The organism is Bacillus fungorum (assembly GCF_002746455.1).
In the GTDB taxonomy this organism is placed as follows: Bacteria; Bacillota; Bacilli; order Bacillales; family Bacillaceae_G; genus Bacillus_A; species Bacillus_A fungorum.
In genome coordinates this window covers 1-57,671 of record NZ_NWUW01000013.1, presented here as the reverse complement: position 1 = coordinate 57,671, position 57,671 = coordinate 1, and the positions used below count along the sequence as shown (strand labels likewise).

Annotated in this window: 49 protein-coding genes and 1 riboswitch; of the genes, 38 read left to right on the top strand and 11 right to left on the bottom strand. The window is 33.7% G+C overall.

Annotation, left to right across the window (positions count from 1 at the left end; translation table 11 throughout):
- Positions 1 to 18: 18 nt before the first annotated feature.
- Positions 19 to 1,122 (bottom strand): CapA family protein, encoded by a 1,104-nt coding sequence (locus tag CO726_RS18410; RefSeq protein WP_099685212.1) that lies wholly within the window; start codon positions 1,120 to 1,122, stop codon positions 19 to 21.
- A 211-nt stretch (positions 1,123 to 1,333) separates the two neighbouring features.
- On the opposite strand from CO726_RS18410, the gene CO726_RS18405 reads away from it, so the two are divergent.
- On the top strand, positions 1,334 to 2,050 hold the full coding sequence (locus CO726_RS18405) for a DUF554 domain-containing protein (RefSeq protein WP_099685211.1): 717 nt from the start codon (positions 1,334 to 1,336) through the stop codon (positions 2,048 to 2,050).
- A gap of 18 nt (positions 2,051 to 2,068) precedes the next feature.
- Complete coding sequence (locus tag CO726_RS18400; RefSeq protein WP_136699734.1) at positions 2,069 to 2,935, top strand: GNAT family N-acetyltransferase; 867 nt, start codon at positions 2,069 to 2,071, stop codon at positions 2,933 to 2,935.
- 25 nt (positions 2,936 to 2,960) lie between these two features.
- Here CO726_RS18400 and CO726_RS18395 read toward each other — a convergent pair whose 3' ends face one another.
- Positions 2,961 to 4,199, bottom strand: a complete 1,239-nt coding sequence (locus tag CO726_RS18395; protein WP_099685209.1) for an N-acetylmuramoyl-L-alanine amidase — start codon at positions 4,197 to 4,199, stop codon at positions 2,961 to 2,963.
- 363 nt (positions 4,200 to 4,562) lie between these two features.
- Here CO726_RS18395 and CO726_RS18390 point away from each other — a divergent pair, with 363 nt between their 5' ends.
- Positions 4,563 to 5,777: a multidrug efflux MFS transporter gene (locus tag CO726_RS18390; protein ID WP_099685208.1), complete on the top strand. Its 1,215-nt coding sequence runs from the start codon at positions 4,563 to 4,565 to the stop codon at positions 5,775 to 5,777.
- Between the two features lie 48 nt (positions 5,778 to 5,825).
- On the opposite strand, the gene CO726_RS18385 is transcribed toward CO726_RS18390, so the two are convergent.
- Positions 5,826 to 6,587, bottom strand: coding sequence for a DODA-type extradiol aromatic ring-opening family dioxygenase (locus tag CO726_RS18385; protein ID WP_099685207.1), 762 nt, complete (start codon positions 6,585 to 6,587; stop codon positions 5,826 to 5,828).
- 204 nt (positions 6,588 to 6,791) lie between these two features.
- On the opposite strand from CO726_RS18385, the gene CO726_RS18380 reads away from it, so the two are divergent.
- Positions 6,792 to 7,715, top strand: a complete 924-nt coding sequence (locus CO726_RS18380) for an alpha/beta fold hydrolase (protein WP_099685206.1) — start codon at positions 6,792 to 6,794, stop codon at positions 7,713 to 7,715.
- Between the two features lie 111 nt (positions 7,716 to 7,826).
- Here CO726_RS18380 and CO726_RS18375 read toward each other — a convergent pair whose 3' ends face one another.
- Complete coding sequence (locus CO726_RS18375; protein WP_099685205.1) at positions 7,827 to 8,807, bottom strand: serine hydrolase domain-containing protein; 981 nt, start codon at positions 8,805 to 8,807, stop codon at positions 7,827 to 7,829.
- A 388-nt stretch (positions 8,808 to 9,195) separates the two neighbouring features.
- Between CO726_RS18375 and CO726_RS18370 the strand changes: the two genes are divergently transcribed.
- The 5 genes from CO726_RS18370 (at position 9,196) to CO726_RS18350 (ending at position 13,929) form a co-directional block, all read left to right on the top strand.
- A complete protein-coding gene (locus CO726_RS18370) occupies positions 9,196 to 9,840 on the top strand; it encodes a LytTR family DNA-binding domain-containing protein (protein ID WP_099685204.1) in 645 nt (214 codons plus the stop codon).
- A gap of 127 nt (positions 9,841 to 9,967) precedes the next feature.
- A complete protein-coding gene (scpC, locus tag CO726_RS18365; protein WP_099685203.1) occupies positions 9,968 to 11,482 on the top strand; it encodes a succinyl-CoA:acetate CoA-transferase ScpC in 1,515 nt (504 codons plus the stop codon).
- A 237-nt stretch (positions 11,483 to 11,719) separates the two neighbouring features.
- The gene (locus CO726_RS18360) at positions 11,720 to 12,163 is read left to right on the top strand and encodes a GNAT family N-acetyltransferase (protein WP_099685202.1); all 444 of its coding nucleotides are present in this window, start codon (positions 11,720 to 11,722) and stop codon (positions 12,161 to 12,163) included.
- A gap of 27 nt (positions 12,164 to 12,190) precedes the next feature.
- On the top strand, positions 12,191 to 12,550 hold the full coding sequence (locus tag CO726_RS18355; RefSeq protein WP_099685201.1) for a YunG family protein: 360 nt from the start codon (positions 12,191 to 12,193) through the stop codon (positions 12,548 to 12,550).
- A 53-nt stretch (positions 12,551 to 12,603) separates the two neighbouring features.
- Positions 12,604 to 13,929 (top strand): bifunctional S-methyl-5'-thioadenosine deaminase/S-adenosylhomocysteine deaminase, encoded by a 1,326-nt coding sequence (locus CO726_RS18350; protein WP_136699732.1) that lies wholly within the window; start codon positions 12,604 to 12,606, stop codon positions 13,927 to 13,929.
- A 205-nt stretch (positions 13,930 to 14,134) separates the two neighbouring features.
- On the opposite strand, the gene CO726_RS18345 is transcribed toward CO726_RS18350, so the two are convergent.
- Complete coding sequence (locus tag CO726_RS18345; RefSeq protein WP_099685199.1) at positions 14,135 to 15,517, bottom strand: alpha/beta hydrolase; 1,383 nt, start codon at positions 15,515 to 15,517, stop codon at positions 14,135 to 14,137.
- A 591-nt stretch (positions 15,518 to 16,108) separates the two neighbouring features.
- Between CO726_RS18345 and CO726_RS18340 the strand changes: the two genes are divergently transcribed.
- Positions 16,109 to 17,737, top strand: a complete 1,629-nt coding sequence (locus CO726_RS18340; protein WP_099685198.1) for a peptide ABC transporter substrate-binding protein — start codon at positions 16,109 to 16,111, stop codon at positions 17,735 to 17,737.
- A gap of 51 nt (positions 17,738 to 17,788) precedes the next feature.
- Here the strand turns inward: CO726_RS18340 and CO726_RS18335 are convergent, their stop codons facing one another.
- Positions 17,789 to 18,319, bottom strand: a complete 531-nt coding sequence (locus CO726_RS18335) for a GNAT family N-acetyltransferase (RefSeq protein ID WP_099685197.1) — start codon at positions 18,317 to 18,319, stop codon at positions 17,789 to 17,791.
- A gap of 142 nt (positions 18,320 to 18,461) precedes the next feature.
- Here CO726_RS18335 and CO726_RS18330 point away from each other — a divergent pair, with 142 nt between their 5' ends.
- From CO726_RS18330 to CO726_RS18320, 3 genes are all read left to right on the top strand, one after another.
- On the top strand, positions 18,462 to 19,160 hold the full coding sequence (locus CO726_RS18330) for a response regulator transcription factor (protein WP_099685196.1): 699 nt from the start codon (positions 18,462 to 18,464) through the stop codon (positions 19,158 to 19,160).
- On the top strand, positions 19,150 to 20,217 hold the full coding sequence (locus tag CO726_RS18325; protein WP_136699730.1) for a HAMP domain-containing sensor histidine kinase: 1,068 nt from the start codon (positions 19,150 to 19,152) through the stop codon (positions 20,215 to 20,217). The genes CO726_RS18330 and CO726_RS18325 overlap by 11 nt, the downstream gene beginning before the upstream one ends.
- A gap of 82 nt (positions 20,218 to 20,299) precedes the next feature.
- Positions 20,300 to 21,160 (top strand): M23 family metallopeptidase, encoded by an 861-nt coding sequence (locus CO726_RS18320; RefSeq protein WP_099685194.1) that lies wholly within the window; start codon positions 20,300 to 20,302, stop codon positions 21,158 to 21,160.
- A 55-nt stretch (positions 21,161 to 21,215) separates the two neighbouring features.
- Here CO726_RS18320 and CO726_RS18315 read toward each other — a convergent pair whose 3' ends face one another.
- Entirely contained in the window at positions 21,216 to 22,511 is a 1,296-nt protein-coding gene (locus CO726_RS18315) for an Nramp family divalent metal transporter (protein WP_099685193.1), read from the bottom strand.
- A 477-nt stretch (positions 22,512 to 22,988) separates the two neighbouring features.
- Here CO726_RS18315 and trhO point away from each other — a divergent pair, with 477 nt between their 5' ends.
- Positions 22,989 to 23,948, top strand: a complete 960-nt coding sequence (gene trhO, locus CO726_RS18310; RefSeq protein WP_099685192.1) for an oxygen-dependent tRNA uridine(34) hydroxylase TrhO — start codon at positions 22,989 to 22,991, stop codon at positions 23,946 to 23,948.
- A gap of 156 nt (positions 23,949 to 24,104) precedes the next feature.
- Here the strand turns inward: trhO and CO726_RS18305 are convergent, their stop codons facing one another.
- The gene (locus CO726_RS18305; protein ID WP_099685191.1) at positions 24,105 to 25,580 is read right to left on the bottom strand and encodes a hypothetical protein; all 1,476 of its coding nucleotides are present in this window, start codon (positions 25,578 to 25,580) and stop codon (positions 24,105 to 24,107) included.
- Positions 25,581 to 25,755: 175 nt separating this feature from the next.
- On the opposite strand from CO726_RS18305, the gene panE reads away from it, so the two are divergent.
- Positions 25,756 to 26,691: a 2-dehydropantoate 2-reductase gene (gene panE, locus CO726_RS18300; protein ID WP_099685190.1), complete on the top strand. Its 936-nt coding sequence runs from the start codon at positions 25,756 to 25,758 to the stop codon at positions 26,689 to 26,691.
- A 71-nt stretch (positions 26,692 to 26,762) separates the two neighbouring features.
- Here panE and CO726_RS32835 read toward each other — a convergent pair whose 3' ends face one another.
- Positions 26,763 to 26,891, bottom strand: coding sequence for a hypothetical protein (locus CO726_RS32835; RefSeq protein ID WP_281259844.1), 129 nt, complete (start codon positions 26,889 to 26,891; stop codon positions 26,763 to 26,765).
- Between the two features lie 140 nt (positions 26,892 to 27,031).
- Positions 27,032 to 27,178: riboswitch (cyclic di-AMP (ydaO/yuaA leader) on the top strand.
- A 144-nt stretch (positions 27,179 to 27,322) separates the two neighbouring features.
- Between CO726_RS32835 and CO726_RS18295 the strand changes: the two genes are divergently transcribed.
- From CO726_RS18295 to CO726_RS18240, 12 genes are all read left to right on the top strand, one after another.
- The gene (locus CO726_RS18295; RefSeq protein WP_099685189.1) at positions 27,323 to 29,149 is read left to right on the top strand and encodes an APC family permease; all 1,827 of its coding nucleotides are present in this window, start codon (positions 27,323 to 27,325) and stop codon (positions 29,147 to 29,149) included.
- A 597-nt stretch (positions 29,150 to 29,746) separates the two neighbouring features.
- Complete coding sequence (gene nheA, locus CO726_RS18290) at positions 29,747 to 30,907, top strand: non-hemolytic enterotoxin NHE subunit A (RefSeq protein WP_099685188.1); 1,161 nt, start codon at positions 29,747 to 29,749, stop codon at positions 30,905 to 30,907.
- A 37-nt stretch (positions 30,908 to 30,944) separates the two neighbouring features.
- Entirely contained in the window at positions 30,945 to 32,153 is a 1,209-nt protein-coding gene (gene nheB, locus CO726_RS18285) for a non-hemolytic enterotoxin NHE subunit B (protein ID WP_000162978.1), read from the top strand.
- A gap of 107 nt (positions 32,154 to 32,260) precedes the next feature.
- Positions 32,261 to 33,340, top strand: coding sequence for a non-hemolytic enterotoxin NHE subunit C (nheC, locus tag CO726_RS18280; RefSeq protein WP_099685187.1), 1,080 nt, complete (start codon positions 32,261 to 32,263; stop codon positions 33,338 to 33,340).
- 219 nt (positions 33,341 to 33,559) lie between these two features.
- A complete protein-coding gene (locus tag CO726_RS18275; protein ID WP_098762034.1) occupies positions 33,560 to 34,186 on the top strand; it encodes a LysE family translocator in 627 nt (208 codons plus the stop codon).
- Between the two features lie 392 nt (positions 34,187 to 34,578).
- Entirely contained in the window at positions 34,579 to 35,517 is a 939-nt protein-coding gene (locus CO726_RS18270; protein ID WP_099685186.1) for a DNA-binding transcriptional repressor DeoR, read from the top strand.
- A 310-nt stretch (positions 35,518 to 35,827) separates the two neighbouring features.
- The gene (gene deoC, locus CO726_RS18265; protein WP_001017433.1) at positions 35,828 to 36,499 is read left to right on the top strand and encodes a deoxyribose-phosphate aldolase; all 672 of its coding nucleotides are present in this window, start codon (positions 35,828 to 35,830) and stop codon (positions 36,497 to 36,499) included.
- Positions 36,500 to 36,600: 101 nt separating this feature from the next.
- Positions 36,601 to 37,782, top strand: a complete 1,182-nt coding sequence (locus tag CO726_RS18260; RefSeq protein ID WP_099685185.1) for a NupC/NupG family nucleoside CNT transporter — start codon at positions 36,601 to 36,603, stop codon at positions 37,780 to 37,782.
- Positions 37,783 to 37,818: 36 nt separating this feature from the next.
- Positions 37,819 to 39,120, top strand: coding sequence for a pyrimidine-nucleoside phosphorylase (locus tag CO726_RS18255; protein ID WP_001983022.1), 1,302 nt, complete (start codon positions 37,819 to 37,821; stop codon positions 39,118 to 39,120).
- Between the two features lie 33 nt (positions 39,121 to 39,153).
- Positions 39,154 to 39,549: a cytidine deaminase gene (locus CO726_RS18250; RefSeq protein ID WP_000358539.1), complete on the top strand. Its 396-nt coding sequence runs from the start codon at positions 39,154 to 39,156 to the stop codon at positions 39,547 to 39,549.
- A gap of 164 nt (positions 39,550 to 39,713) precedes the next feature.
- Positions 39,714 to 40,112 carry a DUF2871 domain-containing protein gene (locus CO726_RS18245; RefSeq protein WP_098762048.1) on the top strand — a complete coding sequence of 133 codons (399 nt, stop codon included), beginning with the start codon at positions 39,714 to 39,716 and terminating at the stop codon, positions 40,110 to 40,112.
- 13 nt (positions 40,113 to 40,125) lie between these two features.
- A complete protein-coding gene (locus CO726_RS18240) occupies positions 40,126 to 40,605 on the top strand; it encodes a CcdC family protein (protein ID WP_098762050.1) in 480 nt (159 codons plus the stop codon).
- Positions 40,606 to 40,652: 47 nt separating this feature from the next.
- On the opposite strand, the gene CO726_RS18235 is transcribed toward CO726_RS18240, so the two are convergent.
- On the bottom strand, positions 40,653 to 40,883 hold the full coding sequence (locus tag CO726_RS18235; protein WP_000789788.1) for a DUF896 domain-containing protein: 231 nt from the start codon (positions 40,881 to 40,883) through the stop codon (positions 40,653 to 40,655).
- Between the two features lie 189 nt (positions 40,884 to 41,072).
- Here CO726_RS18235 and CO726_RS18230 point away from each other — a divergent pair, with 189 nt between their 5' ends.
- From CO726_RS18230 to CO726_RS18200, 6 genes are all read left to right on the top strand, one after another.
- On the top strand, positions 41,073 to 42,350 hold the full coding sequence (locus tag CO726_RS18230) for an aminopeptidase P family protein (protein WP_099685184.1): 1,278 nt from the start codon (positions 41,073 to 41,075) through the stop codon (positions 42,348 to 42,350).
- A gap of 184 nt (positions 42,351 to 42,534) precedes the next feature.
- Complete coding sequence (locus CO726_RS18225; RefSeq protein WP_342750658.1) at positions 42,535 to 43,218, top strand: lanthionine synthetase LanC family protein; 684 nt, start codon at positions 42,535 to 42,537, stop codon at positions 43,216 to 43,218.
- Between the two features lie 28 nt (positions 43,219 to 43,246).
- Positions 43,247 to 44,491: an MFS transporter gene (locus CO726_RS18220; RefSeq protein WP_342750656.1), complete on the top strand. Its 1,245-nt coding sequence runs from the start codon at positions 43,247 to 43,249 to the stop codon at positions 44,489 to 44,491.
- A gap of 247 nt (positions 44,492 to 44,738) precedes the next feature.
- The gene (locus CO726_RS18215; RefSeq protein ID WP_099685181.1) at positions 44,739 to 46,211 is read left to right on the top strand and encodes an ATP-binding cassette domain-containing protein; all 1,473 of its coding nucleotides are present in this window, start codon (positions 44,739 to 44,741) and stop codon (positions 46,209 to 46,211) included.
- Positions 46,212 to 46,478: 267 nt separating this feature from the next.
- A complete protein-coding gene (gene topB / locus CO726_RS18210; RefSeq protein WP_098952115.1) occupies positions 46,479 to 48,623 on the top strand; it encodes a DNA topoisomerase III in 2,145 nt (714 codons plus the stop codon).
- A 621-nt stretch (positions 48,624 to 49,244) separates the two neighbouring features.
- Positions 49,245 to 50,492 carry a DUF4153 domain-containing protein gene (locus tag CO726_RS18200; protein WP_099685180.1) on the top strand — a complete coding sequence of 416 codons (1,248 nt, stop codon included), beginning with the start codon at positions 49,245 to 49,247 and terminating at the stop codon, positions 50,490 to 50,492.
- A gap of 125 nt (positions 50,493 to 50,617) precedes the next feature.
- Here the strand turns inward: CO726_RS18200 and CO726_RS18195 are convergent, their stop codons facing one another.
- Positions 50,618 to 51,583 (bottom strand): arsenic resistance protein, encoded by a 966-nt coding sequence (locus tag CO726_RS18195; protein WP_099685179.1) that lies wholly within the window; start codon positions 51,581 to 51,583, stop codon positions 50,618 to 50,620.
- Between the two features lie 292 nt (positions 51,584 to 51,875).
- Here CO726_RS18195 and CO726_RS18190 point away from each other — a divergent pair, with 292 nt between their 5' ends.
- The 5 genes from CO726_RS18190 to CO726_RS18170 all read left to right on the top strand — a co-directional run bounded on the left by CO726_RS18190 (position 51,876) and on the right by CO726_RS18170 (position 57,498).
- On the top strand, positions 51,876 to 52,568 hold the full coding sequence (locus tag CO726_RS18190; protein WP_099685178.1) for an FMN-dependent NADH-azoreductase: 693 nt from the start codon (positions 51,876 to 51,878) through the stop codon (positions 52,566 to 52,568).
- A gap of 234 nt (positions 52,569 to 52,802) precedes the next feature.
- Positions 52,803 to 54,161 (top strand): branched-chain amino acid transport system II carrier protein, encoded by a 1,359-nt coding sequence (gene brnQ / locus CO726_RS18185; RefSeq protein ID WP_099685177.1) that lies wholly within the window; start codon positions 52,803 to 52,805, stop codon positions 54,159 to 54,161.
- Between the two features lie 85 nt (positions 54,162 to 54,246).
- Positions 54,247 to 54,666, top strand: a complete 420-nt coding sequence (locus CO726_RS18180) for a VOC family protein (RefSeq protein ID WP_099685176.1) — start codon at positions 54,247 to 54,249, stop codon at positions 54,664 to 54,666.
- 389 nt (positions 54,667 to 55,055) lie between these two features.
- Positions 55,056 to 56,705 (top strand): copper resistance CopC/CopD family protein, encoded by a 1,650-nt coding sequence (locus tag CO726_RS18175; RefSeq protein WP_136699728.1) that lies wholly within the window; start codon positions 55,056 to 55,058, stop codon positions 56,703 to 56,705.
- Between the two features lie 172 nt (positions 56,706 to 56,877).
- On the top strand, positions 56,878 to 57,498 hold the full coding sequence (locus CO726_RS18170; protein WP_098760360.1) for a YcnI family copper-binding membrane protein: 621 nt from the start codon (positions 56,878 to 56,880) through the stop codon (positions 57,496 to 57,498).
- Positions 57,499 to 57,671 lie beyond the last annotated feature (173 nt).

Genomic DNA, 57,671 nt, shown 5'->3' with positions numbered 1-57,671 from the left:
AAATTGATCTTGTTCTATCTAGCTTCGTTTATTTTTTATTTTCCCAGTATCATCAATTTCTACATCAGTTGAAATTGTTTGTAAATATTGTAGAGCTTTTCTCTTTTCCTCTTCATTTACAGGGGAAACTTGGTTGTTACGAATGATGTAAGGATTGAATGACATTTGGACATCCTTTCCTTTAAAAGTTAAAGTTAGTACGCCAGTTTCAGCACTTTTTCCGTTCACATAACTTGGGAATAAAAAGTTTCCTAATGAGTAAGCGACAGGAACATTATTATAATATTCAAACCCTTGTAACCAATGTGGATGACTTCCGACTATCGCGTCGGCTCCTGCTGTAACCATTTTATTTACATATTGTTTTTGGTAATCTACAGGACGATTTGATTTTTCAACACCCCAATGCATATAGACAATTAAATAGTCTGCATCTTTCTTTTGTTCTTTAATTGTTTTTGTTACAAGATTTAAATCATATCCATTCGCAACGCCGGGTTTATTGTCATCAGCTACCCAAGTAAAATCAGGCATAAATCGGACGAAGGAAAGGAATTTGAATTTTTTTCCTTTTACAGTCATTTCTCGTGCGGTATATGCATCTTTTGCATTTTTTCCGGCGCCAATGTAAGGGAACTTTAATTTTTCTACGTGAGAGATTGTATCTAATAATCCCTCTTGACCATAATCAAGTGTATGATTATTCCCAATATTTACGATGTCATATCCGGTATTTTTTATAGCTTGAAGAGTGGATGGATCACTTTTAATCCAAAACAGTTGTCCAGGTGCTTTCTTTTCTTTCGTTGTAAATGCTGACTCTAAATTAACGAAAGAAATATCAGCTTTTGTTATTTCTTCTTTTACATGTTGGAATGGGTAGTCAGCCCCGTTTTTTTCGATTACCGGACGTAATTGCCAATCGAACATTGTATCACCAGAGAAGGTGAGTGTAATTTCAGGATCTTCTATTTTCTTGTCGCTTTTTGAAGCAGTTTTGCTAGATTTGTTTTGGAAATCGGGTTTGTCTTTCGCCTTTGAAGTAAAAGAGTGGTTAATTAATACAACAATTGGTGTAATGCAAAAGGCTATTAACAAAAATCGTTTTAGTAAAGTTTTCATAAATACCTTCCCTTTTGAGTTTATCCCGCAATTAAATTAGCAATGAGTCTACAAAAAGTAATTGGTTTATGTACAGATACAAAAATGCGGTTTATGTAGTGAAAAAACATTTGTTAATATTCTCAATATTAAGTTAACATATAGATAACCTGTAAATCAATGTATAAACCAAAATATAGAAATAAAGAATTCGAAGGGTGAAGAACGAGAGATGGTTATATTAGGAGCAGTTGTAAATGGGGTTTGTATTATATTCGGTACTTTACTAGGTAAATTATTTAGTAGGATTCCAGAAAGTATGAAGGGAACAATTATGCATGCAATCGGTTTAGCGGTTACTGTGCTTGGACTTCAAATGGCATTGAAAAGTGAAAATTTTCTTGTTGTCATTTTAAGTTTAGTGATTGGTACTGTCATCGGGGAATGGCTACAATTAGAGGAAAAGTTAAAACTGTTAGGAGATTGGCTAGAAAATAAAGTTGGGTCGAAAGGGAAAGGGAGCATATCAGAGGGTTTTGTAACAGCTACTTTAATTTTTGCAATTGGTGCGATGGGGATACTTGGTGCACTTGACAGTGGTATTCGCGGAAATCATGATATTTTATTTACAAAAGCGATTATCGATGGATTTATTTCTATTATATTAACGACAACTTTAGGAATTGGTGTAGTATTTTCGGCGATTCCAGTTATTTTATACGAAGGAGGTATTGCGGTTTTTGCAACACAAATTAATAGTGTTGTCCCAAAAGTATTAATGAATCAATTTATAGTAGAAATGACAGCTACAGGTGGTATTATGATAGCAGCTATTGGATTGAACTTACTTGGGGTTATTAAAATTAAGGTGGCAAATTTACTGCCAGGCATATTAGTAGTTGGAATCATCGTTTCACTTATTTATAGTTACGGTTTAATAGTAAAGTAGTAGGGGATGGAGATACATATGGAGGAACTTCAATTTACAAAACGTGTGCATAACATATTGAAGATTGCAACAGAAGAGGCAGAATGTAATATTATTCAACCAGTTCATCTGTTTATTGGTATGTGTAAAGAAGGTACTGGAGTCTGCAGCGAGTTGTATATGTATTTGTTTCGTAGCGTGGGTTCGGATTTTTTAGAAAAACTGTCGTTACGAAAACGATTTGATACACATAATCAAGAGTATAAAAAAATAGGGCAATATAAACTATCTTATAAGGCGATAGAAATTTTACAAATAGCGAAGAAACGTATGGAACGTTTTCAGCAAGTATTAATGAATGAAGGACATGTTATATATGCACTCTTTCGCGCGGATACGTTTATTGAAAATTCACAAATACAAAAAGATATATTACGTATTATAGCTGAGCCAAGAGATTTAGCGGTCGACTTGAAATGTTTTGTTCCCACTTATAATCATTTAACTTGTCATGTTAGAAAGGCTAGCTCTTCAGATTTTGAAAAATTAGCAAGCTTTGTTAATGAGGAATTTGGTGAACGTTGGTTACATTCGATAGAGTACGGATTTCGTACATATAAAGAAAATTTACCTATTTATATAGCAGAACAAGAAAGAGTGATAGTAGGTTTCGCTTGTTATGACGTAGTGAGAGGAAAGAAAGGTTTGTTTGGTCCAATGGGCACAGCAAAACAAAAGCGTGTGAAAGGTGTAGGGAAGCAATTGTTACATTGTAGTCTGCATAGTATGAAGCAAGAGGGATATGAATACGCAATTATTGGACAAGCGGGTCCAGTTGAGTTTTATGAGCGATGTTGTAATGCAAAAATTATACTAGTTGAAAATAGAAATCCCACGCAAAAATGAGGGGGATTTCTTTATGATAAAACTATTATTTAACAAGACGGTATGAAGAAATATTATGACTTTTCCAAGCGTAATAATCTAAAATTCCTTCGTAAATCGCTTCTGCTGCAATCTGTCTGCCATGTTCAGTAGATAATTTACTATAATCAATTTCATTATCTATAAAGGCAAGCTCAGTTAATACTGCAGGCATTTCATTTTCACGAATTACGTGAAGATCCCCGTGTTTGACACCTCTATTAGGTGTTTTGAGAGCCTCTACTAAACGCTTTTGAATTTTTTTCGCTAAAACACGACTTTCCTTAACGTGAGGATTTGTTGTTTCAGATTTAGAAGAGTTATAGTAATATGTTTCGGTTCCTTTTACATTACCATTATAAGCATTTGCGTGAATGCTTATAAAAATATCACCTTGGTTTTGTTTTGCAAATTTAACACGTTCTTGTAAAGAACTTTTTTGATCATGTCCTGGTCTAATATCAGACTGACGAGTTAGTAAAACTGTAAATGGTGTATGTTTTTCGAGTAATTGTTGTAGGCGAATAGAAGTGTCTAGTACGATTTTACTTTCAGGTAATCCTTTTGTAGATTTTCCAGGATCTTCACCTCCATGTCCAGGATCAATAATGATTGTTTTGTTTTCTAATGGTTTTTTTGGACTATGTTGAAGCATATCTGTTTTTGCGGTTAGTTGTGCGGCTTCAGCACGTGTGATAAATTTATTTGGTTGCCAACCATTATCAGTACCAGCAGAAATTTTTAAATCAATTAAAATATTAGCGGATTTTTCACCCCAATGTCCTTTTAAATCTTCAAATTTGCTTTGTCCATTGTTAGTACTCGTATGTTGTAGTTTATATGCATTCACTAGCATGGTAGCCATGGCAGCACGTGTAACTTTTCCAGAAGGATTGAATACTCCATTTCCCTCGCCTTTAATTATTCCTGCTTTTTCAGCGGTAGCAATATAGGGCGTACCCCAATGGTTTTGTGAATCTGTGAAGGATGGTTTTGCATTGAAATCAACTTGTATGCCTAGAGCTTTTGTCATAATGGTTGCTGCAGAAGCTCTGTCTAATGTATCATTTGAACCAAAAGTCCCACCGGGATAACCATTTAATACTTGTTTATCAACTAAATAATTAACAGATTGTTCAGCCCACGCAGGAACATCTGGAAATTTGTGAGTATCTGCAAAAATACTAGCAGAATAAGATAGTAGAGCTCCTGTGAGAATTCCTGTTGCGATCAATTTGTGTTTCATAAAAAAATATGCACCTCTAACATTCTATTGTATTTATCAAATCGGTTTATATATATCTATTTAAAATTTACATGTTAATAATGAGGGATTTCAATTTTATTAACATGTAACGAATTTGATGTAACTATTATAGTTACATGTTTATGTACACGTCAATAGAAATAACCTTACAAAATTGTAAGGTTATTTCTATTAAAAAATGTAATGTAACGATTTATCAAAAGTTTTTGGAATAAATGGATTTAAAATAGAGAAATGCCTATTTTTGTCGTAGATTGTTGTAATGTTTATTCATAAAGCATATTGCTAAACTTTTTACATAAAAGGGTGTAGAATGGGTATCTAAAGAAAGAAGGTGTGAAAATGGCCAGCTGGAAACGAAATTTAATGATTTGTTGGCTAGGTTGTTTTACCACTGCAGCCGGTATGAGTTTAGTAATTCCTTTTTTATCTTTTTATATTGAGGAATTAGGTGTGACTGGCACTTCTAGTATTGCACAGTGGTCGGGACTTACATTTGGTATAACATTTTTAATGGGTGCGATCGTATCACCGATATGGGGAAAGCTTGGTGATATACATGGACGGAAATTGATGCTTATTCGTGCGAGCCTAGGTATGGCGATTATTATGACGCTTATGGGGTTTGTAACGGATGTATATCAATTAGTCGCACTACGATTTTTAATGGGAGCAGTATCTGGTTTCCTTTCAACGGCGATGACATTTATTGCAGCAGAAACTCCGAAAGAACATTCAGGTTGGGCAATTTCCACAATTTCAACTGGTGGCGTGAGCGGTTCGTTACTTGGCCCATTACTTGGTGGTTATTTGTCTGAGTTAATTGGAATGCGCCATGTCTTTCTTGTTACAGGAGCTTTTTTATTCCTTTCCTTTCTCATCGTTTTTTTCTGCTTACATGAAGAAAATCACTCTGCTCAAGCAAAAAAAGTACAAACGAAAAAAGTATGGACGATGGTTCCAGCCAAGCATTTAATTATTAGTTTATTTGTAACAACATTTATTATTCAACTTGCTAATATGTCTGTTCAGCCAATTGTTACATTATACGTGAAAAATTTAGTAGGTCCTCAAACTGCGCATATTGAAACAATTGCGGGTGCCGTTATGTCAGCGACAGGATTAGCAGTTATTTTGGCAGCACCAAGACTAGGAAGATTATCAGATCAAATCGGTCCTCAAAAAACGTTAGTTGTAGCGTTGTTTGCTGCAGGAATTATTTTTATCCCGCAAGCATTTGTAACCTCAGCTTGGCAACTATTAATTCTTCGATTTTTATTAGGTATCGCACAAGCAGGATTATTACCTTCCGTACAAACTCTACTAAAACAACATACACCAACCCATGTTACAGGACGAATATTTGGGTATAATCAATCGTTTCAGTTTTTAGGAAATATGATTGGACCAGTACTTGGTGGACAAATTGCAGCGCATGCAGGCTTCCAATATGTTTTCTTCTCTACATCATCACTATTGTTTATTGCGTGCATTTGGGTTTATTTTCATAATAAGAACGAAGAGGTATCAGAGAAACGACATTTGGAAGTTAGTTAACTAAGTGAATGAAAAAAGGATGAAGCAATGAATGCTTCATCCTTTTCTTTAAAATTGGAGACAAAGATAGCTTAATGTACCAAGCTCATAACTACGGTGAATGACTTCACCGCTATTTTCACCACTTCCCATAGCGATAAATAAAGGAACAAAATGCTCTGCTCTTGGTACTGCTAATTGTGCATGAGGCGCCTTGTTTTCCCAATTAAACAAGGCATCTTTATCGTTAGTCTGCATATGTTTTATAATCCAATCATCAAATTCAATTGCCCATTGTTCGGGTGTAGTTTGATTCCATTGTAGTGCTCGTAAGTTATGAACGGTAACACCGCTACCGATTACTAAAATATCTTCTTGTCCAAGTCCTTTTAATGCTTCTCCAATCTTAAATTGTTCTTTTGCAGAAAGGAATGGATTGACTGATATTTGTACTACAGGAATATTTGCTTCTGGATACATGCGATGCAAGAGTGTCCATGAGCCATGATCTAAACCTCTCGTCATATTATGATGAACTGGAATACCTTTATTTTTAAATTTTGTTTTTAACATGGATGCAATGCTAGAAGAACCTTTTGCACGATATTTAATTTCGTATAACTCTGGGGGAAAACCTCCAAAATCATAAATTGTTTCATATTCGTTATCTGATGAGGAAATCGTTAATACTTCACTTTCCCAGTGAGCAGTGAAAATAACAATTGCTTTCGGTTTATATGTTTCTCCAAGTGTTTTTAAAAAACTTGTATAATCTGTATCTTGAATAGCGAGCATTGGTGAACCATGTGCTAAAAATAGTGATGGCATCATAGTAAAAACCTCCTAAAAATATAATAATTACTTTATGTAAGTAACTATATAATTTTATGGTGTTTTCGTCAACATAAAAAGTTTGACAGCTAATCGGAAAAGGAAGGCATTTGTCATAATGAAAGCAATTGCATATAATACATAATAAGAATAATGAATGGATATTCATTTTTGAGATACATAATAGAGTTGGGGGCTGACGAAATGAACGTACAGGAAAGTTTCGTTACGGCATTGGATGAATCAGAAATTTATTTACGCAAGTGGTTACCAGAATATGAACCGAAAGGGATTATTCAAATTGCACATGGTATGACAGAACATGCAGGTGTTTATACAGACTTTATTGATGCGTTATTAGAAGCAGGGTATGGTGTTTATGCGCATGATCATAAAGGTCATGGGAAAACAGTAAAAAGAGAAGAAGACTATGGTCATTTTGAACCGGATATAGGGTGGAATCAGGCTGTGTCTGATGTAATCTTTGTTTCGGAAATGATAAAAGAAGAGCAGTCATGTCCATTATTTTTACTTGGTCATAGTATGGGATCTTTCCTATCAAGACGAGCTGTGCAACTTAGAGGCGAATTATATGATGGATTTCTTATTTCAGGAACTGGTGGGAATCCAGGATTTTTAGGAGTCATTGGTCATAAAGTAGCGACAATTGAGATGAAATTGCGTGGGGCAAAAACGAAAAGTCCGATGCTAAACTTTTTATCTTTCGGAAATTTCAATTCGAACTTTAAGCCAAATCGTACAAATTTTGATTGGTTATCTTCAGATAATAATCAAGTTGATAAATATATTGCGGATCCGTTATGTGGATTCATTTGTACGACGAGTTTTTATCGAGAATTATTTTCTGGTGTATTAGAAGTGAATAAATTAGAAGAATACAAGAAGACGCCAAGCAATCTTCCGATACATATATTCTCTGGAGACCGTGATCCTGTTGGAGATATGGGAAAAGGTGTAAAAGAAGTATATGAAAATTATAAGAAATGTGGTGTGAAAGATGTAACGCTGCGTCTATATGAAAATGGAAGACATGAAATGTTCCATGAAGTGAATAGAGACGAAGTATTTAAAGATTTAATTTCGTGGTTAGATGCGCATAATAAATGAGAAAGATAAGCCCAAACTGTTTGTAGTTTGGGCTTATCTATTTTACAGAAATAGGGACAATAAATTCTTAAATTCACTTTACTTAATAAAAAATAAATCTTATTAATCGTTTTAAAAGTTATTTTCTATATAAGAAGCTATTTCATTAGCAAGAGTCGATGTTAATAGTGTAGATACATTACTTAAAATGATGATCGTAGCCTCTTTTTCAATTAATCGTAAATAAGAGGATGTAAAGCCGTTAATTCCACCATGATGGAATATGAGTTTATTGTTTTTTTCAGTCCTAGCAATATGCCAACCGTAACCATATCCGCAAGATTCTGCAGTAAACATACGAGAGGTGATCTTACTTGATAATAAAAGATTTTCTTTTAGCGCTTGATCAAATCTATATAAATCTTCGGCCGTAGAAAATAATCCGCCAGCTGAATATGAGTTTGACATATGAATAAAAGGTGCATTTTGTAGGCCATAATTTGGATGTAACTCATATCCAGTTGCTTTATGTTTTTGAATGTTGTGATTCAAATCAATACCTGTGTTTATTATAGAGATTGGATAGAATATTTTCTTTTTAAGAAATTCTTCATAAGACATCCCGCTTATAACTTCAATAATTTTTCCTAATATAATATAACCTGAATTTGAATAAATGAATTTTTCACCAGGGCTAGATTCAAAGGGACACGCAATAATCCATTGTATTAATTCATCCAGTGTTCGAGGTTGATAAGATTGCAATAAAAAGTCATGTTGTGCAGTAATATTACCAACTCCAGCAGTATGATTTAATAAATGCTTGATCATAATTTGATTTCCTTTTGGGAAATTTGGAATGAATTTATCTAAAGTATCATGTAGTTGTAATTTTTTTTCTTCTACAAGCATTAAAATTGAAACTGCTGTGAAAATTTTAGTTATTGATCCGATACGAAACTTTGTTGTAGAGGTATTAGGTATATCCCAATTATAATTAGCTTTTCCAAATGATTGCTTATAAAGAGTCTCTTCTTTATGGGCTATTAAAATTGTTCCGTTGAATTTCTCGATATTTTTATATAAAAATGAATTAATGTATGAATTTAGCAAATTTCAGGCACTCCTTTAAATGTTGGATTATTCGTTACCTGAAATGTAATCCAACGGCATAGGCAATTCCCCCTTAAATGAAATGTTTTTTAGAATACTTTTCTATTTTATAATGCAAGATATATAAGAAGCAAGTGGATTTAAAGTCTATGAAAGTAAGAAAATCGATAGTAATTGAAGCAGGTGAACTAAGTAAAGTTGCACTACATTTAAAAGTAATTTGGAATTATAGTGAAGAATCTATCCCACATCAACTGTGCATAAAAAATTGATTGGTTTAATTGATAATTAGTTGGGATGGAAAAAAACACTGATTAAGGTTTCATTTTATAAAGTAACAAATGCTTGTTCATAATAGTAGTATAATAGTGAATGAGGTGTTAATAGAATGGAAGATAAAACATTAGGTTTACTATTAGATGTTGTTGGGGAATTATTTTCAGATGAAATTTCAATTGCTGTATCGAATACGAAAGAATATATATACTATCGGCCAAGTAAACGAATTGATTTAAAGATTAGCGCCGGGGATTCTATAAAGGAAGGAACGATTGCTCATAAAGCAATGGTGACGAACCAAAAAACCTCTGAGTTTATTAATCGGGATGTTTTTGGTATTCCTTATCATGGTATGGCCGTACCATTTTCAAACAATGGAAAGCTTGAAGGCTGCGTGACAGCTATTTATCCAGCTTTAACGGATGGAAAATCAGTCGTTACTTTAAAAACAACGGACAGCTGGATTCCGGTTCCTTTTTCAAAGGTCATGTATTTAGAGGCGAAAGATAAAAAGACGTATGTGAATGCAGAAGAGTTAACAGGAACACATAAATACTCTCTACAAGAATTCGAATACTTACTTCCGAAAGATGCATTTATTAGATGCCACCGTTCATTTATTGTAAACGTTAATCATATTAAAGCGATTTATCCTGATACGCATTCTACTTTTTTACTTTCTATGGATAATGGTAAAAGGGTACCAGTTAGTCAATCATACGCTAGTTATTTTCGTAAGCTTCTAGGATTCTAAAATTTTCTGCTTTAGAAGCTAGATTTGCTGTTTTGTCTGAATTTTCGGCGTTGTGTAAGAAATTCCCTATTTGGATACTGTTAAAGTGTAAAATAATTATGAATATTCACAAGGAGAGGGATTACATATGGAGAATAATTTGGATAGAATTAGGGATCAACGTCTGAAAGATCGCGTAGTTACACCTGAAGAAGCAGCTTCATGGATTGAAAGTGGAATGACTTTAGGATTAAGTGGGTTTACACGTGCAGGTGATGTAAAAGCAGTCCCATTTGCGCTTGTAAACCGAGTGAAGAATGATAAATCTTTTAAAGTAAATGTATTTACTGGTGCCTCTTTAGGTTCTGATGTAGATAAATTATTTGCGGAAGCAGGAATTTTAGGGAAAAGATTGCCTTTCCAAGCTGATGCGACTATGCGCAAAGGAATTAATAACGGAGACTTTTTATTTGTGGATCAGCACTTATCTCATACAGCAGAGTTACTTCGTGCTGACGTTATGGATATAGATTTCGCTATTTTAGAAGCGGTTGCGATTACTGAAGACGGAATGATTATTCCAACCACTTCAATTGGAAATTCCTTAGCATTTTCCTTAAATGCTAAGTCTATTATTATTGAAATGAATATGGCTCAATCCGAGCAATTAGAAGGGCTACATGATTTATATGAACCAGGTAAACAAGGGGAAAGACTTCCGATTCCGCTTGTGAAAACGGATGACCGAATTGGAACAATCGGTATTCCAATCGACCCTGAAAAAGTGAAGGGGATTGTGTTTACGAACCAACTGGATTCGCCATCGACAATTGTTCCTCCGGATGAAGAAACTGTTATTATGGCACAGCATTTAATAGAATTCCTTCGAGAAGAAGTCAAAGTAGGCCGATTAACAAATCGTTTAGCGCCGTTACAATCAGGAATTGGTTCAGTGGCCAATGCAGTTCTTCATGGCATGTTAGATTCCGAGTTTGAAGATTTAGAAGTGTATTCTGAAGTTTTACAGGATGCGGTCTTTGATCTTATGGATGCTGGAAAAGTCAATTTTGCATCCTGCTGCTCGATCACGCTCTCAGAAGAGAAAATGCAAAAAGTATTTTCTAACTTTGAAAAATATCGTGACAAATTAATGATGCGCCCGCAAGAGATTTCTAATCATCCTGAAATCATTCGTCGCCTTGGGTTAATTTCGATTAATACTGCTCTAGAATTAGATATATATGGAAATGTAAACTCTACTCACGTTTTAGGTACAAAAATGATGAATGGAATTGGTGGTTCTGGTGATTTTGCAAGAAATGCCCGCTTAGCTATCTTTGTTACTAAATCGATTGCGAAAGGTGGTAACATATCAAGTATCGTTCCTTTCATTTCTCATGTAGACCATACGGAACACGATGTAGATGTTATCGTCACTGAACAAGGGTATGCGGACCTAAGAGGACTAGCGCCAAGAGAAAGAGTGGAACTCATTATTGAGAACTGCGCACATCCAATGTATCGTGATCAACTACGTGCTTATTACGAAGAAGCAAAAACAAGAGGTGGACAAACTCCTCATGTTTTAGAAAAAGCTTTTTCTTGGCATACGAATTATGCTAAAAATGGAACGATGCTTGAAGCGGTAGTAGAAACTGTGTAGGTGTGTATCGTAAGAAATAGAAAAACGAAAGACTGAGTTTGAAGAAGAAATTTTAGAAAAAGAGAACGCCAACTTTCAGAGAGGGCGTTCTTTTTCTTTGAAAAAATTGTTAAAAATCGTACTGATTATAATAAAGATTTATAAAAGTAATCTCTAATTTATGAAAATAAAAGGTTTTTTGAAGTGTTTTCCGAATCAATTTGGTAGTTTACATATCGAAAGTGAGGAGAAAGAATCATGAAGATAAGAGAAGCATTATTAAGTGAAGCAAACGAATTAAGTGAACTCGCATTACATTCAAAAGCAACGTGGGATTATAGCGAAGAATTTATACTTGCTTGTAAGGAAGATTTAACAATTACAGAAGAGTACATAAAAAATAACTTTGTATATGTTTTAGAAAACGATAATATGAAGATTGGTTTTTTCTCATTTTTACGTAATGATAAAGCTCTCGATTTCCTGTACATTCATCCTCGTTACAAAGGGAAAGGCTACGGGAAAATACTTTGGGAGTATGTAATAGAACAAGCAAATGAACTAGGTTTAAAAAGTTTTACGATTGATAGTGATCCGAATGCAAAAGGATATTACTTGAAAATGGGAGCAAAGTTAATAGGAGAGACACAATCAACGGTTTTTAAAGATCGTTTATTGCCTCTTTTGAAATATGATGTGTAAAACTATTAATAGTAGGAGAAGCTGAGAATGGATCATATAAAGGGAAAAAGAATATATGAAGCACTAATAAAATCGTGGTCGACTGAAACAAGTTCAAAGTGGACAAATGAAAATCCAGCAAAGGGACAGTGTGGTGTAACGGCTCTAGTCGTTCAAGATATATGCGGAGGGAAAATTAAAAAGACAAAAGTTGGAGAGGAGTGGCACTTTTATAACTGTATAGATGGACAGAGGTTTGATTTTACAGAGACTCAATTCAATGAAAAACTGAATTATATGGATGTGGAATCAAATCGAGAAGAAGCATTTGCAGATACAAATGAAAAGCAATATAGCATTTTGAAGGGAAAAATAATGAAAGAATTCAAATTATCTTTTGACTCTTAATGTTTAATAAGTTACTATAATGGTGGTAACTTATTAAAGGGAACTTCATAGAGTTGAAAGGGGAAATACTTTTGAAAACAACTTATGTAAACGCTACAATCGTAACGATGAATGAACAAAATGAAGTGATAGAAAATGGATATATCATTGTAGAAAATGATCAAATTATAGATGTAAAGAGCGGAGAATTCGCTAGTGATTTTGAAGTAGATGAAGTAATTGACATGAAAGGAAAGTGGGTTTTACCAGGGCTTGTAAATACACATACACACGTTGTAATGAGTCTCTTAAGAGGTATTGGCGATGATATGTTATTACAACCATGGCTTGAGACAAGAATTTGGCCACTTGAAAGTCAATTTACTCCAGAACTTGCGGTTGCTAGTACGGAACTAGGATTACTTGAAATGGTGAAAAGTGGTACAACATCATTCTCTGATATGTTTAATCCAATTGGAGTAGATCAAGATGCCATTATGGAAACGGTATCAAGGAGCGGGATGCGAGCTGCTGTTTCAAGAACTTTATTTAGCTTTGGAACGAGAGAAGATGAAAAGAAAGCAATTGAAGAAGCTGAGAAATATGTGAAGCGTTACTATAACGAAAGTGGCATGTTAACTACGATGGTTGCACCGCATAGTCCATATACATGCAGTACAGAACTGTTAGAAGAGTGTGCACGTATTGCAGTAGAAAATCAAACGATGGTTCATATTCACCTTTCGGAAACAGAGCGTGAAGTACGTGATATTGAAGCACAGTACGGAAAACGTCCAGTAGAATATGCAGCAAGTTGCGGATTGTTTAAACGACCGACAGTTATTGCACACGGTGTAGTATTAAATGACAATGAGCGTGCATTTTTAGCAGAACATGACGTTCGAGTAGCTCATAATCCGAATAGTAATTTAAAACTAGGTTCTGGTATAGCGAATGTAAAAGCGATGCTAGAAGCGGGAGTGAAAGTAGGAATTGCAACAGATAGTGTGGCATCTAACAATAATTTAGATATGTTTGAAGAAATGCGCATAGCGACTTTACTACAAAAAGGCATTCATCAAGATGCAACAGCGTTACCAGTTGAAACAGCACTTACACTTGCGACTAAAGGAGCTGCTGAAGTAATTGGGATGAAACAAACAGGATCACTTGAGGTTGGAAAGTGTGCCGATTTTATTACGATTGACCCATCTAATAAGCCGCATTTACAACCAGCAGATGAAGTGTTATCACATCTTGTGTATGCTGCTAGTGGAAAAGATATAAGCGATGTAATCATTAACGGAAAACGTGTCGTTTGGAATAGCGAATGTAAAACGTTAGATGAAGAGCGTATTATATTTGAAGCAAGTCGATATAAACGAGGTTTGCAAAGATAGGTATTTTCAGGATGTGGAGAAGGTCTTCTCCACATCCTGTTTTTGTGTCTGACCCTTTTTTTGTGCCAACATTGATAAAAAGAGGGAAAGGATAGATTTTTTATCAGTGTTGATTAATAAAACAGAAGAGAATGATTTAGATAAAATCACTAGTTTCAAAAAATCCTTCACGTAATAATGATTATATGAAGGATTTTGATGTTTCTTATTTTTTTGTCTCGTTGACCCATTTAATAATGTCCCGGATGACATACTCAGGAACATTAGCAGGGATTTCATATTCACTAGGAAGACTTAATTCCCCATCACCCTCCGTGAAGAAATGATTCAATTTTGGGTATTCATTGAACTGAACATTCCTGCGGTTTGAAAGCCCTTCCTGCCATTTTGTATATTCATTTTTTACTGTTACTTGATAATCCCGTGTTCCTTGCAGAATCAGTAAAGGCTCTTTTCGTGATCTTGCCTCTTCAACTGGACGCCACCTAGAAACATCATACATAAAATGAGGCGACCCAAAATTGTAGCCAGCTGGAGGATGGTCAGGATTGAAAGTAGGATCTTGGATAAAAGCGACCTGTCTTTTTAGTTCATCGATTACTTCCTCTGGCGCCCCTAGGTATTGATTCTGATCAATGGCAATGTCAGTCAATGGGCGTGCAGGTGGTGCGAGTAAGATACTTCCTCTAACAAGTGAGGAAGGTGATTTGCTCAGTATACGCGGCATTGCGCCAGCTCCTAGACTATGTCCAAGAATGAAAATATTATTTGGATCAATGCCTTCCTGCTGCGCTGCTGATTTTGCTGCATATATGGCATCATCTGTAGTATCACGGTCTAACGTCACAGGTTCTGCACTCATCTTTAATGCGTGTTCTAAGGTGCGTTTTTCATAGCGCAACACTGCAATTCCGTTCGACGAAAGGCCTACCGCAAGGTCTCGTAAGATTTTTGTTCCCAGATATGTACTATCACGATCATGGATGCCAGCACCATGAACAAGAACAACTACGGGTACCTTTTCACCAGACTTATGTCTCGGAACGGTTAATGTGGCTGGTAACGGATAGGTAGAATTTCCAATGACGATTTCACGTTCTTGATAGGAAGCAGGCTGATCATATCTAGGATGCGGGATAATATAAGATTCCGGAGGCGTCTTTATCCCAATTTCATCTACTTTCCCACCAGGTGTGAATTTAAGGAGTAACGGTATGGTAGTTCCTTCAATAGTTCCTGAAATTTCCACCGTCTGATGGACCAAGTTTCGTTCTTTTATCATGGGGGTTCCCATGCTTTTTATCCCGCTCCAGCCACTTTGTGTCCACCAGTTTTGTAATGTGTTTGCTGTAAACTTGGATTGAAAAGCAGCAGACATCAACTGAAGTGCCTCTGCATACTTACCTTGCTGGAGATATTCAAGGAATAATGATGTACGCTCTGTTAAAGAGACTCGTTTCTTTTCTACAGGTGGTTTCTCACGTGTATCTGCGTGAATAGCTGTTGTAAGCGGAAAAGATGAAATGCCTAAAGAAAAGAGTAGGGTAAAGGAAAGTACTGATTTTTGTATTTTCTTTTTTTTATTCATGTTTTAACCTCCGATATGTGATGGTAAAAAACAGGTATGATAAATTAAGGTTCTGTTGTAACAACGTCTAAATCATTGATATGTTCATCTAAAACAACAGTTCTGGTTTTGTCGTAATCGCTCTGGCAACTCCTAACCTCTCTTTCTTCCTTCACTTTATATTTTGACTATACGAAACAAAGTTCTCGTTTTTCTTACTTGATCCTTACAAAATCCTTAAGTGTATAAGATTTGTAAAATATCACTTTCTACTTGACCTGGATTCCAAAAAGCAAAGTGACATTGCTGAATGGAGATACGAAGATATCCCAACCAAACTGTACCCTATACGCCTATTAAGTTAGTTATGGGGGAATTTACATGAAACAGAAGAAAAGTTAAAACAAAAAGGGGGGGGATGCAATAAGAGATTTTTTATAAACACTTGAGCGAACAGCGCAGATTATACATTCAATCTTTAGCTATCCTTTTTAAAAGGGGAGCTTTTTTTTTGAACGAATAAATATTCAAAAGAATGTCGCATCTTTCTGTTAGTATTTCTGCTATAATATATTACGCTTTATAACATTTTATATGTAAGGAGAACAATTCATGAAGTTAAAAAAGAGCCATTTAATGGTAATGGCACTTGTTACATCTTTATTATTAATAGCTTGTAATAATAAGGCAAATAAAAGTGATACAGAGGCAAAAAAACAAGTATTAAATGTAACAGTATCAGAAGAAATTCCTTCTCTTGATACTGCGAAAACGATGGATGGTACATCAGCGCACGTTATGCAAAACATATTTGAAGGATTGTATGTATTAGATGCTCAAGATCAGCCGATTCCAGCAGTAGCAAAATCGCTTACAAGAAGTGAAGATGGTAAAAAATATACATTTGATTTGCGTAAAGATGCAAAATGGTCAAATGGAGAGAGTGTGACAGCAAATGATTTTATGTTTGCATGGAAACGTGCAATTAACCCTGAAACAGCGTCTCAATATGCATATATGCTCTTTTACGTGAAAAATGCGAAAGAGATAAATAAGGGAACAATGCCTCTTGATGCACTTGGGGTTAAAGTTATAAATGATTATAAGTTAGAAGTGGAACTAGAACAGCCGATTCCATACTTCTTACAACTATTAGCTTTACCTATTTACTTACCACAGAATGAATCATTTTTGAAAGAGCAAGAAAAAAATTATGCATTGGAACCTAGTAATCTCATATATAACGGCCCATTTGTATTAGAGAAATGGAAGCATGAACAAGAGTTTCAATTAAAGAAGAATGCTACATATTGGGATAAAAAGAAAGTGAAATTAGACGAAATAAACTTTCAAATTGTAAAGGATACAATGACGGTTGTTAATTTATACGAAGCTGGTGATTTGGACCGGGTGCCTATTAATTCTCAATTTGTAGATAAGTATAAAGGAAGTAAGGAATTACATATGTCGAGCGAACCTGGAATTGCTATGCTACGTTTTAATGAAAAAAATAATGCATTAGCAAATAAAAAGGTACGTCAATCTATCTCATTCGCGTTAAATAAAGAAGATTTCGTTACTCACTTTATTAATAACGGGGCAAAATCTGCAGGCGGACTTGTACCAGTTGGTCATGTAAACGAAGAGACGGGTAAAGATTTTAGAAAAGAAAACGGAAATCTTTCTTCATATGATTTGCAAAATGCGAAAAAAATTTGGGAAGAAGCGAAAAAAGAGCTTGGAGTAGAGCAAGTAAACCTCGAGTTTTTAACGTTTGAACAAGATAATGCAAAACGTATGGCTGAATATGTAAAAGGTGATTTAGAAAAGAATTTGCATGGATTAACGATACAAATTAAACAACAGCCATTTAAGCAAAAATTACAGTTAGAACAAACAGGTGATTACGATATAACTATGGCAAATTGGGGACCCGATTATAAAGACCCAATTAGTTATTTAGAACTATTTACGACGGGTAATCCGAATAATAAAATGAGTTACTCTAATCTTCGTTATGATGAATTAATAAAGAAAGCGAAAAATGAGCTAGTACTAGATTCGGAAAAACGATGGAAAGTGTTGCGAGAAGCTGAGCAGGTCTTATTAGAAGATGCAGCTGTTGCACCGCTTTATCATATTGGCTCAGCTTATGTACAAAAGGAGTACGTAAAAGGAATTGAAAAGCATCAATTTGGTGGTATTTATACTTATAAGAATGCTTATATTACTAATGAATAAATACAAAAAACCTTACTTTTAAAAAGTAAGGTTTTTTACGCATAACTTCTATTAAAACGATTTTAATAAAGAATAAAAATTCGTATCATATGGAATATCATCTTGATACATATAATTTTTTAGAACTCCTTCTTTTTCAAAACCTAATTTTAATAGAACTTTATTGGAAGCTTCATTTTCAAGAAATACAATTGCCCCGATACGTTTTAAATGAAGGGTGTGGAAACCGTATGATATAACTTCAGAAACCGTTTCAGTCGCATACCCATTTCCCCAGTGTTCAGGGAGAAAGGCATAACTTATATTGGCTCGTTTATGCTCAGAGAGCCAGTCGTGAAAACCAATGGTACCAATGAGTTCTTTCTTGTCTTTTAATTCGATTCCCCATTTTATACCGCTTCTTGCATTGTAACTCAGTTTAAAGTTATGAATGATTTGTTTTACTTGATCAATATCCTGTAATGGCTTTTGCCCATAATAGCGCAGTACGTCAGTATTAGAGAAGCATTGTAGTATACTCGGTGCATCTTCTTCGGTAAGTTCTCTTAAAATGAGTCGGTCGGTTTTCAATATAGGAAACATGCTTTCACTCCATTTCTTTTGAAACTAGAATGTGTTGTTATTATATAATTTAGTCTGAAAATAAAGATTATTCAAGAGGGAAGTATGGTTTTAATTTATGATAAAATTGATTGTGGAATATATTTCAAAAAGAGGTTTGTATATGGAGAAAAATTCAATTTTAATTGTAGATGATGATCAAGATATTGTTAGATTTATGAAAGTGAATTTAATGCAAGAAGGTTTTAAAGTTTTTAGTGCTCATAACGGAGAAGAGGCTTTAGAAATAATAAATAATAATAGTATTCAACTTGCTATTTTGGATATTATGATGCCACAAATGGATGGGATAGAATTGTGTAGAAGAATTAGAGAGAAACATAGTTTGCCAATTATGTTTTTAAGTGCAAAATCATCGGATGTAGATAAAGTAATTGGATTTAGTACTGGGGCAGATGATTATATTGTGAAGCCGTTTAGTACAATTGAATTTATAGCGAGAGTGAAAGCTCAATTAAGAAGGTATACATATTTCAATCAAAATGCTGTCCAAGTAATAGAAAAGAAAATAAGTATTAGAGGTTTAGAAATAGATGAAGTGTCGAGAACAGTAATGTTATATGGAGAAACAATCAATCTTACGAAAACTGAATATGATATTTTGTACTTAATGGTGGCTGCGAAGAATCGTGTTTTTACTATTGAAGAAATATATGAAAGCGTTTGGAAAGAAAGAGCCTATGAAAGCAATAATACAGTAATGGTTCATATTGCAAGATTAAGAAATAAAATTGAAGAGGATCCAAAAGAACCGAAGTTTATTCAAAATGTTTGGGGAGTCGGATATAAAATTGAAGATTAAATCATTACAAGGCATTAGAGCTAAGTTTTTTATCGCATTCATATGTAGCATCTTATTAGCAACTGCAAGTATAATAGTGTTTCAAATTTTAATTGGATATATGTATAGTCATGTTACTGCATTAGAGGAAAAATATTCATTTTTATATTTTATAGTTTTTTTGATTTTTACTACGACATACTTTGCATGTATGACAAAAACAATGATGAAAAGATTGTCTGAAATTAATAAGAACGTGAAGGAGATAAGTAATGGTAATTTGGAAATACATATACCTATTTCAAAAAATGACGAGATTGGTGAATTAGCGGCGAATGTAAATAGAATGGCCAAAAGTTTAAAAGAGTCTATCGAGAATGAAAAGAAATCACAGGAAATGAAAAATGAAATGATTAGTAATATTTCTCATGATTTACGAACTCCTGTAACATCTCTAATCGGTTACGCGGACTTGTTAGGAAATAAGTTGCATTCAAATGGAGAAGAATGTGAACAGTATGTAAGCATATTAAAGCGAAAAAGTTATGAATTAAAAAATCAAGTAGATGATTTATTAGAATACTGTCAAATAAATTATAGAGAGCTCGAATTACATAAAAGTGTAGTAAATATGAAAGCGTTCATTGAACAAATCATGATTGATTTTGTACCACAACTAGATGATGCTGATATGAGCTTTTGTATGAAAGGTGATAAGGAGTTACATGTGGAAATGGATGTAGCGCTTATGGTGAGGCTATTTGAAAATGTAATTAGTAATAGTATTATGTACGGGAAAGACGGAAAGGAGCTTTTAATTCAAGTTTCAAAAAGAGATATGAATGTTGAAATAGAAATTAAAAATTTTGGACAATGCATTCCGAATGAGAACCTTCCTTACGTTTTTGAGAAGTTTTATCGTGGTGAAAAATCACGTAACTCTCATACGGGTGGAAAAGGGATGGGACTTGCAATTGCGAGAAGTATAGCGGAACTTCATAAAGGAGATATTACTGTGCGTAGTAACGATATGGAAACTGTTTTCACTATCGTTTTACCGCAGTATAAAGAAATGTAAGAAAGTCGTAAGTATTTCTTTTATATGTCGTAATTTTCACTTCGTATCATGTAGAACAAAGATATGAGAGTAGGGATACAACATGTGGAAGAAATATGTATTAGTAATTTTAGTTGCTTTTTTAATTACAAGTTGGAGTGTAGTTTATTTAGCTAATGGTATTATATCAGTCGTTTTTTGGTGGAGTATACAAGCGTTTAGCCTAGTATCAATCCTTATTTTGATAGGGTCAGTATTACTATTTGTGTGGAAAGGCATTTTCAGAAAGCGGTTAGATAGAACGCTACTCTTCATAGTTCTTTTCTCTATAATTGGGGCTTGGCCTTTAGGTTGGTTTGCTAACATAGGCGGACTTGCTTATCCAGCAAATGTACAGTCTATGAATCCTAAAATAGTCGTTCGTTTTCCTTTAAATGAAAGAGCACTAGTAGGCTGGGGTGGTGATCGGTTAGAAACGAACTATCACGTTACAAAACCGAATGAACGATGGGCATATGATATTCTCATTCCACCTGCTGAAGTAAAAAGTAATAAGTTAGTGGATTATGGAATATTCGGAGCGAAAGTAATGGCACCAGCTTCTGGGACGGTTGTTTCAATTAATAATAATGACCAAGATTTAGTTCCTGGATCGGAAAATTTTCAGTCGATGGCGGGGAATCACATATATTTACGAGTAGATGAAACAGGCACATTTTTGATTCTTGCCCATTTAAAGAAAGGGTCAATTAAAGTGAGGGAAGGACAACATGTAAATGAAGGAGAGTTTCTTGCTCAAGTAGGTAACTCAGGAAGTTCAAGTGAGCCACATTTACATATTCATCATCAAAGGCAGGATCCATCAAAGGTAAGTATGTTTTTAGCAGAAGGATTGCCACTGTACTTTCAAACTGAAAAAGGTGCGATGATGCCGGAAAGAGGGACATATATAAGAGGTAATTAGAAGAGAATTACTTCATTAAAAAAGGTATTCCAGTTTATTGGAATACCTTTTCTCATTACCCTACAAATGTTTGATACAGTAAGAAAATATTTAAAATGATAACAAGTGCAGCAATGATCCAAGCGATAAAGGTTGTTATGCGGTGATTAACGAGTGCACCCATAATCTTTTTATTACTTGTAAACATAATAAGTGGTACTAATGCAAAGGCAATACCGAATGATAAGACAACTTGGCTCATGACTAGAGCGTAAGTTGGATTTACACCTAAAGCGATAATAACTAATGGTGGAATCATTGTAATAAAGCGGCGTAAGTATAACGGAATATGCATTCGAATGAAACCTTGCATAATAATGTCACCTGACATTGTACCGACAGAAGAGCTTGATAAACCTGCTGATAAAAGTCCAATCCCAAATAACGCAGCTGATACAGGACCGACTAAGTTGCTAAACTGAGTGTATGCCACATCTAAATCTTCAACTTGCATACCGTTTTTAAAGAATAGTGCAGCTGCTACAATTAACATACTCGCATTAATTGCGCCAGCGATAACCATTGCAATAATAATATCGATAAATTCGAAACGGAAAATCTTTTTCTTTTGTTCGTCAGTTGTTCCGACCACGCGGCGTTGTGTCAATGCAGAATGTAAATATATTGCATGTGGCATAACTGTCGCGCCTAATATCCCTGCTCCAAGTAATATACTGTCTACACCTTGGAATTTTGGAATAAATAGTCCTGAAAGAAGGGGACTTAATTCTGGTTTTGCATAAAAAACTTGAATCCCGAAAGCGATTACTACAATGAAAATCATTCCAGTAATAATAGCTTCTAGTGGACGAAATCCTCTACGTTGAAACTCGAGAATAATAAATGATCCGACTGCAGTAATTAAAGCGGCAGGTAGCATCGGAATCCCAAATAGTAAGTAAAGCCCCAATGCAGCTCCAATAAATTCCGCTAAATCTGTAGCCATAATAACTAGTTCACCTTGTATCCATAAACCGATAGACACAGGTTTTGGAAAGTGTTCACGAGCTATTTCGGGTAAATTGTTTCCTGTAGCAATTCCTAATTTAGCCGATAAAGTTTGGATTAATACAGCCATTAAGTTAGAAGCGAATATAACCCATAATAGTAAATATCCATATTGTGAACCAGCTGCGATATTTGTAGCAAAGTTGCCAGGATCAATATAAGCAACGGACGCGATAAAAGCGGGTCCTAAAAATGGTAACAGTCTTTTCCAGCCTTTTGTTTCTCCACTTAAAGCTAAGTGAGCTGATTGTACAGTTGTACTTTCAGAAGGGAGATGTTCATCTTTTGTTATATCTTTATTCATAGTAGTTTTCCCCTTTAAAATGTTAACTTGATGAAATTATTGTATTTATTCTTACTCATTATTTCAATACATTTAAATATGTTATGTAATAATTTCATTTGAACACGAAAGTTTCCTTAATGCAAATTATATGCCTTTATGCAATGGATGGTGTAATAACGTAAAATAAATTGGGAGTTTATGGTGTGATGACGTGGGGAAACATAATGAATTAAAGGGCTGTTTTTGAAATTTATGTGAACATAAAGCCTATAATACAGCATATTAATTGATGGAATTGCATTTGTATGATATATAATATATTGGGATTACAACATAACCATAGTGTTTTGATGTGTAATCTTGTTTTTATTTTTGTTAACTGATAGAAAATAGTATAAAGAAAAGAAAATGGGATTCATTTTCTTATTATATATGTTTTGATATGAACGTTAACTTATACATGATTTTAAAAATTAGATAGGTGGTAGAAATACATTGGCAACTACAAAACCATACAGAGTATTACTATATTACATGTACACAACAATTGAAAACCCAGAAGAATTTGCTGCAGAGCATTTAGAATTTTGTAATTCGCTTGAATTAAAAGGAAGAATTCTTGTAGCGAAAGAAGGTATTAACGGAACTTGTTCTGGAACTGTAGAACAAACAGAGAAATACATGGAAGCAATGAACAATGATCCACGTTTTGATGGCATCGTATTTAAAATAGATGAAGAAGAAGGGCATGCATTCAAGAAAATGCACGTACGTCCTCGTCCAGAGTTAGTTACACTTCGTCTAGAAGATGACATTAACCCACATGAAATAACTGGGAAGTATTTAGAGCCAAAAGATTTTTATGAAGCAATGAAACAAGAAGATACAGTTATCATTGATGCACGAAATGATTATGAGTTTGATTTAGGACACTTCAAAGGTGCGATTAAACCTGATATCGAATCATTCCGTGAATTACCAGATTGGATTCGAGACAATAAAGAAGTACTTGAAGGTAAAAAGATTTTAACATACTGTACAGGCGGAATTCGTTGTGAGAAATTCTCTGGTTGGTTAGTTCGTGAAGGTTATGAAGATGTAAGCCAGCTTCACGGCGGAATTGTAACGTACGGAAAAGATCCAGAAGTACAAGGTGAGCTTTGGAATGGACAATGTTACGTGTTTGATGAGCGTATCGCTGTTCCAGTAAACCAAAAAGAACATGTTATCGTTGGTAAAGACCACTTTACAGGTGAACCATGTGAGCGCTATGTAAACTGTTCAAATCCAGAATGTAATAAGAAAATTTTATGTTCTGAAGAAAACGAAGCGAAATATTTACGTGCATGTTCTCATGAATGTCGTGTAAGTCCACGTAACCGCTATGTAATACAACATGAATTAACGGAAGAACAAGTAGCTGCTGCATTAGAGAAAATCGAAGCAGGAAAGTAAGCTTTAATAAAAAAGTACTCCAAATTTTATTTTGGAGTACTTTTTTTACTATGCGTTTCTTTGTTTTGTCGGTAAGTCGATATATTTTAAAAATCGCTGATGAAAATCTCATTTACTGAAGTGTACCACGTATTTGTAATTGGAAAATAACCTTCTTTACTTCTTATCATCTTTCTCTTTCACAGCAGAAAGTACAGTTTGTTTTACCCATGCTTTTCTTCGTTTATGTTGTAGACTCCATTGGTATAAACTTTGTGCACCTAAAATAAGTGAAATGACTATGCCGCTAATTGCTATTAAAAGCGCGAAAAATTCAAGTGGCGACGATATTTTGTTTGAATCGGTGTTTCTTAAAAGATCAATCATAGTAAACCCTAACATTTGACCTACTACAGAGTAGAGCGTTAAAATTAATAGTAAAAGGCTATCTTTTTTAGAAGCGACGTTTTCTTGATATCTAAACAAACTATCAAGATTTTGTTTTGCATTCGAGTATAGTACTTCAATGTTAAATAGCTTTCTTAAGCGGAAGAAAATATCTTCACTCTGTGATTGGGATACTAACTCTAAAGAAAAGTAATTCGCTGTAAATGAATTGATTGAATAAATTAATTTCTCTATTTCATTTGTATCTTGTTCAATATTTAGCTCAGCATAAGCGTTTGCCATTTTCAATAAAACAACTTTATGAAATAGATTTAATAACAAAGCGTAATAAAACTCCCCGTACATTTGACTAGCAAGTTTAGCAAATTCGTGTTCCCCTTCGTTTGTTATACATGTGAAAATATGTTCTTCCATAATAAAGTAGCGATTAGGAGCCCATCTTTGATAAGAATGTTTTGATAAATAATCTTGAATATAAGGAACATTATTTGCGCTAATATACGGCTTACCATCGTCTGTTAATCCGGAAAGACTGGAAGCTCGGTATACATCGATTACATGAAGGTCTGACTCTTTGTTTATGGATAATAACGTTTGTACATACATTCGTTGATCTTCAAAGAATGGAAATGTTTGAAAGTAAGAGCTCCGCAATCTCTTGTTCTCAAAGAAGTCTGTTAAGCCATGAAATAAATCACCGAATATAAGCTTCTCTACTTGTGAATATTGTTTTCCATTACATTCAATGCAAATAGTCTCACATGTATTATTTTTAGTTTCAAGTACACGGAAGCGGGCAGCAAATTCAATTGCTTCTGATAATGTCGTGTTTGGAGTCGTTTCTACTTCTGTCCGAATTGTTAAGAAGCCAAGCTCATAAGGACAAAGTGTTACGTCAATAGAATGAATCTTGAATGGAACAGAAATAAGATTTGTTGTTAAATGTCCAGTCAAGTTAAGGTCTTTAGAATAGCGCTGTAATCCTTTTTGATGCTCTGAGTGAGGAAATAGAATTTTATTTGTAAATGAAAGATAGTATGCTTCCATATTTTGATGTGAAACTTGAAACTTTCCGTAGTATGTATTCTCATTTTCAAGATGATTGAGTCGAAAAGGGCGAAAATCATTTTTCTGTAAGAAGGGGAACATATTTTGTTCATATCCAGTTTTAAAAGAAAACGGGAATATAAATTGAAATATAGCTGTTGTTACATCTTTTTCCTCGATTGTTTGTATTGCCTCCATTTACATTGTTTCCTTTCCATATATGCTATAAAAACAACATGCCCAAATTTATTTGAAAATAACCACTGTTTTATACTCGGTTAAGAATGAACATTCAGCTTATTTAGTAGGGGATATGTATAATGTTATGTATACTAAAAGTTATAAACTTGTATTTTGAATAGGGGGGTGTTGTATGCGGATTTTAGTATTAGGAGCTGGTGGAGTCGGAGGTTTTTTTGGTGGCAGATTAGTCGAAAAGGGAGAAGATGTTACGTTTCTTGTTCGTAGTAAACGGAAAGAACAATTGGAGGAAAGGGGACTTGTAATCCGAAGTGTTAATGGGGATTTTTCTTTCCAACCGAAATTAATAACGAAAGAAGATCGAACTTCTCCATTTGATGTCATTTTGTTTTCAACAAAAGCGTACCATCTAAACGAGGCAATTCAAGATTTGAAGCCGTTTGTAGGTAAAAATACTGTAATCATTCCATTGTTAAACGGTATCGCTCATTTATCACTATTACAAAAAGAATTCGGTGAAGAAAAAGTGATTGGCGGTTTATGCTTTATCGAAACGACGTTAAACGATCAAGGAGAAATAGTGCAAACTAGTGCTGCCAACAGGCTTGTATTTGGCGAAATTAAGCTTCACGATTCAGAGAGAATACAGCATATTGCTAAAGCATTTGCAGGTACGAAATCTAGTTTTGTTTTAAGTGAAAATATTACGCAAGATATGTGGCATAAATATTTATTTATTACTGTAATGTCAGGTGTGACAACATTAATGCGTGCACCAATAGGACCGATTCGTGAAAGCGAAGGCGGTCGAGATTTTATCCGAAATTTATTTGAAGAATCTGTACAAATCATGAGGGCATTAGGAGCTCCTGTAAAGGGAAATATTGCCCAGGAACATATGAAAACGATTAATAAAATTTCGTATGATATGAAGTCATCGATGCAGCGTGATATGGAAAAAGGTTCGCTCATTGAAGGTAATCACTTACAAGGATATTTATTGGATTTAGCAGAGCAATTTTCTATAGAAGCACCATTGTTAGGTGCTGTATATCAAAATTTAAAGGTGTATGAAGAGGTGTCCTTTAACAGATCCGTTATAGAATAGGATGTATGAAAAAATAAAAAAGATAGCAATATATAAGTGTATTGCTATCTTTTTTATTTTTGTATGACAAATTATTTATTTCTTTTAGTTCTATCTGTCAAATTTATTTCCTGTTCACGTTTACTGTATAACTGATTAATTTCACTTGCTAATGCATCTAAATATGAATCGGAAAAAATAGGTTTCTTTTCTTTAGACATACGGGTCTCCTTTGTGGATTTTTTAGTATTCATTATGCATGTTTTTCGGTGGATTATGCGCGATCATTTTAAATTTTTCCTTTTTAAAAATTTTTGTTTACATTTTGAAAATAAAGGGGTATTATAATCCACAGTTTCAATTTTCTAAATCGCTGAAACCGCACGGTACGGGGGACCCGTTCTAATGAATTAGTGCATAATTCAATGGGGTGAATCCTTGAAAAAGGTAGGGCTACTCATAGGCCCGAATCCGACAGCTAACCTCGTAAGCGTTATATTGAGAAGGAAGGTGGAGCTTGTGCGACAAAAAAATTAATGTCTACAAGTCTATTTCTTGATGGCTTGTAGACATTTTTTGTTTTCTGAAGAAATAGTCTATTAGCTGTAACAAGCAGAAAAGTTCGTACAAAATTATTGGAGAGTGGACAGCAGTGGTTTCATCTATCAAAAAATTTTTAATTGGAAGGCCGTTAAAATCAACTGAGCTTGGAGAACAAAAGCTCAATAAAACGAAGGCGTTAGCCATTCTATCTTCTGACGCTTTATCATCGGTTGCTTACGGTCCAGAGCAAATTTTAATTGCTTTAACAGGTCTTGGAGCAATAGCGTATTGGTATTCTATTCCGATAGCTGTTGGAGTATTAGTGTTATTGACAGCTCTTATTTTATCTTATCGACAAATTATTTTTGCTTATCCGCATGGCGGGGGCGCGTATGTTGTATCAAAAGAAAATTTAGGGATGAATCCGGGATTAATAGCTGGAGGGTCTTTATTAGTCGATTATATTTTAACGGTAGCGGTAAGTGTGTCCGCAGGTACAGATGCAATTACATCTGCTTTTCCGAGCTTACATGCACACAACGTAATTATTGCAGTTATATTTGTTATATTGATTACGATATTAAATTTAAGAGGGGTAACAGAATCAGCTTCCGTTTTAGCATATCCTGTTTATTTGTTTGTTTTAGCACTATTTATATTAATTGGTGTAGGGATATACAATATTTTAACAGGTCACGTATCACCGAATTTACACACACCGATTGGAACACCAGTTGCAGGAATTAGTTTGTTCTTACTGTTACGAGCATTTGCCTCAGGAAGCTCTGCTTTAACAGGTGTTGAGGCGATATCTAACGCAATCCCAAACTTTAAGGATCCTGCACCTAACAATGCAGCGAAAACATTGCTTGCAATGGGGGCATTACTTGCAGTTTTATTTTCAGGAATTGTCTTTTTAGCGTATTATTATGGAATTAATCCAAGTAAGGAAGTAACAGTTGTTTCACAAATTGCTGAACAAACTTTTGGGCGCAATTTCATGTACTATTTCATACAAGGCACAACTGCTTTAATACTAATTCTTGCTGCTAATACAGGTTATTCTGCATTTCCGCTATTAGCAGTTAACCTTGCAAAAGATAAGTTTATACCGAGAATGTTTACAATTAGAGGAGACCGCCTAGGTTACTCAAACGGTATTATTATACTTGGAATCGCATCGATTATTTTAATTGTAGCTTTTCAAGGGCAAACAGAGCATTTAATTCCGTTATATGCAGTAGGTGTATTTATTCCATTTACACTTTCTCAAACAGGGATGGTATTAAAATGGCTTCGTGAAAAGCCCGAAGGATGGATTTTGAAGTTAACGATTAATTCAATTGGTGCAGTTATTAGTTTTATCGTAATGAGCATGTTCTTTTTAACTAAATTTGCACAAGTTTGGTCGATTCTTATTTTCTTACCTGTTATTATCTTCGTGTTTCATCGAATTAAGAAGCATTATGATGCAGTGGGTGATCAATTAAGTTTAAAAACTTGTGAACGGCTTGTTCCGATTGAAGGAAATGTAATTGTCGTTCCTGTAGCTGGTATGACTCATGTCGTAGAAAATTCATTGAACTATGCTAAGTCTCTTTCTACAGATCAAGTTATCGCTGTATATGTTGCTTTTGACAGAGAAGAGGAAAAGAAATTTGAAGAGAAGTGGAAGAAGTGGCAACCTGATGTACGGCTTGTTACATTATATTCCCATTATAGAAGTATTATTCAGCCACTAACAAAGTTTATTGATACAGTACAATATAAAGCGAGTGAATCAAATTACCGAGTTACGGTCGTTATACCACAATTCATTCCGAAAAAAGGTTGGCATAATATTCTTCATAATCAATCTAGTTTACTCATACGTGCGTATTTACTTTATAAAAGAAATGTTGTTATTACAACAGTGCCATATCATTTGAAAAAGTAAGAAGATTTTTAAGGATAGCTTCAAGAAATTGAAGCTATCCTTTTTGTGTATATGGTATGCATAATTGCATATGAGTTTAAAAATTATATTAATATAATTTTACTGATTGTTAGTAAGTAGAGTTTTCTGTTGTGTTATATAGATATTTTAATCGGTAAAGTGAATTGGATTATATTTTGAAATAAGGACATAAAAGCTTGAAAATAAAGGGAATGAAAATACTTCTTTACGTTATATAAATAGCTGTGTTTAAATGACCTTACAGTACAAAACTTAAATGAAAACAAAATGCAATTTCATATTTACGTATGTTATTTAGTTTAAAATGAATAATATTTTTATGTAATATATTCACTATGTGAATGTGGGAATTTCGATGGAATAGAAAATTTATACAGTGTTATTCATACTAAACACATATGAAAAATAATAAAGTGTTTTCTGGCGATAAGTAAGTACCGTAGCAATACAAGAGAGGTGGTTCATACATGGATCGCGGTGAGAACGTTCTCTATTTTGACCATCTCAAATTATGTGCAAGAAAATAGAATAATAAAATGCGATAGTAATAGTTGCTCATACATAGGAGGAGTTAAAGTGAAAAAGACTTTCATTACAGGGTTATTGGTTACAGCAGTATCTACGAGTTGTTTTATTCCTGTAAGCGCTTACGCTGAGGAGGGGCAAACAGAAGTGAAAGCAGTATATGCACAAAATGTAATTGCTCCAAATACATTATCCAATTCAATTAGAATGTTAGGATCACAGTCACCGCTTATACAAGCATACGGATTAGTTATTTTACAACAGCCAGACATTAAGGTGAATGCGATGAGTAGTTTGACGAATCATCAAAAGTTTGCAAAGGCAAATGTAAGAGAGTGGATTGATGAATATAATCCGAAGCTAATCGACTTAAATCAAGAGATGATGAGATATAGTACTAGATTTAATAATTATTATAGTAAGCTCTATGAACTAGCAGGAAACGTAAATGAAGATGAACAGGCAAAAGCAGATTTTACAAGTGCATATGGAAAATTACAATTGCAAGTACAAAGCATCCAAGAGAGTATGGAACAAGATTTATTAGAGTTAAATCGATTTAAAACGGTATTAGACAAAGATAGTAGCAACTTATCAATTAAAGCTGATGAAGCAATAAAAACACTACAAGGATCAAGTGGAGATATTGTGAAATTGAGAGAAGATATTAAAAGAATTCAAGGGGAAATTCAAGCTGAATTAACGACTATTTTGAATAGACCTCAAGAAATTATTAAAGGTTCTATTAATATCGGTAAACAAGTATTTACAATTACAAATCAAACTGCACAAACGAAAACAATTGATTTTGTTTCTATCGGTACTTTAAGTAATGAAATTGTAAATGCTGCAGATAGTCAAACGAGAGAAGCAGCTCTTCGCATTCAGCAAAAGCAAAAAGAGCTACTACCACTTATTCAAAAGTTATCACAAACTGAAGCAGAGGCGACACAAATTACATTCGTTGAAGATCAAGTAAGTAGCTTTACAGAACTAATTGATCGTCAAATCTCAACGTTAGAAACGTTATTAACGGATTGGAAAGTTCTAAACAATAATATGATCCAAATTCAAAAGAATGTTGAAGAAGGTACGTATACAGATAGTAGTTTACTTCAAAAACATTTCAATCAAATTAAAAAAGTAAGTGATGAAATGAATAAACAAACAAATCAATTTGAAGATTACGTTACAAACGTTGAAGTACATTAAACAGAAAAATAATTAGCGATATAGGGAGAGAAGAAAAATGACAAAAAAACCTTATAAAGTAATGGCTCTATCAGCACTTATGGCAGTATTTGCAGCAGGAAATATTATGCCGGCCCATACGTATGCAGCTGAAAGTACAGTGAAACAAGCTCCAGTTCATGCGGTAGCAAAAGCTTATAATGACTATGAAGAATACTCATTAGGACCAGAAGGCCTAAAAGATGCAATGGAAAGAACAGGTTCAAACGCTTTAGTAATGGATCTGTACGCTTTAACAATCATTAAACAAGGTAATGTTAACTTTGGAAATGTATCAACTGTTGATGCTGCTTTAAAAGGAAAAGTGATTCAGCACCAAGATACAGCTAGAGGAAATGCGAAGCAATGGTTAGATGTATTAAAGCCACAGCTTATTTCAACGAATCAAAATATCATTAACTACAATACGAAATTCCAAAACTATTATGATACTTTAGTTGCTGCGGTAGATGCAAAAGATAAAGCGACGCTTACGAAAGGTTTAACTAGGTTATCAAGTAGTATTAATGAAAATAAAGCGCAAGTAGATCAGTTAGTAGAAGACTTGAAGAAATTCCGAAATAAAATGACTTCGGATACGCAAAACTTCAAGGGTGATGCAAATCAAATTACATCTATTTTAGCTAGTCAAGATGCAGGAATCCCGCTTCTGCAAAATCAAATCACAACGTATAATGAAGCAATTAGTAAATATAATGCAATTATTATCGGTTCATCTGTTGCGACAGCTCTAGGGCCAATTGCAATTATCGGTGGTGCAGTTGTAATTGCTACGGGAGCAGGAACGCCGCTAGGAGTCGCATTAATTGCAGGAGGCACAGCGGCTGTAGGCGGTGGTACAGCTGGTATCGTATTAGCGAAGAAAGAACTTGATAATGCACAGGCAGAAATTCAAAAAATAACAGGACAAGTTACAACTGCTCAATTAGAGGTAGCGGGATTAACGAACATTAAAACACAAACTGAGTATTTAACAAATACTATTGATACTGCTATTACAGCGTTGCAAAACATTTCAAATCAATGGTATACAATGGGGTCAAAATACAATTCTTTACTTCAAAATGTAGATTCAATTAGTCCAAATGACCTTGTTTTCATTAAAGAAGATTTAAACATTGCGAAAGATAGCTGGAAAAACATTAAAGATTATGCAGAAAAAATTTATGCTGAAGATATTAAAGTAGTAGATACGAAAAAAGCATAATCGAATCCGAATCGTTAGAGTGTTAATTATTGATGAATGAGTTGAAGCTCCTGTTCAGTTGTGAGCAGGAGCTTTTGATACTTTTATAAAGAGAATAGGTGAAAAATATGCAGAAACGATTTTATAAAAAATGTCTTTTAACATTAATGATTGCTGGGGTGGCAACGAGTAATGCATTTCCTTTACATCCTTTTGCAGCAGAACAAAACGTAAAGGTGCTACAAGAAAATGCGAAAAACTATTCTCTCGGACCAGCTGGATTCCAAGATGTTATGGCACAAACGACATCGAGCATATTCGCAATGGATTCATATGCAAAATTAATTCAAAATCAACAAGAGACGGATTTAAGTAAAATAAGTTCGATTAATAGTGAGTTTAAAGAGAATATGATTCAGCATCAAAGAGATGCAAAAATTAATGCGGCATATTGGTTAAATAATATGAAGCCTCAAATTATGAAAACGGATCAAAATATTATTAATTACAATAATACTTTTCAATTGTATTATAATAGCATGCTAATAGCGATTGATCAAAAGGATAGCGTAAAGTTAAAAGCGGATTTAGAAAAGTTGTATGCGGATATTGTAAAGAATCAAAAAGAGGTAGATGTATTATTAGGGGATTTGAAAGCTTTTCGCGATAGAATGGCGAAAGACACAAATAGTTTTAAAGAGGATACAAATCAATTAACAGCGATTTTAGCAAGTACGAATGCGGGCATTCCGGCTCTAGAGCAACAAATCAATACATATAACGATTCAATCAAAAAGAGTAATGATATGGTCATTGCTGGTGGTGTACTTTGCGTAGCATTAATAACATGTCTTGCTGGCGGACCGATGATTGCCGTTGCGAAAAAAGATATCGCAAATGCAGAACGCGAAATAGCCAATTTAAAAGATAGAATTTATGGAGCACAAGCAGAAGTCGCAATTTTGACAGATGTAAAAAATAAAACAACAAACATGACTGAAACAATCGATGCAGCAATTACAGCACTGCAAAATATATCAAATCAGTGGTATACAGTAGGGGCAAAATACAATAATTTACTACAAAACGTGAAAGGAATCAGTCCTGAAGAATTTACGTTTATAAAAGAAGATTTACATACAGCAAAAGATAGCTGGAAAGACGTAAAAGATTATACAGAAAAATTGCATGAAGGCGTGACGAAGTAAACAGTGGACTAGTTTCGCTGTTTATTTTTTATCTCGTTTTTGTGAGAGTTGAACTTGTAAATTTATATATAAGTTTTTCATGTGGCTTTTGGATGATGTTTAGTCAAATTGATACTAATAACCTAGATAAACTTCTAATCAAGCTTTTTATATTTAATGTTTTAATGAAAAAAGCTATACTGTAAGCAAAACTAAAAATTGGAAAGGAAATACTAGAACATGGAAAATTATTTATTATTTATTCTTACAGCAATGCTAATCATAATAATGCCTGGTCCTGGTTTTGCACTAGTTACAAAAAATACTATCTCGTATGGCAAAAATGGTGGAATAAAGACTGTTTTAGGAACGATATCTGGAATGATGATTCATACAATAATGGCTACGCTAGGACTCTCTGCCATCCTGATGAAATTTTCTATGTTATTTACATTTATAAAATATGCCGGGGCTTTTTATTTAATTTACTTAGCTGTAAAGTCAATTAAAAGTGCCTTTTCTAAAAAAGAGGACATGTCAGGTGCAATTGAAATGAACTCTAAGGATACTGGAACGATTAAAAGTTTTAGACAAGGATTTACAACGGCAATCTTAAATCCAAAAACGGCTGTATTTTTCCTTAGTTTTTTACCTCAATTTATTGTGAGTAATCAAAGTCATTTCTTCCAATTTCTTTTGTTAGGGCTCACATTTACAACTTTGACCGCAATATGGTATTTGCTTTATATCTCGCTAATACGCCAATTAAGAACTTTTTTAAGAAAAGAACGAGTGAACCGTACGATAGAGGGTATTACGGGTACAGTATTATTAGTATTTGGAGTTAGGTTATTTTTCCAAAAATAAATATGTACATGAAAAGAGAAATAATCAATAGTGGTTATTTCTCTTATTTATTCTAAAACTACCATTTTATAATTGACTTCACACCTACATACTAATTTTATACACATATCTAATTTGAGCTTTAAAAATGAGTTCCTCAATAATCCGACCTGTTTGCTTAATAAGAAAAAATTCTACATTATGGGAGCCGAGTCGTCCGTAAACGCCCAATTTTTGAGGGATGATAATCAGTAGGGGATGGACAAAATCCCCATTGATTAAATTTTCATTGTATATACTACGTGGAGTAGAAGTTTAGGTAGATAAAATTCGGTAGTCGAAATTTCTTGCATAAAGCTGTATAATGCTTGTAACGGAAGGGAAATACAGGAAAGGATTTGTATTGAGTTACTATGGATAAAGATAAACAACAATTAAGTGTTGAAGTTGCAAGGTTATATTATCAATCAGATTATAGTCAGCAAGAAATTGCTAACAAATTAAATATTTCAAGACCGACGATTTCTAGGTTATTAAAGTACGCGAAAGAAAAAGGATTTGTTCAAATTAGTATAGCTGATCCATTTGCTGATTTAGATAACGTTGGGAATTTACTGAAAGAAAAGTATAACTTGTTAGAGGCACATGTAGTATTTTCTCCAGTGCCAGAATATGTAACGATTACAGAGTATATAAGTAAATATGCAGCTGAGTATATGGAAAAGACGGTTAAAAACGGTGATATCGTCGGTGTAAGCTGGGGAATGACGATGTATGAAATCGCTAGAAAAATCGTACCGCAACATGTAAAAGGTGTAGAAGTCGTCCAGTTAAAAGGTGGTATTAGTCATTCGAGTGTAAATACATATGCGAATGAGACGATAGCTTTATTTGCAGATGCTTTTCAAACGACGCCAAGAAATCTACCTCTTCCAGTTATATTTGATAATGCAGTGACAAAAGAATTAGTAGAGCAGGATCGACATATTCATCACATTATCGAAATGGGGAAACAAGCGAATATTGCAATTTTCACTGTAGGAACAGTGCGAGATGAAGCGCTATTATTCCGATTAGGTTATTTCGATCAGGATGAAACGAGTTTACTCAAAAAACAATCGGTTGGTGACATTTGTTCACGATTCTTTGATGGGGACGGAAATATTAGTAGCGAGGAAATTAATAAGCGGACCATTGGAATTGAGTTAGAGGAACTGAAATTAAAGAAACGCTCTATTTTAGTTGCTGGTGGTAATAGAAAAATAAAAGCAATTGATGGTGCGTTACGTGGCGGATATGCAAATGTATTAATTATAGATCAGCATACAGCAAAAGAATTGTTACATTATTAAAAAGGTTAGAAATAAAAGGCTTTCTCAAAATGTTAATTTTGAGAAAGCCTTTTATTTTGTTATGTATGAATTATGGAGTGTTTTTTGAATACAAATTGCCTTTTTAAAAATAATTATGGATATTGAGATACATACTACCATTGTTAATATAAAACTTTTGATTGTATGAAGTGTTTCTTAGTTAGAATGCGCTTTATTTACTAAAAGAAAATTCCTTTATAAAAGAATGAACGAAATTTCAAAAGTGTATTTACATTTGTTCAACTAAGAGTTAGAATGAAGTTGTTAAAAGATATGAGGAGTGAAGATAATGAATATTGCAAAGTTAATTGACCATACAATTTTAAAAGCTAATTCTACAAAAGAAGATGTTATGAAAGTAATCGAAGAAGCAAAGGAATATAAATTCGCTTCTGTTTGTATTAATCCAACATGGGTAAAATTAGCGGCTGATGAATTAGCTGGACATGATGTAGATGTTTGTACTGTAATCGGTTTCCCATTAGGAGCAAGCACTACTGAAACAAAAGCATTTGAAACAAAAGATGCTATCGCAAAAGGTGCAACTGAAGTTGATATGGTAATCAACGTAGGCGCTTTAAAAGATGGCGACAACGAACTTGTTGAAAAAGACATTTATGAAGTAGTACAAGCAGCAAAAGGAAAGGCTCTTGTAAAAGTAATCATTGAAACTTGCCTTCTAACAGATGAAGAGAAAGTACGCGCTTGTGAATTATCAGTAAAAGCTGGTGCTGACTTCGTAAAAACTTCAACTGGATTCTCAACTGGCGGAGCAACTGCTGAAGATATCGCATTAATGCGTAAAACAGTAGGACCAAACGTTGGTGTAAAAGCATCTGGTGGCGTTCGTACACGTGAAGATGCAGACAAAATGGTAGCTGCTGGAGCTTCTCGCGTTGGAGCAAGTGCTAGTGTTGCAATCGTATTAAATGATGCAAAAGGTGCTACAGATAACTACTAATCATTAATGAAGTCAAGAGCAATAGATACACAAAGTAAAGTGTATCTATTGCTTTAACAATTGAAAAAATGTAAGCGGATACGAATGGGAGGAAACGGCTTATGAAATACTTAATTGGTATTTTTGGCCTCGTATTGATTTTAGGTATTGCTTGGCTTGCTAGTAATGATAGAAAGAAAGTCAAATATCGCCCAATCATAACGATGGTTATATTACAATTCATTTTTGGGTTTTTATTATTAAATACTAGTGTAGGGAATATATTAATTAGCGGAATAGCAGATGGTTTTGGAGAACTATTAAAATATGCCGCTGATGGTGTGAATTTCGTATTTGGTGGATTAGTAAATCAAAAAGAGTTTTCGTTCTTTTTAAGTGTATTAATGCCAATCGTATTTATATCAGCTTTAATAGGTATTTTGCAACACATTAAAGTGTTACCTATCATTGTTAAATCTATCGGTCTAGCATTAAGTAAAGTAAATGGAATGGGGAAACTAGAATCATATAACGCTGTTGCTTCTGCGATTTTAGGACAATCTGAAGTGTTTATTTCAGTTAAGAAACAATTAGAATTATTGCCAGAGAAAAGAATGTATACATTATGTGCATCTGCAATGTCTACCGTTTCAATGTCTATCGTTGGATCGTATATGGTGTTATTAAAACCGCAATATGTTGTAACCGCTTTAGTACTTAACTTATTCGGTGGCTTTATTATCGCTTCTATCATTAACCCTTATGAAGTTACTGAAGAAGAAGATATGTTAGAAGTACAAGAAGAAGAGAAAAAGACGTTCTTTGAAGTATTAGGGGAATACATTATAGATGGATTTAAAGTTGCGATTACAGTAGCAGCTATGTTAATTGGTTTCGTTGCTCTTATCGCATTCATTAATGCAGTATTTAAAGGTGTAATCGGTATTTCATTCCAAGAAATTCTTGGTTATGTATTTGCACCATTTGCATTTATTATGGGGATACCTTGGCATGAAGCAGTTAATGCCGGAAATATTATGGCAACAAAACTTGTATCGAATGAATTTGTCGCTATGACAGATTTAGCACAAGGAAACTTTAATTTCTCAGATAGAACGACAGCGATTATATCTGTATTCTTAGTTTCATTTGCAAACTTCTCTTCAATTGGAATTATTGCTGGGGCAGTTAAGAGCTTAAATGAAAAGCAAGGGAATGTAGTCGCCAGATTTGGTTTGAAATTACTTTTCGGTGCAACATTAGTAAGTTTCTTATCAGCAACAATCGTGGGCTTATTATTTTAACAGATTCATATAATATAAAAAGGAATGGTGATTGTAATGAGAATGGTAGATATTATTGCGAAAAAACGTGACGGCAAAGAATTAACGACTGAAGAAATCAAATTCTTTATTAATGGATATACAGACGGAAGTATTCCTGATTATCAAGTGAGTGCACTTGCAATGGCAATCTTCTTTAAAGATATGACAGATCGTGAGCGTGCAGATTTAACGATGGCAATGGTGGAGTCTGGAGAGACGATCGACTTATCAGCAATTGAAGGAATTAAAGTAGACAAACACTCTACTGGCGGTGTTGGTGATACAACAACATTAGTATTAGGACCATTAGTAGCTGCTTTAGATGTACCAGTCGCAAAAATGTCTGGTCGTGGTTTAGGACATACAGGCGGAACAATTGATAAATTAGAGGCGGTAGAAGGATTCCACGTTGAAATTACGAAAGAGCAGTTCATCGATATTGTAAACCGTGACAAAGTAGCTGTTATTGGACAAACAGGAAACTTAACGCCTGCAGATAAAAAGATTTATGCATTACGTGACGTAACAGGAACTGTTAACTCAATTCCTTTAATCGCAAGTTCAATTATGAGTAAAAAAATTGCAGCTGGTGCTGACGCAATCGTACTTGATGTAAAAACAGGTGCTGGTGCATTTATGAAAACAGAAGAAGATGCAAAAGAATTAGCACATGCAATGGTACGTATCGGAAATAATGTAGGACGTCAAACAATGGCAGTTATTTCAGATATGTCACAACCTCTTGGATTTGCGATTGGTAATGCTCTAGAAGTGAAAGAAGCAATTGATACGTTAAAAGGTGAAGGTCCAGAAGATTTAACAGAATTAGTACTCGTATTAGGAAGTCAAATGGTCGTACTTGCGAAAAAAGCAAATACGTTAGAAGAAGCTCGTGAAATGCTAATTGAAGTTATGAAAAACGGAAAAGCAACTGAGAAATTTAAAGAGTTCTTAAGCAATCAAGGCGGAGATAGCTCCATTGTAGACAATCCAGAAAAAATGCCACAAGCTAAGTATGTAATTGATGTACCTGCAAAAACTTCAGGTGTTATTTCTAACATTGTTGCAGATGAAATCGGTATCGCAGCTATGTTATTAGGTGCTGGCCGCGCAACAAAAGAAGATGAAATTGATTTAGCAGTAGGATTAATGTTACGTAAAAAAGTTGGCGATGCAGTAAAAGAAGGCGAACCGTTCGTAACGATCTACGCAAATCGTGAAAATGTGGAAGATGTAAAAGCAAAAATTTATGAGAACATCTCTATCGCTGAAACAGCAGTGGCTCCTAAATTAGTTCATACAGTTATTACTGACTAATCATCATTTCGTTTACTTTGAGGGGGAAATAATATGGATAAGAAAAAATATATTGAAGAAGCAAACAAGATGTTATCGAAAGCATATATTCCGTATTCAAAATTTCCTGTTGGTGCAGCGTTAGTTACGAAAGAAGGGAAAATCTATACTGGTTGTAATATAGAAAATGCTTCTTACGGTTTATGTAACTGTGCAGAAAGAACAGCGATCTTTAAAGCAGTATCAGAAGGTGAGCGCGACTTTAGTTATTTAGTCATCACAGGAGAAACGGACGGACCGATTTCACCGTGTGGTGCTTGTAGACAAGTAATTGCTGAATTCTGTGAACCGAAAATGCCAGTTTTACTAACGAATGTAAAAGGCGATGAAAAAGAAGTAACTGTTGAGCAATTACTGCCAGGTGCGTTCTCAATAGAAGATTTAAAATAAATTGAAAAGCCATTCTGCAATTATTATTTGTGGAATGGCTTTTTTATTTTCAAAAGTTGAATGTAATAGTTTGTTCATATTCCGTTCATAAACTTTGCGTAAAATGATTGCAGCAGATAAGGAAATGACGATATAAATTATCGTTATACAGCAGGAGGAATATAATGAAGAGATTATATAATGCGGCATTCATTTACTTAATTATTGGTTTATTATCAGGTGTATTTGCAAGAGAGTATACGAAAGCACAAGGAATTAAAGGATCCACAATGTTGCAATTAGTACATACACACGTACTAGTGCTTGGCTTCATATTCTTTTTAGTTGCTTTTGCGTTATTTAAAGTGTTTCATGTACAAGAAACAAAAAGCTTTCGTGCATGGTTTGTTGTTTATAATGTAGGATTAATTTTTACTATCGTTACAATGGTATGTAGAGGTCTACTACAAGTCAACGGAACTGACTTTAATGGTTTAAGCCATATGGCTGGATTGGCTCATGTTATTATAAGTATCGGGTTCGTTTGGTTTATGATTTTGCTTAAAAAATCTTTAAATAGATAGGAGTGGAGAAATTATGATAGCACTTTTATCAAGTATCGTAGCAGTCTGTATGGCTGTTGGAGTAATGTTTCTTCGCTTTAAAGCAGCAAAAAAGCCGGTAACGAAAAAGAAAATTATATTGCCGCCACTTTTTATGAGTACTGGCGCAATGATGTACTTCTTACCGGAGTTTCGATTAACATCGTTAGAGATAGTAGAGGCGATTAGCATAGGACTTATTTTCTCTATACTTCTAATTAAAACAACTAAGTTTGAAATAAGAGGCGAGCATATATTTATGAAACCGTCAAAAGCATTCATATTTATTTTAGTTGGGTTATTGGCTGTACGAGTAGCATTAAAATCATATTTAAGTCAATCGATTGATTTAGCAGAGTTAAGCGGAATGTTTTTCTTACTCGCATTTGCGATGATTGTGTCGTGGAGAATTGCGATGTATCGTTCGTTTACTAAATTAGAAAAGACAATAAAAGGAGCTGGAATTTCTATATAGGAAATCCAGCTCCTTTTATGTTTTATTGAAATTCTTTAGCGCGGAACTCATTTGCTTAATTTTAAACGTATTTGAGCATCTTGTAATGCCGCCGGTGTAACGTTAAGACCATTTTGATCAACAATTTTTGTGTTTAATAAAATGGAATCTAAGCTTCCACGAAATGTTTGTGTATAGTTTTGCCGCAACATTTGTTGTTCTTGTTTTTCATCAACTGTTAATCCAGATACTTTTTCTTTTTTTGATAATTCGTTAATACGGAATAAAATGTTTTTCATTTGTTTCACCTCTGATTTAATTTAATTACATTAGTTACTTACTAATTTATAGTTATTGTAACGTGTAATTTTAATTATGTCAACACCATCAAAAAAGGTTAAAAATTGACGAAAAATTATAACAATAATAAAATGAATTGATTAGATAATTAGTTTTTTAATCATACATAGAACACTAGGGGGATTATTATGAAATCAACATTTTTTGCTCAAAATAGAGAACGATTAGTAAACACATTACCAAATGAATCAATTACTATTTTATTTGCTGGACAAGCACCTCATATGTCAGCGGATGCGCATTATAAATTTGTGCCGAATCGAAATTTTTACTATGTAACAGGAATCGATGAACCAAATGTTATTTTCATGTTGAAGAAGTTTGGAAATAATGTAGAAGAAATACTTTTCATTGAAAAATCAGATCCAGTAATGGAAAAATGGGTCGGTAAAACAGTTTCTAACGAAGAAGCAGAGAAAATTTCAGGTATAAAAAAAGTTGTATATTTAGATAGCTTTGAAAAGACAATGTCAAATATACTTTTTACAGAAAATGTGAAGCATCTATATTTAGATTTAGAGCGCCGTGAGTGGAATGGTGCGGAGACAAAAACGCTAGCGTTTGCTAAACATGTAAGGGAACAATACCCACACGTAACAATTGGTAATGTATATCCGAACATTTGTGAATTGCGAGTATTTAAAACAGAAGAAGAAATTGAAATTATTAAAGAAGCGATTACTGTAACGAAAGACGGTATTTACAACGTACTTAAGCATGCAAAAGCAGACATGATGGAATATGAATTAGAAGCTCAGTTTGATTTCACACTAAAATCTTTTGGCATTAAGCATCATGCGTTCAATACAATTTTGGCAAGTGGGAAAAATGCTACAGTTCTTCATTATGAAGATAATGATGCACAAATTCAAAATGGTGATTTAGTATTACTAGATTTAGGCGCTCAAAAAAACTACTATAACGCTGATATTAGTTATACATTCCCGGCAAATGGAACATTCTCTAGTCGCCAAAAACAAATTTATAATATCGTATTAAAAGCATTGAAAAAAACAACTGAGATTATTAAGCCAGGCTTAAAGTTTGCTGCATTAAATGAGCATACAAAAAAGGTACTGGCAGAAGAGTGTAAAGCAATTGGTTTAATTCAAGAAGACGAAGAATTATCTAAATATTATTATCATGGTGTCAGTCATTTCCTTGGTTTAGATACGCATGATGTAGGTACATACAAAGATAGAGTATTAGAAGAAGGCATGGTTATTACAATTGAACCTGGTCTTTATATTGAAGAAGAGTCAATCGGTATTCGAATAGAAGATGATATTCTCGTAACGAAAGATGGGTATGAAAACTTGTCAAAAGATATCATTAGAGAAGTTGAAGAGATTGAAGCGTTTATGAGTAAACATAATGTAAAAGAAGATGAAGTTGTTACGAAATAACGATTGGGAAAGACGCTCTGTTTTTGAGGGTCTTTTTTTTGTGGGGATGTGTTAGAAGATGTTATATGGAAGTTTCGATATCTATATAGTATTTGTTACGTTTCCATGTAATCAAATATAAAGAGAGCCGAAAAGTTATGCATGCAATACCTATTTTTGAGTATGAAAAATAGAATTTCTTTAGCTGGTTAATTTAAAAAAATGGAAGTTATGGATATATCGATATAAAATAGATCAGCATAAACTTTCCTATAAACAAGGAGATAAATTAGGAATTATAGATGGTTATTTAGGTATCGCCGATTTTGAAATATTAATGTACAAGCGAACGAATGATTATCAAAATATAAACAGAGCTATGGATATTTTTAGAAATGTAAAAAGTAATATTGTAGAATTGGGAAAGGATAAAGATTTATGTTTTCCAACGGAGATTGGAGGGAGAATTGCTTCTCCATATATAAAAGACGGACTGGCTGGCTTCGTATATATTGGATTAGAGTTGTATTTATGTGGAGATTTCTCTAAGGAAGTCAAAGAAGATTTGAAAAAAAATATAATTCTTCCTGCTGTAGATGCTTTAAGGAAAGAGAAATGGACACAATATCCTGGATTTCTTGATGGATTATCAGGAATTGCTTATATGCTATTTAAAGCAGGAAAGGTTTTTTCTAAAAAAGACTTAATTGATGAAGCAATATCAATATTATTAAATGTTGAGACCTTTACACTTGATATAGATGGTTGTTCCTATACTCCTAATAATAATTTTCAAAATCTAACGTTTGATTTGGAGAGTGGAAATGCAGGGATTGTATATGTTCAAAAAGAAGTTTTAAATTATATTAATAATGGAGTTCTCACATGAATTTATTTCTAAAAAATATTAATTTTCGATTTTTTTATCTTCAAATATATTAAGTGTAATTGGAATAACCTTATTCGATATAGTTTTCATAATTTATGCTAAATCATTTCCTAATCCAGAGTTAGCAATAAGTGCTGTAACATTTATCTCCACGATTCCCTATATAGGGGATTTCATTATAGGTTATATTTCTGATAAAACAAAAGATAAGTTTAAGATGGTAATGATAATGAGGTTATTACAAGCATTGCTATACATTATTTTTGCTATCTTAGTTGGTTTTTCACATAGTTGGATAATTTTTGGTATAGTAATTTTTATTAATTTTATTAGCGATTTAGCTGGCACCTATACCTCTTATTTGTCATTGCCAATTACCAAAAATATCGTTGAACAAAGAGATTTAACTGATGCAAGATCATTCCAATCAGGGATTATGCGTTCAATAGACTTGGTAGGTAAACTATTTGGGGCTACTCTAATAGTCTTACTTCAATATAATTTCGCTTTTTTTGGCATATTGAATGCAATGTTTTTTATATTATCTTTCATAGTTTTATGGGTAAATAAAGAAAGATTTCAAATTCTTATACCGATAATGAAAGTGGATTACAAAAAAGAAAATTCTCAGTTGTTTGGATACATTAATACCTTTTTTGTGGATTGTGTTAATAATTTGAAAATATTAATTGATTTAAAGCAGCTGTTTCATTTTACATTATTATTCTCAATAATAAATTTAATAAGTTCGGCACAGTTTTCCCTACTTCCCCTCACGTATGTTAGTAATGAAAGTTTACAATTTGGTTCATTTGGTTTTACGATTGCTATAATTGGTACTGTAGAAACTATTGGTGTGATTTTAGGAGCTCTTCTTCCTTTATCTTTTTTTAGAAATAAATCGATAGAATTAAACTTGATTTTAGAAATTTTAATTACTGTTGCAATAATTGCAACTATTATATTTTTACAAGATAAATATGTATTATTAGTATTAACTTTCTTAGCGGGATATTTTCTAGGTTTATCTAATCCTCGAATTGATTCATTTATTATGATTGTTGCTCCTGAACAGTCAATTAGTTCAGTAACTAGTATTTTTTATACATTAGTTCAATTAACCCTTCCATTAGGAAGTGCTATTTTCTTATTAATAGCAAATATGATTTCAATTCAAATTTCATGGATAATATTGTTTATAGTATCTTTATTTACACTTATTTATTCTATTACTCTAAGAATGAAAAATTCTACAATTCCGGAGAAACGTTAAAACCTTTTATTTCATTTGTATAATACCCATTATCAATAGGCGTATTTTCTTTTATTTGTAGGTATAAGATTAGTGGTGCTATTTTTAGGGAATCATCAAATTTGGTACAGTATTTCTAATAAAGAATAATATGATGTGACTGATGAGCCTTTATCAAAAATAAATAAAATGGATGAATTTAATTATCATATAAGTTTCATAAAATATAAATGCTGATATGTTCATAGCTAGAAAGAGGATGATCAAAATGGCAGGGAATATTATTATAAGAAATATGACATTTAAATACGTATCGATGATTCAACCTATTTTTAGAAATTTAGATTTAAATATAGATGAAAATTGGAAGTTAGGACTTGTTGGTAGGAATGGTCGGGGGAAAACAACTTTTTTGAAAATTCTTTTGAATGAATTTGAATATGAAGGTACAATCCAATCGACATTAGACTTTAAATACTTTCCTTCCTATCCACATAGCCATGAAAATATAACTGCGTTAGAAGTGTTATTGAAACAAAACCCACTTATGGAAGTTTGGAAAATTGAACGAGAGTTAAGTTATATGGATTTATCACCAGAGATTTTAGATAAACAATTTAATGTATTAAGTGGTGGAGAACAAACAAAACTTTTACTTATTGAATTATTTTTAAATGAAAATTCATTTCCTTTAATTGATGAACCGACAAATAATTTAGATTTGCATGGTAGAAAAATTGTAGGGCAATATTTAAAGCGAAAAAAAGGATTTATTCTTACAAGCCATGATGAATCTTTTTTAAATCAATTTGTTGATCATATTTTAGCTATAAATCAAGAATCTATTGATTTGATTAGTGGCAATGTAGATACATGGAAACAAGAAAAAGAAAATGCAGACATGCTTTCTGCAGAAAAAAATTCCAAACTTAAATCCGAAATAAAACGGCTTCATGATGTTTCAAGACAAGTAAATACTTGGGGGATAAAAAGAGAGAATAGTACGAGAGATGCCGCAGAAAGACGTCTCGCCGCAAAACAAATGAAAAGAGCAAAAGCCATTAAAAAACGGACAGTGGCAATGATTGAAGAAAAAGAAGATCTTATTAATAATATTGAAGCTGTGTCTGATTTGAAAATGATAATTGAACAACCAAGAAAACAAGTACTATATTTTCGTGATTTTTCTATTTTGAGAGACGGGACACCTCTTTTTAAACCGATTAACATAGATATTTATCCAACAGAACGCTTCTTTATTGAAGGTAAAAATGGTGTTGGAAAATCGACATTACTAAATTTTATTCTTGGAGAAGAGGGTCTAGAAACAATTGGAGATTATAGGATTAATTTACCTGATCAGGTGTCAGTACTTCGTCAAAAAAATCAAGAAGAGGAAGGGTATTACTCTTTACTTAATCAGTTATCTACGAAAGAAGAAAAAGAAGAGTATTGGCACCTATTATATCAATTAGGAATTAATCGTAATAGTTTCTCACATATATCAAGTGAAAACTGGAGCTCGGGGGAGCAGAAGAAAGTATTTTTAGCAAATGCATTATTAGGGGAAAATAAGCTGTTTATTTGGGATGAGGTAACGAATTATTTAGATATGTTCGTAATTCAGCAACTCATTGATGCAATAAAGAAATATGAACCAACTATCATTGGTGTAGACCATAATGAATATTTAGTAAATGCGATAGCTACTAAAAAGATAGAATTAATACCATATTTTTAATGGGATTTTTTGAAGTGTAATAAATAATATAGATGCGAATAAGCTTTTGATTCTAGAATTAGGATGTTACAAAAAATGAATTTTGAGATGTTACTTTCATTATGTATTTCTCCCTATTGTGAACCCGTAAAGAATCAGCGTATAATATTATATGTCTCCCATTTGCGAGACAAACCGCGAATGATAAATAAGATTGTTCTTTTATCATCGCCTCTAAAACAGATAGACAACGAAAGTAACACTGGAATACAGATAGGGAGTTATAAAATGAAATTAATTATTGCCGAGAAACCAGATCAAGGATTGGCTCTTGTTTCCCAGTTTAAATATCGCCGGAAAGATGGATATTTAGAAGTAGAAGCGAATGAGTTATTCCCAAATGGAGCGTACTGTACATGGGCAATTGGTCATTTGACGCAGTTATGTAATCCAGAGCATTATCACGCAGAGTGGAAAAAATGGTCACTTAATACGTTACCGATGATTCCAGAGCGTTTTCAGTTTGAGGTAACAAAGTCAAAGTATAAGCAATTTAACGTTGTGAAACAGCTGTTACATAATCCTCAGGTAACAGAAATTATTCACGCGGGCGATGCTGGGCGTGAAGGGGAATTGATTGTACGAAATATTATTAACCTTTGTAACGTGCAAAAGCCGATGAAACGTCTTTGGATTTCATCTTTAACAAAACAAGCTATTTATCAAGGATTTAAAAACTTGCTTGATGAATCAGATACAATCAATACGTACTATGAGGCGTATACAAGGTCATGTGCGGATTGGGTCGTTGGTATGAATGCATCGCGTGTCTTTAGTATTTTGTTAAAGAAAAAAGGAATGAACGATGTATTTTCTGCCGGTCGTGTACAAACCCCAACACTCGCATTAATCGTAAAGCGTGAGAAAGAAATTGAAAACTTTAAGTCAGAGCCGTTTTGGGAAGTGTTCGCAACCTTTAATATAGAAGGAAAGAAATATGACGGGAAATGGGAAAAGGATAATGAATCCCGCTTAAAAGACCCTGATATGGCGAATAAAATTGCGGCATTTTGCCAAGGCAAACCGGCAGTTGTAAAGGAAATGAAAACGGAACGTAAAGAGTTTCAGCCGCCGCTTTTATTTAACTTATCATCACTGCAAGCAACGGCAAATAAAGCATTTAAATTTTCGCCAAAAAAGACGCTTGATATAACGCAAGCACTATATCAAAAAGGGATTGTTTCTTATCCTCGTTCGGATTCCAACTATGTTACGCAAGGAGAGGCAGCGACATTCCCTGATATTTTACAGAAGTTAAGTCAATTTGATGAATATAAAGATTTATTACCAGCTCCAGTTGAATCGATTATGAATAATAAGCGTTATGTGAATGAAAAGAAAGTAACAGATCACTACGCAATTATTCCGACAGAGCAAGTTACAAATCCAAGCAGATTATCAGGTGATGAAAAGAAAATTTACGATATGATTGTGAGAAGACTCATTGCAGCTCATTATGAAGTTGCAATCTTTGACTATACAACAATTATTACGCTTGTAGATGAACGCGCTGAATTTATTTCAAAAGGAAAACAGCAAATTCAAGAAGGATGGCGTAAAGTTATTTTCCAAGACGATAAAGATGACGAAACAATTCTTCCAATTGTAGTTGAAGGTGAAGAAGGAAAAGTTGTAAAGGTGAAAGTGAAAGAAGGAAAAACACAGCCGCCAAAGCGTTATACAGAAGGACAGCTTATTACATTGATGAAAACCGCTGGTAAGTATTTAGAGAATGAAGAGCTGGAGAAAGTATTAAAGAAAACAGAAGGTTTAGGTACAGAAGCGACTCGTGCAGGTATTATTACGATGCTAAAAGACCGTAAATATATAGATGTGAAGAAAAACCAAGTGTATGCGACTGATAAAGGAAAAGTATTAATTACCGCAATCGGTGACAAAATACTAGCTTCACCAGAAATGACAGCGAAATGGGAGCAGCGCCTTGCAGAAATTGGTGAAGGCACGGCTTCACCAGCTACATTTATGGAACAAACGAAAAAGCTATCGGCTAAAATTATAGAAGATGCGGTTGAAATGTCTGAGAAGTGGGATTTCACCGGATTACATGTTGAATCGATTGAGCGAAAAGGATCGAAATTTACAACAGGTAAAAAGGTTGGTAGCTGTAAAAAATGTGATGGCGATGTAATTGATAAGTCAACGTTTTACGGCTGTTCTAATTACAACACGACACAATGTGACTTTACCATCTCAAAGAAAATATTAAGTAAAACAATTTCGCAAAAGAATATGACAAAGCTCTTAAAAGGTGAAAAGACCGATTTAATTAAAGGCTTTAAAAAAGGTGAGAAAACGTTTGATGCGAAGTTAGAGTGGAAAGATAATAAGATTAATTTTGTGTTTGAGAATTAATAATGACAAAGTCTAAAGCAGCTAATATAATTTAATTAGGTTGAATCACTAAGAAGCATGACGATTTTTCGTCATGCTTCTTTTATATGTAAAAATGATTGATAGAACTATTTTTTTCGCTCGATTTAGTTAGGAGAAAGAATACGAATATTATTCTCGCTAGTGAAAAAATATTATGGCTAACACTACATATCTATCAATCTAACGAGGGAAATGTATCACAAAATAAAAAAATGTACCCTATAGAATAGAAACTTAAAAAGTTTATTCTATAGGGTATTTCCTTGAATAAGGGATGATTTTTATTTTGGGTAAAAATGAAATATACAATAAAATCTTATTTTAAATTGATACTTTATTATTGTAAAACAATAAAAATTATATTAAAATCAATATCATAATAAATTAGTGAGGTGCTTTTTATCCCGCATTAACGGGCAGTAAGACCCTCACCTCAAAATCCAGCGAAAGCAAAGAAGTTAAGTGGGGGTCGGGCTGCCCGTAAAAAGCCCGATTGGTTCAACTAATAATCAGTGGGGGATGAAGAAAGCCCCCACTGATTAAAGTGTCACTTTATAGAAAAGGTAACAACGTTGTTTTTTTATTAGAGGAGGTAAAACTATGAACATTCACAATTTGATTATTGAAAATATGGATAACCCTCATGAGTTGGAGAGAATATATAGAAAAGACCCGAAAGCTTTTAAAAGGTCATTCTCACAAGCATGGGTCCAAAACCCTGATTCTCAGGTTCTAGGTGCTTGGTATGAAAGGTTGTATTTCAATGAGGCGGCAAATACAGAAAAAAAATCGTTGTTTCAAAAAGGTTTCTTATTCATGGGCCTTTTAGCTATTCTGGCCGGGATAAGCACCAGAATCATTTTCCACTTTGTTGAACAGGGAGCAATTGCTCCAATTAACCTGGCTTTTGGTGTAATTCCCTTTATTGCCGCTTATTTTGTTTACAATAATACTCCGAAAAAAAGTATTATTTATTCCCTTGTAGCGTTGTTCCTAATTTCCGGGATGTATCTTAATATGTTGCCATTAAATTATAAAGACAGTATTATCCTTGCTTATTTACATCTTCCTATATTTTTATGGGTCTTAGTAGGGCTTGCGTTTACGGGAAATGAATATTCAAAGGGCAGTACAAGATTAGCTTATATTAAATTTAATTTAGAATATTGTCTTCTCTACGCGAGCATGGCAGTGAGCGGAATGATACTAGCAGTATTCACCATGCGTTTATTTAGCTTTGTTGACTTGGATATAGGAGAATTCTATTTTAGTAATGTTGTTTTATTTGGCGCTGCTGCTCTCGCTATTGTGGCTGCATATTTAGTATCAATGAATCTTAAACTTGCTAAAAATATTACACCATACATATCTAAAATTTTTAGTCCTCTCGTTCTGATCACATTGTTGATCTATCTTATAACGGTTATATGTGTCGGGAAAAATCCGTTCTTGGACCGCAATTTCCTAATGGCCTTCAACGGAATACTCCTTGTTGTATTGGCTGTTACCACATTTTCTATCGTTGAGAGTGAATCGGACGAGAAAAAGAGCATTTTAGATTATATAAATTTTTCCTTAATTGTTTTGGCGCTTATTATTGACACTGTCGCATTATCAGCCATCGTATTCAGACTTTCTTCTTACGGGATTACACCGAATAGACTTGTTGTTTTAGGCGTAAACATACTGATCTGGGCAAATTTAATTTGGATTATGTTTTCCTATATGCGTTTCTTGCAAAACAAATCAGGACCGACAGCTATCCAAGATGCCGTTACGAAGTATTTGCCAATCTACGGACTTTGGGCAGCTTTCGTTATATTTACTTTTCCTATAATTTTTAACTAGAAAGGCTTTGTTAATGTAACGACAAGCTAATTTTCTATAACGTATAAAATCCTTAGAGCCGATAACTATCGTTACTTTTATAATTTCTCGACAATAAAAAACGTCCTAAAGTAGGACGTTTTTTATTATGTGTATCGCTGTTTTTTCTTAATAAGTAATAACACTTGTGACACACAAGCTAGTACCGGTAACTCAATCAACGGTCCAATAACGAGTGCAAGTGCAATAAGAGGCTCGTCCGGAAAAGCAGTCACAGCAATAGCGAGTGCAACAGGTGAGTTTCTTGCCAAAGTTGTTAAGTTTAAACTTACTGTATCTTTATAAGATAAACGCATAATGCGTCCGATAAATTGTCCTAGTACAAAATTAATGATGAAGAACAATAGAACAGGAATGAGTAATAAAAAAACGACATTCATATTTTGTAGTAAATATTTACCTTGTGATGCAAACATTGATACTATTGCTAAACTTAAAAATACAATTTGCGCAGAGCTAAAAAACGGAATGAGTTTATTCTCGAGTGTTTCAGCTTTTTTCAGTTTATTCATAATGAATTTTGTAGCGTGTGCAAGTAAAAATGGTAAGACGATTACGATAACAATACTTTCTACTAAAACAGAAACAGCTACAGTCTTCATAACACCAGCAAATAAAAATAAATAAATTGGAAGCAGTAGTACTTGCAAAATTAAATTTACAGGTAGAATTGCAGTAGAAAGTGCTACATTTCCTTTCGCTATTTCAGTAAAGATTAAGTACCAGTCTGTACACGGAGTAACCATTAACATAATAAATCCAACCCAAAGTGCTGGGTGATCTGAAAGAAATAATGCACCTAATCCCCAAGCGAGTAAAGGTGTCCATAAAAAATTAATAGTAAGGCTCGTTCCAGCAAATTTTAAATTGCGAAATCCATTTTTTATTTCTTTTAATGGGATGATGAGGAATAATCCATATAGCATGAAAAATAAGAAGGGAACAATAAATTTGTCTGAATACATATGTATGACATTAATTTGTCCAAGTATGATGCCGCATGTAACAGCAAAAAGAATAATAAAAGTTTGAATCTTTTCTATAGTGCTCATGAATAAATCCTTTCTAAATATGAACTTTCCTCTCTAAGTTTATTATACAAGTAATAAAGTCGTATTTGGTGTTCAATTGTATTTTAGTTAATATTTTTAATTCGAGATTTATTTTTTGTTAAAAGTTACTTGACTAAAGTAAGTGACTATATTATAATCACTTACATAAGGTAATTAAATAACAAAAAGTTTTTGTTGGCTTTATTTAAGGTACCAATTGAAATTTTTTATTAGAATAAGAATTTTTATGATGATGAATAATGAATATGATAAGAAAGTTTAGGTGAAGAAAATGGGATTATTTAGCTCGTTATTTGGTAAAAAAGAAGAGAATACAAAAGTAGAGGGGAATAAAACAATGTCAAAAGTATTATTTGTAAAAGCAAACGATCGTCCAGCCGAGCAAGCAATTAGTTCAAAAATGTATGAAACATTTGTAAGTGCTTATAAAGAAGCGAACCCAAATACAGAAATTACAGAGTTAGATTTATTCGCATTAGATCTTCCGTATTACGGAAATATCGCTATTTCAGGTGGATACAAACGTAGTCAAGGAATGGAGTTAACAGCAGAAGAAGAGAAGGCAGTTGCTACGGTAGATCAATATTTAAATCAGTTTTTAGAAGCTGATAAAGTTGTATTTGCGTTCCCACTATGGAACTTCACAGTGCCGGCGCCATTAATTACGTATATTTCATATTTATCTCAAGCTGGAAAAACATTTAAATATACAGCAAATGGTCCAGAAGGTTTAGCAGGCGATAAGAAAGTTGTTGTATTAGGTGCTCGTGGTTCGGATTACTCTTCAGAACAAATGGCTCCTATGGAAATGGCAGTTAATTATGTAACAACTGTACTTGGCTTCTGGGGAATTACAAATCCAGAGACTGTTGTAATTGAAGGACACAATCAATATCCAGATCGTTCACAACAAATTGTTGAAGAAGGTTTAGAGAATGTTAAGAAAGTAGGGGCGAAATTTTAATTGATGGTAAATGTAAAAAACCAACACGGATGACCATGTTGGTTTTTTAGTCTATTTCTATGTTGAAAAATGTATATTTATAAAATAAATGAAAAGTTTGAAAATAGTATTGCAAAATATTATATATCAAACTATAATGAGTTCAAGAATAGTTGATACTTAAGTTAAATATTCAGAAAATTCAATTAGTTAAAAATGGAAATGACATAGGTTATTTTGAATGGAGGTTATATTATGACGAACAAAGTACCGTTTTCGTTCATAGTAGTTATTGGATTAATGTTATTTGCACTATTTTTTGGAGCAGGAAATTTAATATTCCCGGCAATGCTTGGTCAATCGGCAGGAGAGAATGTATGGATTGCTAACGCTGGATTTTTAGTAACAGGAGTAGGTTTACCCTTACTAGGTGTACTAGCCTTTGGTTTTTCGGGTAAAGATGATTTGCAGTCATTAGCAAGTCGTGCTCACCCAGTGTTCGGGATTGTGTTTACAACAGTTTTATACTTAGCAATTGGTCCGTTATTTGCAATACCAAGAACAGGAAATGTTTCTTATGAAATTGGTCTTAAACCATTTATGCCAGAAGGAGTAGGTTCAACACCTTTAATTCTTTTCACAATTATATTCTTTAGCATCACTTGTTTTTTTTCGCTAAATCCCGCGAAAATTGTCGATATTGTTGGAAAAATCTTAACGCCAATTAAGTTGACTTTCATCGGTATTTTAGTAATCGTTGCTTTTATTCACCCGATTGGAGATATGCAAACGCCAGTTGAAGCTTATACATCACATGCATTCTTTAAAGGGTTCCAAGAAGGATACTTAACAATGGACACGCTAGCATCATTCGTATTTGGAATCATCATCATTAATGCAATTAAAGAAAAAGGTGCAAAAACGAAAACACAAATTATGGTCGTTTGTGCAAAAGCGACAATCATTGCCGCATCTATTTTAGCAATTATTTATACAGCTCTTTCTTATATGGGTGCTTCAAGTGTTGCAAAGCTTGGACATTTAGAGAACGGCGGAGAAGTATTAGCGAAAGTTTCTAACTACTATTTTGGATCATATGGCGGAGTGTTATTAGGGTTAATGATTACAGTAGCGTGTTTAACAACTAGTGTGGGACTTGTATCAGCATGTTCTTCATTCTTCCATAAGTTATTCCCAAATGTTCCTTACAAAGCAATTGCAATCACGCTATGTGTATTTAGTGCGGTTGTTGCAAATGTAGGGTTAACACAATTAATTGCGGTTTCTGTTCCAGTTTTAACAGCAATTTATCCACTAGCAATCGTATTGATTTTCTTAACATTCTTCCATTCATTATTCAAAGGAAGAGCTGAAGTTTATCAAGTGAGTTTAATCGTAACATTTATCATCAGTTTATTTGATGGATTAAGTGCAGCTGGAGTTAACATTGAAGTAGTAAGTCAAGTGTTTACTAAATTCCTTCCGATGCAGGAAGTAGGATTGGGCTGGATCTTCCCAGCGATTATCGGTGGTTTTATCGGATATGGCATTAGCGTTTTAAAAGCAAAAAATCAAGTTCAACCAGCAGCAAATACAAATAAGAAAATTGGTTAAATAAAAAAGTTATAGAATTTTTGATTCTATAACTTTTTTTGTTACTATTAATAATGAGAAAAAATAAAGTAGTAGGGGAAATAAAATGAAAAAAACAATTGATCATATCGGCATCGCAGTTCGAGATATAGATAGTACGATACGTTTTTATGAAAAGGTGTTGTTAGGCACTTTAATAGATCGTTACGTAAGTGAAGCTCCTGGTGTTGAAAGCGAAGTAGCCATTCTTGAAGTGGATGGAGATAGAATTGAATTACTTGCGCCGACAAATAACACCACTTCACCAATTGCCCGATTTATAAAACAAAAAGGTAAGGGTGTTCATCACGTTGCGTATCGTGTCGATGATTTAGATGTAGCTTTAGAAGAGTTAAAAGAACAAGGTATTCGAACGTTAGAGCATACACTTCGAATTAATAAACACGGCAGAAGATTAATATATCTTAACCCAGCGGATACAGAAGGAACAATCATTGAATATTGTGATTATCCGGAAGTGAAATAAAAGAAACTTTGAAAAAGGTGTTACGTACTAACGTGACACCTTTTTCTTTATCCTGTTATTTGTGGACTAATAATAAGTGGAGATGAATAAAAACATTAATTAAAGTTTCACTTTATGCATTTCACATTTTCTTCACAAATGATTCACGATAACTTTTCTTCTTCAAGAACTTACATAAATATATTTTATGATATAATAACATTCGACTTTAAAAATGTAAGTTGTATCCGTGAAGGTAGTTACTATTATATTAGAAGTCTAGAGGTGAGAGAGAAATAAAGAGTTATACTGTATAGAAGTTTATATTTAATCAGGTTAATATTTCTTCAAGTAATCGACTTGAGAAGTAGATGTAATGAAAATAGAGCGATGAGGAAGAAAGAAGTGAAATGAGTGTGAAAGTAATGGGAAGGTTAGGGGCATGGTTATTACTTGCATGTGTGCTTATTATATTGATGCCGAAAAGTGCATCTGCTCATGCGTACATTGTGAAATCAAACCCTGCTGAAAATGAAACGTTGAAGAAAGCACCAGCTGTTGTAAAAATTGAATTCGATGAGGATATACAAGTTTCACATTTTAATACATTGTTTGTAAGAGATACCTCAGGTACAAGAGTAGATTTAAAAGATGCTCATATTGATAAAAGAAATAAAAAACTATTAGAAGCTGGATTAAAAGAGAATCTCAAAAACGGTCTCTACTCTATTCAGTGGAAAGTGATTTCAGCTGATGGGCATCCCATTCAAGGAGTTATTCCGTTCCGTATTGGATTAGCGGAAGCGGGAGCAGACGATCTACAAGTAGAAGAGATGGGTTATGTCCCGCAAATCGATATGATTATGGAGCGTGGGGTTCTATATACAAGTTTCTCACTATTTTTAGGAGTTCTCTTCTTTAATCTTATTATGTATAAAGGGAACGCAATAGAAGTTCAATCAAGAAGTAAAAAAATAATATGGATTTCATTAATTGGTATATTCATTAGTTTACTATTTAATCTACCATTACAAGCGAAAATAAATGCTGATGTTTCATGGCTAGAAGCATTCGATCCTTTACTATTAAAAGAAACATTACAGCTTTCTGTTTTTAGTTACGTATGGCTCACTCAAATGGCTCTTATTAGTTTGCTTATAATCGTTACGTATTTTGCGATGAAGCGTGAGAAGTTGTCTTCGTTTAAAGTATGGAGCATTCCAATAGTATTGTTTATCGGGATACTTGTTATGAAAGCCTTTAATAGTCATGCATATGGTTTAAAGTTTAAAGAAATTGCTGTCGTTATGGATTTTCTACATTTATTTGCAGCTTCATTATGGATTGGCGGTCTATCATCCATTATTCTTCTTTTACGTAAAGAGGAAGACAAGTGGAATATGTATTGGGATATGATTAAGCGTTTTTCACCGTGGGCAACAGGTGCTGTCATCGTGATTTTAATAACAGGTCTTTTTAACAGTACATTTTTTATTCCAACAATCCACTCTTTATTTGATACGAAGTATGGATTAGCTTTATTAGCAAAGATAATTTCATTCATTTTCATGGGGATATTGGGAATTATTCATTATGTGAAAGGGAAAATGAGAGCGGAGCAAGGATTAGGCGCTACGGTGAAATTAGAGTTTATCATTGGAATTATCATTTTCGTAATCGTAGCTTTTATGACAAACGTACAAACACCACCGATGCCTCCTACTGGACCTTTTACAGAGAGTAAACAATTAGATAATGGATATGAACTTACGCTAAATGTAAGTCCTAATAAAGTAGGGCAAAATATATTCCATATTACTTTAAAGGATGAGAACGGACAACCTGTTACTGATATGGAGCAAATTATATTAACGACTCAATCGTTAGATATGAATATGGGAAAAGGATCATTTAAAGTTTCGGCAGTTTCACCGGGAGAATATGAAGCGGAAGGTATGTATATTAACATGACAGGCAACTGGAATATACAAGTACATGGATTAACAAAATCACTTGATAGCTTCGATACTGATTATAAATTTATTGTAGGTGGCAGATAAAGTGAAACTTTAAACAGTAGGGGTATCCCCCACTGTTTATTAGCCCGCACCAATTGGGCTTTTACGGCAGCCCCCCGCCTAACTTCTTTGCTTTCGCTGAATTTTGAGGTAGTCATACTGCCCGTTAAAGCGGGGGAAAGAGACGTTATAGATGAAAAGGAGTAAATAGAAAATGAAACGTATAAAAAAATTAGGAACAACAATGATAGCAACAGTAATTGCAATGGGAATTTTTTCGTTACCTGTTAGTGCGCACGTAACTGTTAAGCCAGCAACTTCTGACATTGGCTCTTGGGAGACTTACACGATAAAAGTACCAGTTGAAAAAAATGTAGCAACGACAAAAGTTACACTGAAAATACCGTCTGGAGTAGAGTTCCAACAGTATGAACCAGTGCCAGGATGGAAAGTGGAGGAGCAAAAAGATAATGCCGGAAAAGTTAAAACTGTAGTATGGGAAGCGACAGGAGAAGGGATTTTACCCAATCAGTTCCAGCGATTTACTTTCGTCGCTAAAAATCCGGATAAAGAGCAAAAAATAGCTTGGGATGCATACCAACAATATAAAGACGGAGAAATTGTTGAATGGACAGGCGATGAAAAAGATGAAAAACCACATTCACTTACTACAATTGCAAAAGGTACGTCATTAACAGGAGAACATGGTGAAGTGTCTAGTGTAGAAAAGAATGAAGGTACTAGTAATGTGCAAGTAATAGCAATTGTTTTATCTATTTTGGCGATTGTATCGTCGGTAGGTACGTGCGTTTTTGTAGTACGTCGTAAAAAGTAAGATATAAGAAAGAGCCTACAAACAGTAGGCTCTTTCTTCAGAGTGTTGAAAAACAACTCTGTCAATACAATTTTTAAATAAAACACTTTAAAAATGTCTCCTTTTCTAGAAGAATAAAAAGAAAGGAGGCGTTTTTATGTTTTATAATCAACAAAATCTTGAGATTACACAAA

Bases quoted from the DNA above. Each gene is read 5' to 3' on its own strand.
- CO726_RS18175 (WP_136699728.1), top strand. From the start codon at position 55,056: ATGAGTGTGAAAGTAATGGGAAGGTTAGGGGCATGGTTATTACTTGCA.
- CO726_RS18180 (WP_099685176.1), top strand. From the start codon at position 54,247: ATGAAAAAAACAATTGATCATATCGGCATCGCAGTTCGAGATATAGAT.
- CO726_RS18260 (WP_099685185.1), top strand. From the start codon at position 36,601: ATGAAATACTTAATTGGTATTTTTGGCCTCGTATTGATTTTAGGTATT.
- CO726_RS18315 (WP_099685193.1), bottom strand. From the start codon at position 22,511: ATGAATAAAGATATAACAAAAGATGAACATCTCCCTTCTGAAAGTACA.
- CO726_RS18245 (WP_098762048.1), top strand. From the start codon at position 39,714: ATGAAGAGATTATATAATGCGGCATTCATTTACTTAATTATTGGTTTA.
- CO726_RS18275 (WP_098762034.1), top strand. From the start codon at position 33,560: ATGGAAAATTATTTATTATTTATTCTTACAGCAATGCTAATCATAATA.
- CO726_RS18360 (WP_099685202.1), top strand. From the start codon at position 11,720: ATGAAGATAAGAGAAGCATTATTAAGTGAAGCAAACGAATTAAGTGAA.
- CO726_RS18370 (WP_099685204.1), top strand. From the start codon at position 9,196: ATGGAAGATAAAACATTAGGTTTACTATTAGATGTTGTTGGGGAATTA.
- CO726_RS18235 (WP_000789788.1), bottom strand. From the start codon at position 40,883: ATGAAAAACATTTTATTCCGTATTAACGAATTATCAAAAAAAGAAAAA.
- CO726_RS18195 (WP_099685179.1), bottom strand. From the start codon at position 51,583: ATGAGCACTATAGAAAAGATTCAAACTTTTATTATTCTTTTTGCTGTT.
- CO726_RS18305 (WP_099685191.1), bottom strand. From the start codon at position 25,580: ATGGAGGCAATACAAACAATCGAGGAAAAAGATGTAACAACAGCTATA.
- nheC (WP_099685187.1), top strand. From the start codon at position 32,261: ATGCAGAAACGATTTTATAAAAAATGTCTTTTAACATTAATGATTGCT.
- CO726_RS18240 (WP_098762050.1), top strand. From the start codon at position 40,126: ATGATAGCACTTTTATCAAGTATCGTAGCAGTCTGTATGGCTGTTGGA.
- CO726_RS18320 (WP_099685194.1), top strand. From the start codon at position 20,300: ATGTGGAAGAAATATGTATTAGTAATTTTAGTTGCTTTTTTAATTACA.
- CO726_RS32835 (WP_281259844.1), bottom strand. From the start codon at position 26,891: ATGTCTAAAGAAAAGAAACCTATTTTTTCCGATTCATATTTAGATGCA.
- CO726_RS18190 (WP_099685178.1), top strand. From the start codon at position 51,876: ATGGGATTATTTAGCTCGTTATTTGGTAAAAAAGAAGAGAATACAAAA.
- CO726_RS18380 (WP_099685206.1), top strand. From the start codon at position 6,792: ATGAACGTACAGGAAAGTTTCGTTACGGCATTGGATGAATCAGAAATT.
- CO726_RS18215 (WP_099685181.1), top strand. From the start codon at position 44,739: ATGGCAGGGAATATTATTATAAGAAATATGACATTTAAATACGTATCG.
- nheB (WP_000162978.1), top strand. From the start codon at position 30,945: ATGACAAAAAAACCTTATAAAGTAATGGCTCTATCAGCACTTATGGCA.
- CO726_RS18410 (WP_099685212.1), bottom strand. From the start codon at position 1,122: ATGAAAACTTTACTAAAACGATTTTTGTTAATAGCCTTTTGCATTACA.
- CO726_RS18250 (WP_000358539.1), top strand. From the start codon at position 39,154: ATGGATAAGAAAAAATATATTGAAGAAGCAAACAAGATGTTATCGAAA.
- CO726_RS18395 (WP_099685209.1), bottom strand. From the start codon at position 4,199: ATGAAACACAAATTGATCGCAACAGGAATTCTCACAGGAGCTCTACTA.
- CO726_RS18330 (WP_099685196.1), top strand. From the start codon at position 18,462: ATGGAGAAAAATTCAATTTTAATTGTAGATGATGATCAAGATATTGTT.
- CO726_RS18390 (WP_099685208.1), top strand. From the start codon at position 4,563: ATGGCCAGCTGGAAACGAAATTTAATGATTTGTTGGCTAGGTTGTTTT.
- CO726_RS18345 (WP_099685199.1), bottom strand. From the start codon at position 15,517: ATGAATAAAAAAAAGAAAATACAAAAATCAGTACTTTCCTTTACCCTA.
- topB (WP_098952115.1), top strand. From the start codon at position 46,479: ATGAAATTAATTATTGCCGAGAAACCAGATCAAGGATTGGCTCTTGTT.
- CO726_RS18405 (WP_099685211.1), top strand. From the start codon at position 1,334: ATGGTTATATTAGGAGCAGTTGTAAATGGGGTTTGTATTATATTCGGT.
- CO726_RS18170 (WP_098760360.1), top strand. From the start codon at position 56,878: ATGAAACGTATAAAAAAATTAGGAACAACAATGATAGCAACAGTAATT.
- scpC (WP_099685203.1), top strand. From the start codon at position 9,968: ATGGAGAATAATTTGGATAGAATTAGGGATCAACGTCTGAAAGATCGC.
- panE (WP_099685190.1), top strand. From the start codon at position 25,756: ATGCGGATTTTAGTATTAGGAGCTGGTGGAGTCGGAGGTTTTTTTGGT.
- brnQ (WP_099685177.1), top strand. From the start codon at position 52,803: ATGACGAACAAAGTACCGTTTTCGTTCATAGTAGTTATTGGATTAATG.
- CO726_RS18400 (WP_136699734.1), top strand. From the start codon at position 2,069: ATGGAGGAACTTCAATTTACAAAACGTGTGCATAACATATTGAAGATT.
- CO726_RS18230 (WP_099685184.1), top strand. From the start codon at position 41,073: ATGAAATCAACATTTTTTGCTCAAAATAGAGAACGATTAGTAAACACA.
- CO726_RS18200 (WP_099685180.1), top strand. From the start codon at position 49,245: ATGAACATTCACAATTTGATTATTGAAAATATGGATAACCCTCATGAG.
- deoC (WP_001017433.1), top strand. From the start codon at position 35,828: ATGAATATTGCAAAGTTAATTGACCATACAATTTTAAAAGCTAATTCT.
- CO726_RS18340 (WP_099685198.1), top strand. From the start codon at position 16,109: ATGAAGTTAAAAAAGAGCCATTTAATGGTAATGGCACTTGTTACATCT.
- CO726_RS18335 (WP_099685197.1), bottom strand. From the start codon at position 18,319: ATGTTTCCTATATTGAAAACCGACCGACTCATTTTAAGAGAACTTACC.
- CO726_RS18255 (WP_001983022.1), top strand. From the start codon at position 37,819: ATGAGAATGGTAGATATTATTGCGAAAAAACGTGACGGCAAAGAATTA.
- CO726_RS18385 (WP_099685207.1), bottom strand. From the start codon at position 6,587: ATGATGCCATCACTATTTTTAGCACATGGTTCACCAATGCTCGCTATT.
- CO726_RS18355 (WP_099685201.1), top strand. From the start codon at position 12,191: ATGGATCATATAAAGGGAAAAAGAATATATGAAGCACTAATAAAATCG.
- CO726_RS18270 (WP_099685186.1), top strand. From the start codon at position 34,579: ATGGATAAAGATAAACAACAATTAAGTGTTGAAGTTGCAAGGTTATAT.